Genomic DNA, 57,671 nt, shown 5'->3' on the forward strand with positions numbered 1-57,671 from the left:
TCTAATTAGCTGCATATTTATTTATAAATTTGCATTATCAATGCGAACTAAAGGCCACACATCAGACCCAACAAAAGTCAGCACTGTAAACAAAGGTTAAAATTTTTTGAGTTTATATTAAGCTTATATTAAGTTTATATTAAGTTTATATTAAGTTTGGACTAGGTTTGGACTAGGTTTGGACTAGGTTTGGATTAAGTTTACATTAAGTAAGTATTTATACAAACGTTATGTATTTAGAGAAAATCCCATATAGACCATTACGCGATAGCAGCACACTCTCTGTTTTAATTTAATGCGGATTTTTAAGCGGGATGTTCTGATTGAATACACCGGACACGCGAATAAGAGACGAATCAGTCAATGAATGATTGGAGCCTCATCATAGAGTGTGGTGTGGTGTCTTGCGGTGGTGCTGGCTTAGTCGTTAACTCGCCCGTAAACGAACAATAGTGCACTCGCAGCTTATGCCAGTATCTAAGCTAGATTAGCCACCTGATAGCAGCTATCTCGCGAATCGATTGCCGCTGGGCTGGTTTGATACAGCTATTCACATGTTCATACAGTAAATTGCCGGGATATCATCCAGACTGCTAATATCAACATTTAACTCTTTGATAATGCCGTCCTCAATACTGTAGATCCAACCATGCACGGTTAATTCATGGCCGCTTTTCCAGGCTCGTTGCACAACTTTACTATGGCAGATGTTAGTGACTTGTCGCTGAACACTCAACTCACATAAGCGGTCAACCCGCTTATCTTCATCCGTCTCAGCATCCAGTATCTCCCGATATTCAAAACCGATATCTTTTAAATGACGTAACCAGTTATCTATCAGACCCAAATCCTGATGTCCCAATGCTGCTTTAACACCACCGCATCCATAATGACCACACACGATAATATGTTTTACTTTTAAAACTTCAACGGCGTAGTGTAATACCGACATGCAGTTAAGATCGGTATGCAAAACAAGGTTGGCTATATTACGGTGCACAAAGAGTTCGCCCGGCAACATACCCACGATTTCATTCGCGGGTACACGGCTATCGGAGCAGCCTATCCACAGATAGTCTGGTTTCTGTTGTGCTGTGAGTTCTTTGAAGAAGCCTGGGCGCTTTTCCACCATACGCCGCGCCCATTGCTTATTGTTATCCAGCAGTTCCTGCAACATCAGTAATTCTCGTTATTGCATCAAGAGTGAATCAGCGCCTTTAATATCGATGCCTTCGATAGAGGCCTGCCCCGCTAACAACGATAAGTACTGACTAATACTGCGGCGATATACCTGATCTTTAAGATAAGTCGCGATACGATCGGCCACCATATTGTAAGGTAAAGGATTACCTTCCACGCGTTTATCAAGACGTACGATATGGTATCCGTAACGGCTTTCAACCGGATGCAGAGCCAGCCCTTCTTCCATTTTAAAAACCTGACGCTCAAATTCCTGAACGGTTTGTCCTTTATCTAACTGGCCTAATTCGCCATTGACCTCTTTGGACGGACAATCCGAATACTGTTTAGCCATATCTGCAAAACTATCTGGATTTTTTACTAATGCAGCAATCAGTGTCTCTGCCTGTTGCGCTGCAAATTCACGTGCTTCCTGATCTTTTGGGTCGGCCGCCAACAAAATATGACTGGCAGCGATGAGCACAGGCGTTTTGAATTTATCCTGGTTCGCCAGAAAGTAGCGTTCACAGGCTTCTTCATCAGGTGTGGGTTGCTTTACTTCCTGAACAAGCAAGGTACGAATCAGTGCTTCTTGCTGGTTTTCACCGGTGAGTATTTCTGCACTTAACTCCAACTCTTTCGCCCGCTGCAACAATAACTCTTTTACCACTAACGCGGAGGCCGCTTTTTGATGCGCCGATTCGATGTTATCGGCAGTGTGATATTGCATCTCCTGCAAAATGTCCGCTTCGTCGATAGCTTGACCATTAACGCTAACAGGCACGAAGTCATTAACAATATCTGACACCGTAATTGAGTTGATAAGTTCCATAAGAGTCTCCTGAAAAAGGGGCAGATTGCCGCCCCTTAAATCGCTTTATCGTGATTAACGTTGACGTACAATCTGGTAGCTACGCGCTAAGTACTTAACAGGCGCACTCCATACGTGTACCAAACGCGTGAACGGGAACAACAGGAAAATCGTCATACCCAGAAAGATGTGCAGCTTGTATATAAAGCCGACATTCACCAGATAATCTGCCGCACCACCATTAAAGGTCACAATGCCCTGCGCCCAGCCGGCCAGTAACAGCATCACGCTACCATCCAGATGCCCAACTGAAGCAAAGATAGTGAACAACCCAAGGGTTACCTGCATCAGCAGAATCACCAGAATCAGGATATCGGCTGTGGTGCTGGTTGCACGGATACGCGGGTTAAACAGACGTCGTTGCAACAACAACGCAGCGCCTATCAAACAAGCGACACCGGCCACACCACCAATCAGGATAGCGATCAGCTGTTTAGTGCCGGCAGACATGAAAGGCTCATAAAACGCATGTGGCGTTAACAAGCCTACCAAGTGCCCAAAGAAGATAGCGAGTATACCCACGTGGAATAAGTTGCTCGCCCGACGCATACCAGCACTGCTCAGCATCTGACTTGAACCGGTTTTCCAGGTGTATTGCTCCCGGTCATAACGCACCCAGCTTCCGACCAGAAATACTGAGCCGGCAAGGTAGGGATAGATGCCAAAGAGCAAGTCATTTAAATAAGACATTTTTCTTCTCCTCAGCCCGTCAAGAGCTTGATGGTCCGGTGGGTGTGAAATGCTTCACAGCATCGCTGATATACAACGGCTGCACCTTATCCAGCTCGCGACGACGCTGCGTCACTGCATCGTTACCGCAGTCTTGGGTAGTGGGTTCGGTAAAGCGAACCATCTCCTCTTCCCACACTTTATCGAGTGCTTCAGGTGTATCATCAGCCGCTTCGGTAGCCACTTTTGCAGCCAGCTCTTCACGTGCAACTTCAACACCGGAGATGTCGATCAGCGCGCTACAGAGTACTGAATAAATACTTTCACGCTGCTTCAGACGTGTTTCCAACAGTGCCAGTATGTGACTGATATCTGCCAGCGACTGTTTAATTTCCAGCGCCGAACGGGTTGACTGATACTCCAGGAACATCGGGATATAATCCGGCAGTTCTTTCGCATCAATCTGGAAGCCGTTATCTTCATAAACCGCCATCAGATCTACCATCGCCTGACCACGATCACGGGATTCACCGTGCACGTGTTCAAACAACAATAATGACAACGAACGGCCGCGATCAAACAGACCAACATAGTTGTCCTGAGCATCGAGCAGATCCGTGGTGCATAGCTGATCGATAAACTCGATTAGCGGTGCACGCTGCTCATCAGGCAGCGCTGCATCGGCTCTGATCTCTTCGATCAGATCCTTTCGGACCTCGAACAACTCTTCACTGGGATAATCCAGTAACAGTGAAATCACTTTAAGACTACGCATCTTATCGCTCCCCATCATTCAGCAGCGCAGGATCAACCTGCTGTACACCACTGATTTTTTTAACCATGGTCACTGTCTGTTTTTTGGCACCGAACATGTTGGTTTCTTCTTCACCACCACCACAACCGTTACCGAAAGTGAAACCACAACCACCACGTTCAGGGAAAGCATCGTTGGCAAGCTCACGATGACTGGTAGGGATAACAAAACGGTCTTCGTAGTTAGCAATCGCCAGATACCGGTACATTTCCTTAACCTGTGTTTCTGTCAGGCCGACATCTTCCAACACTTCCAGGTTGATTTTGCCTTCCACCTGCTCGTCACGTTTGTAAGCACGCATCGCTAACAGACGTTTCAGTGCTAATCGCACCGGTTTTTCATCACCGGCAGTCAACAGGTTAGCCAGATACTTAACCGGAATACGCAGTGAGTCCACATCCGGAATCGCACCATTCATACCAATGGAACCTGCATCTGCTGCGGATTGAATCGGGCTTAGGGGTGGCACATACCAAACCATCGGCAGTGTGCGGTATTCAGGGTGCAGTGGCAGTGCCAGCTTCCACTCTACCGCCATTTTGTAGACGGGCGATCTTTGAGCGGCGGTAATCACGTTGTCTGTTACACCATCCAGTTTTGCCTGAGCAATCACTTTCGGGTCAAACGGATCCAGGAAGATCTCCAGTTGTTTTTCGTACAGATCCTGTTCGCTACCACTGGCAGCCACTTCTTCAATACGGTCCGCGTCATACAGCAACACGCCAAGGTAACGGATACGGCCTACGCACGTTTCTGAGCAGACAGTCGGCATACCGGATTCGATACGCGGGTAACAGAAAATACACTTCTCTGATTTACCGCTTTTCCAGTTGTAGTAGATTTTTTTGTATGGGCAGCCGCTGACACACATACGCCAGCCGCGACACTTATCCTGGTCGATCAGGACGATACCGTCTTCTTCACGTTTGTAGATCGCACCACTTGGGCACGATGCGACACACGCTGGATTCAAACAGTGCTCACACAAACGTGGCAAGTACATCATGAAGGTGTTTTCGAACTGGCCATAGATCTCCTTCTGTACATTGTCGAAGTTTTTATCTTTCGAGCGTTTAGAGAATTCTGTACCCAGAATCTCTTCCCAGTTTGGGCCCCACTCGATTTTCTTCATTCGTTGACCCGTGATCAATGAACGCGGACGCGCTACCGGCTGATGCTTACCTTCCGGTGCGTTGTGCAGGTGTTGGTAATCAAAATCAAACGGCTCATAGTAATCGTCGATCTCCGGCAGATCCGGATTGGCGAAAATATTTGCCAGTATCCGCCATTTACCACCGATGCGCGGTTCAATGCTGCCGTCTACTTTACGTACCCAGCCGCCTTTCCATTTTTCCTGATTTTCCCACTCTTTTGGGTAGCCTATGCCAGGCTTGGTTTCAACATTGTTGAACCAGGCATATTCAGTCCCTTCACGTGAGGTCCAAACGTTTTTACAGGTAATTGAACAGGTGTGACAACCGATACATTTATCGAGGTTCAGCACCATACCTACTTGGGAGCGGATTTTCATTTCGCTGCCTCCTGAGTGTAATCGTTGTCTTCGCCATCCAACCAATCGATGTTTTTCATTTTACGAACAATGACAAACTCATCACGGTTAGAACCTACAGTGCCGTAATAGTTAAACCCATAAGACTGCTGTGCATAACCACCAATCATGTGAGTTGGTTTAGGGCACACTCGGGTACACGAATTATGAATACCGCCTCGTGTCCCGGTGGTTTCTGCACCCGGTACGTTGACGATACGTTCCTGAGCGTGATACATCATCGTCATACCATCAGGTACACGCTGCGATACCACAACTCGACAAGCGATCGCCCCATTGGCGTTAAACACTTCGACCCAATCGTTATCTTCGATACCGGTTGTTGTCGCATCGCCTTCACTCATCCAGATGATCGGACCACCACGCGACAGCGTCAGCATCAGCAGGTTGTCTGAATAGGTTGAATGGATACCCCATTTCTGATGTGGCGTAATAAAGTTCAGCGCAATCTCAGGGTTACCGTTTGGTTTTTTATTCATCAACGGCGCAACGGATTTGGTGTTGATCGGCGGACGATAGGAGACAAAGCCCTCACCGAAGTCGCGCATCCACTCATGATCCTGATAGAACTGCTGACGGCCGGTCACGGTACGCCATGGGATTAATTCATGTACGTTGGTGTAACACGCATTATAAGACACGTGCTCATCTTCCAGACCTGACCAGGTGGGTGAGGAAATAATCTTACGTGGCTGCGCCTGTACATCACGGAAGCGGATTTTTTCATCGGCTTTCGGACGTGCCAGATGCGTATGCTCAAGACCTGTAATTTCACCCAACGCCGCCCAGGCTTTTATCGCTACCTGTCCATTGGTTTCAGGTGCCAGACTCAGAATCATCTCGCAGGCATCAATTGCTGTATCCAGTTTCGCACGGCCTTTATGAATACCTTCTTCGGTATGCGTCCAGTTAAGCTCTTTGAGGAATTTAACTTCGTCTTTAGTATCCCAGCCAATCCCTTTACCCCCATTACCGGCAGATTCCAGCAAAGGACCAATTGAACTAAAGCGTCGGTAAGTATTGGGATAGTCACGCTCAACCACCACCAGATTTGGCATGGAGATGCCCGGAACCGGATCACATTCACCTTTTTTCCAATCCATAACACCCAGTGGCTGAGCCAGCTCACCCGGAGAGTCATGCTGCATTGGAATGGTCACCAGATCTTGCTCGACGCCAAGATGCCCTACACAGACTTCTGAGAATTTTTCAGCGATGCCTTTATAGATATCCCAGTCAGAACGCGCTTCCCATGCAGGATCAGTGGCGGCAGACAAGGGATGAATAAACGGATGCATATCCGATGTATTCAGATCGTCTTTCTCGTACCAGGTGGCGGTTGGCAGTACGATATCGGAGTACAGACAGGTAGTGGACATGCGAAAGTCCAGTGTTACCAGCAGGTCAACTTTACCTTCTGCGCCTTTATCGTGCCAAACCACGTCTTCTGGTTTTTTAATGCCGTCTTCACCCAGATCTTTGTTCATCAGACCATGATTGGTACCCAATAGGTACTTCAGCAAGTATTCGTGACCTTTACCAGATGAACCCAGTAAGTTAGAGCGCCAGATAAACATGTTACGCGGAAAGTTTTTCGGATTATCCGGGTCTTCACAAGCAAAGTTCATCGCGCCGGATTTCAACTGATCAACGGTGTATTCCTGCGCCGTTTTACCCGCAGCCTCAGCTGCTTTGGTAATGTGCAGCGGGTTACAATCCAACTGTGGAGCGGAAGGCAACCAGCCCATACGTTCGGCACGCACGTTATAGTCAATCAGACTACCGGTCCATTTAGATTTATCAGCCAATGGCGACAGAATCTCAGTCACATCCAGCTTCTCATAGCGCCACTGACTTGAGTGGTTATAGAAGAAAGAGGTACCGTTCATGTGGCGTGGCGGACGCTGCCAATCCAGACCGAAAGCCAGAGGAGTCCAACCTGTCTGAGGGCGCAGTTTTTCCTGACCCACATAATGAGCCCAACCACCACCCGACTGACCGACGCAACCACACATGATCAGCATGTTCATCAGGCCGCGGTAGTTCATGTCCATGTGATACCAGTGATTCATACCGGCACCCACGATGATCATGGAACGACCTTTGGTCTTATTCGCTGTATCTGCAAATTCACGGGCAATCTGAATCGCTACTTTACGATCCACACCGGTGATCTGCTCCTGCCATGCAGGGGTATAAGGCGCGTTATCATCGTAGCTGGTCGCTACAAAATCACCGCCCAGACCACGGTCGATACCGTAGTTAGCCATCATCAGATCATAAACGGTGACCAACAGGGACTCAGAACCATCCGCCAATTTGACGCGCTTGGCCGGCAGGTTGTGATGGATGATGTCAGTAAAGGTATTGTGTGTGAAATATTCGTTTTCAACACCACCAAAGTACGGGAAGCCAACAGACGCGATCTCATCATGGCTATCCAACAAGCTCATTTTAAGCGTAGTTGAACGGCCTTCAAGACCTTCTTTCTGCTCGATGTTCCACTTGCCCTTCTCGCCCCAGCGAAAGCCGATAGAGCCGTTAGGTACAACATAGCTATCGGTTGCTTCATCGTAAGCGACGGTTTTCCACTTAGGATTATTATCCTGACCCATGTTGCCATCAAAATCGGATGCACGGATAAAGCGACCGGCGGCATAAGAGCCATCTTCGCGCTGATCCAGCTGCACCAGAAATGGCATATCCGTATAGTCACGGCAGTATTCAGTAAAGTAGGCGCTTGGGTTATCAACGTGGAACTCTTTCAGGATGACATGCCCGAAAGCCATCGCCAGTGCCGCATCGGTACCCTGTTTAGGGCTCAGCCACTGGTCACACAACTTAGCAACTTCAGCATAATCCGGTGTAATGGATACCGTTTTGGTACCTTTATAGCGTACTTCCGTAAAGAAGTGAGCATCCGGTGTACGTGTCTGTGGAACGTTAGAACCCCAGGCGATGATGTAGTTGGAGTTGTACCAGTCAGCTGATTCAGGAACGTCTGTCTGCTCACCCCAGGTCATCGGAGATGCGGGCGGCAAATCGCAGTACCAGTCATAGAAGCTCAGACACACACCACCAATCAAAGACAGGTAACGCGCACCGGCAGCATAGGACACCATTGACATGGCCGGGATTGGTGAGAATCCGATAACGCGGTCAGGGCCGTATTCTTTAATGGTGTAGGTATTAGCCGCCGCGATGATTTCGTTTACTTCATCCCAGGTAGAGCGTACAAAACCACCCTGTCCACGCATCGATTTATATGATGTTGCTTTGGCAGAATCTTCAACAATCGATGCCCAGGCATCGACCGGATCTTTAGTGGTACGGGCTTCACGCCATAGCTTGATTAAGCGCTTACGTACGGTTGGATACTTAAGACGGTTAGCACTGTAGATATACCATGAATAACTCGCACCACGAGGACAACCACGTGGTTCATGGTTTGGCAGATCAGGACGGGTACGCGGGTAATCTGTTTGCTGGGTTTCCCAGGTAATCAGACCGTTTTTAACATAAATTTTCCAGCTGCAAGAACCGGTACAGTTAACCCCGTGTGTTGAACGGACAATCTTGTCATGCTGCCAGCGCTGACGATATCCATCTTCCCATTCACGGCTCTCTTTGACAGTTTCCCCATGCCCATTAGCAAAGGTACTCTGCTTTTTCTTTAGAAATCTTAGTCGATCGAGCAAATGACTCATTTTATTCTCTCCTGAAACCGCTAGGTCAGGACGGGGCATAAACAACCCCGAGCCGTTTTATTAATGTGCCGCACATGATGACGTCTGCAGCACATACCGATTTATCCGGTCATAAGGCAGTTAAACCATCCCTGTAAAACACGCCCTATTGCTTACTGTTAAGCTCACCATACCCGCTTTCATAACGGGAGCTTGTTGACTCAGATCAACACTCAGAATGAGCAAAAAACATAGACAAGCCCCAAATACCTCTTTGGTGATATAGTTAAAAATCAACATAATTATTTGTTTTTAAAAGACAAATTATTGAAATAATAAATATCTAAGCTATACAACAGACAACACCGTGTTTTTGTAGGTAGTCCGTTAGAATCTTAAAAAATGGATAAAAAAAGAGCCCGTTCGGGCTCTTTTCAAAAGATGACTATTAATACTTATTGCCTATCGATCAGGGATTCTTAAATTCAGCGTTAGGACTCAGGTAAAACCACCAGTTCAGCACCAGACACACCAGATAGAATACAGCAAAGCCATACAAGGCCATTTCTGGTGTAGCCATCTTAATCTGTTCACCAAACACCTGAGGGATAACAAAAGCACCGTAAGCGGCTACCGCCGACGTCCAACCCAGTGCCGGGCCGGCCTGCTCTTTAGGGAAGACCATCGCAATGGTACGGAAAGTAGATCCGTTACCAATCCCAGTGGCAGCAAACAACACCAAGAACAAGCCCAGGAACGGTACAAAGTAAATTTCAGGCGTTTCCGACTGGTAAGCATCTTTAAGGAAGTAAGCAACGCCTAATGCGCTCGCTATCATCACGATAGAAACATAATGCGTTACGCGCGCGCCCCCTAGCTTATCAGCCATCCAGCCACCCACAGGACGAATGAAAGCACCGATAAACGGGCCCATCCATGCATACATCAGCGCAGACGGCCCATTAGCATTGATCACGCTATGCGTCATCACACCATCGACCATTAAATGCTGATAACCGAACACCACCTTTATAGCCAGCGCAAAACCGGCGGAGTAACCAATAAAACTACCAAAAGTACTGGTGTAGATAATACTCATTACCCAGGTATGCTTATTCTCAAAAATTTTAAACTGGCGCTTAAGATTAGGCTTGATATCCCCCGGCACCATTTTCATCAAGATAACCGTCAAAAACAGAATACCCAGAATAACAGGCCATTTCAGCCAGCTAGGTCCCCCCATGCCCGTAGGTGCAGGCAGAATGATGTAAAGCCCGATAGCCGCGGTAAAGAAGCCGATCAGCAATAACCCCAGCACTTTTGACATGGCACCGACAGGAGAGCCGATATCCGGTGAAACATCATCCGTACGGATATTGTTCATACCAAACCAAGCGGCTATCGCTAGCGGTATTAATAACAATAACCACACAAAGCCTGCATTGTGGATATAGGTTTCAGTCCCGGCCGGAATTTTACCGATCAAGGTACCTGAGGTATTTTCCAGAATCATCGGTTCACCGCCGAAAATACCGAATGTCATGACCAGCGGTACCAGAATCTGCATAGTGGTGACACCTGCATTACCCAGACCGGCATTCAGCCCCAGCGCTAAACCCTGCTGTTTCTTAGGAAAGAAAAAACTGATGTTAGACATGGAGGAAGCGAAGTTCCCACCACCAATACCCGACAAGAAGGCCAGTAACTGGAACACCCACAGCGGTGTATCTTTATCCTGCAGCGCAAAGCCCGCACCAATAGCCGGAATCATCAGCAATGCTGTCGTAAAGAAGATAGTATTTCGTCCACCCGCGATACGGATAAAAAAGCTGCTCGGTATTCGTAAGGTTGCCCCTGTTAACCCCGCTATCGCCGATAAAGTAAAGAGATCAGCTTTGGCAAAATCAAAGCCGAGGTTAAGCATTTGTACCGTAATGATGCCCCAGTACAGCCAGACAGCGAAGCCGCACAATAAACTGGGAACCGAAATCCAGAGGTTGCGGCTAGCCACAGCCTTTCCTTCGGACTCCCAGAATTGTTCATCTTCTACGTCCCATTTTTTTATATCAGACATATTTTTTCTCCAGAGTGAAAGCAGCGGTAGCCTAATGACGCCATCTGCATTCGATCTACATAAACTAAACAACCTGATATCTATCTACCGGATCAGCAGCGGACATCAGCCATTTATAACTAAGAATCGTCTTTCAGAAAGTTATTGCGGATCGCTTCCTGCAATCGGGTACGTCGCTCTTCAACGGAGATGCCGTAATACATGACGCACATACACACCGCCAACACTCCGTAAAGCAACATAAAGCAAGAGCTGCGAACTCCCATCGTATCGGCCACCAGACCGAACAGGACTGGCAGAACAAATCCGCCAATCGCACCCAACATGCCCACCATGCCTCCGACTACACCCATTCTTTCCGGGTAGTAGTCGTAAACAAGACGAAACACGCTGGCCTTCCCAAAACCCATAGCCACACCCATCACCATCACTAAAACAGTAAACAACCAGACCGGCATATCGATCACGAACGTCGTGTCCTCACGAATTCCGTGAACTGTCATGGTGGTAGGGGGATAGGAAAGGAAAAACAGGCAAACAAGACAGACCCAGAAAACACTCCAATTAACATGGCGTGCCCCCAGATGATCTGCACTCCAGCCGCCCAGAATACGCGTCAGCGCACCGGGAAGCGTAAACATCAACGTCAGAAATGAAGCAGTCTGGATATCCAGACCATAATGGCTGACGTAGTAGTCTGGTAGCCATAATGCCAGCGCAATATAACCACCAAAAACAAAGAAATAATAAAGTCCGAAACGCCACACACGCGCATCGGCCAAGGGTTTAATCTGTTCGGCTAACGTTGAGATGCGATGCGGTTGACGCCCTGCTTGCTGGTCTTCATCGGTTAACATCCAGAACAGAAAGGCCAGTAACAGCAATACAACCCCATAAGCGGTAGGTGCCATACGCCAACCATAGGCAATAATAATTAATGGTGCGATCAGATTAGTAATCGCAGCTCCCAGATTGCCGGCACCAAAAATCCCCATGGCTAAGCCTTGAGAGCGTTCACTGGAACGCGACGAGACAAAATGAATACCGATACTGAACATACTGCCAGAGGCACCCACGCCTAATCCCAATAGCAGGTAGTGATTGAACGTTGAGGCATAAGAAAAAAGAAACAAAGGAACACTGACAAACAGCAACAAAGCGACAATCAGCCTTCTGCTACCCCAGCGCTCTGCCAGAATACCCATTGGCAGGCGAAGTAAGGCGCCCGTAAGAATCGGGGTTGCCACCAGCACGCCAAACTGGGTATCAGAAAGTAACAGGTCATTCTTAATTTGCAGGCCAATAACAGACACTAATGTCCACACCGCAAAACACGCGGAAAAGACCAGTGTGGCCATCGCGATCGCGGATATCTGCTGCTGGTTACTGTTGCCTATCATCGAACACCTGTTCAAACTGAGATGAATGCGTACGACGGTAAGCCTGTATTGATTATATTTTGTTGACCGAAATCAAAGCTTAACCTTATGATTAACGTCAGGTTTTTCTAAAATACCTCTTTATAGGTACCACTTTATAGCTTTGTAACCACATGATTTTGCTGATATTTTGCTTAAGCATTAAACAATACATCCAGAATGCTGTTTACAATGATATCTTTATGAGTATTCAGCTATGTCAGAGGCAGATTTACGCTAATGCACTTTTTCAAACAGTCAATTATTGCTCGATTAGGCGCGGCCATGTTGGCCATCAGCATCATGGCTGTCGTTAGTATGATTGGTTCCGTGATTGTTGCAGAAAGCACTCAGGGAGACGCCGCCGGCATCAATTTGGCAGGTTCGCTACGCATGCTGTCTTACCGGATTATTGCCGAAACAGGACAATACTCCCACGACCAGACAGACGAACGACGCTCGAAGGTACAACACACTATCTCTGAATTTGAAAAGCGCATCAGTAGCCCAATACTTAAAGAAGTGATCCCACAAGAGGGTGACCATGACCTCTATCGGCTTCATTCGAATTTAAAGAAAGATTGGCATGAACAGATTCTGCCCGCACTGGATCAGATGCTGACTGATGCAAGCTCCACACCAGAGTACATCGATAAAATTGAGCTATTTGTTCATCGTATTGATCAAATGGTGCAGTTACTCGAACGCAGTACCGAGTCAAAAATAAAGTTATTAAGTCTGGTTCAGGGTATCAGCCTGTTTATGACCGTACTGATCATTCTCATCGCTATGCTGGATATCAAAAATAATGTCGTTCTACCCTTGCAGGAATTAGTTCAGATGGCTCGCCGTGCCAGCCGTGGTGATCTTGCCGCACGGGTGGAATATGAAAGCCAGGACGAACTCGGTGTACTGGGTGATTCGTTTAACCATATGGCCGAAGAGTTATCTAAAATTTATACGGATCTTGAACAGCGGGTACAGAAAAAAACAGCGCAGTTACAGCAGTCTAATGAAGCATTGCAGTTACTTTATGACACCACTCGCTGCTTTAATCGCAAAGAGGATATCTGCCGCCGTTTAATGCCTGTGATGCAGCAGTTAGAAACAGTCACTCCCTTTGGTCCCATCAAAGTTACACTATGCGAGCCCAACAATAAAAAAAGTTATCGACAGCTCACCACACAATCCTTAGAACGGCCCGAAGATTGCCGGGTTCTCAGTTGTAATAGCTGCATAGTGCAAGATCTCGACCCTCGTACTCACAAAACACTCACCTTGCCTATCCAGACACGAGAAACCTACTTTGGGGAGTTTAATGCGCAATTCCTACCGCACTCGCCGCCGACTCAATCCGAAATAAAACTGGTAGAAACCATTGTCGAAAACCTTGCCATCTCAATGTCTCTGGAATTAAAGGCTGAACAGGAACAACATTTGTCCCTGATTGAAGAACGATCAGTGATTGCCAGAGAGCTACATGACTCACTGGCGCAGTCACTTTCATATCTGAAAATCCAGGTAGCACGCCTGCATATTCTGCGAAAAAAGAACGCCAATGCAGAACAAATTAACGACGTAGTGGATGAGTTGAAAGAGGGGTTGAACAACGCTTACCGACAGTTAAGAGAGCTGCTGACCACCTTCCGCCTTAAGCTTGATGCTCCGGGGCTTGAACACGCGCTTGAAACTACCATCAATGAGTTTTCAGAGCGCTTAGGCACGCCAATAAATTATCATTATGGCATCCACCATCTGACATTAACGCCCAACGAAGAGATCCATGTGCTGCAATTGCTCAGAGAAGCACTGGCAAATGTTGTCAAACATGCACAGGCAACTGATGTGAAAGTATCCATCACGGCGGAGCGAGACAATATCAGCGTTTGTATCCAGGATAATGGTATTGGTTTACCTGCAAATCAGGAACTGACCAACCATTATGGACTGGTCATTATGCAAGACAGGGCCGCCACTATTAACGGCAAGTTGAGCGTTGCCAACCAGTCATGCGGTGGTACCCGGGTTTTGCTAACATTCACAACAAAACATCATTAAGTCGATCAATAAGGACTCTATCTATGCGTGAAACCATTTTGAGTGAAACTGTATTGAATGAAACAATACCTGCCACCATTTTACTGATAGATGATCACCCGCTGTTACGAAAAGGCGTAAAGCAGCTTATCGAACTGGATGATGAGCTTAAGGTAATAGCAGAAGCAAGTAACGCCATCGATGGCATCAAAATGGCCAAGGAAACGGAACCTGATCTTATTCTGCTTGACCTGAACATGCCCAATATCAATGGCATCGAAACACTTAAAATGCTCCGCGATGAAGAAGTTGCCTCACGCGTGATCGTCTTTACTGTATCTGATAATGAAGAAGACGTAGTCGCTGCACTAAAAGCCGGAGCCGACGGTTATCTGCTGAAAGATATGGAACCCGAAGAATTACTGGCCAGCCTGCATCAGGCAGCCTTAGGCAAAGTCGTTATCAGCGATAAGTTAACCACCCTGCTTGCACAAGCACTGCAATCGGGACGTAGCAGTAACAAATCAGATATCAGTAGCCTGACACCCAGAGAAAAGCAGATTATCAAACTGATTGCCGGTGGCTTACCCAATAAACTGATCGCCCGTAAACTCAACATCACCGAAGGTACAGTCAAAGTACACGTAAAACACTTGCTGAAAAAACTACATTTACGCTCACGCGTTGAAGTCGCTGTTTGGGCAGTACAGGAAGGGCTTAGGTAAGGCTGAAGTTAAGCTGATACACCTTGTAATATGATAACTATACGTCACCTTGTGTAGTAATCGCTGGCGTGTCCCCTTCGACAGGAAGATCTTTGACACTCTTTAACTTAGCCGAGAATTCTTGACGGACGCTGTCATCAAGAATAGCTTCTGCTATCTTCTCGGCAACGGCCTCATTAACGCCTTGTGCCTCAATGATTTCGGCGATGTAATACAGTACATCAGTACGGTTATCCATGTCTTTGGCGAGTTTGAGATCCATATATTCCCCAATTACTAAACCTTTCTTACTGATGACTTGATGGACCGTGCGGATGGTCATACTGTCTCCCCATTAGGCATAAATGCTGTTTATTTATACAGTATACGTAGTCCACATATTTATGCAAGCCAACATCAGGAGGGATACAATGCTCTTCCGGAAATTCCTTCAAACAATACGCCACAGACACGAAAAAGCCGCGAAGATCGCGGCTTTAGAAATAACGTTAGCGTATCAATGTATTTCCTTTAGCGCATTAATGAGCGCTTTTCTGTGACGCAGTTTTTGCTGTAGAAGGTGGTTTCTTGCCTATCATTTCAGGCGAAAAAGATTTCGTTACTTCTTCGAGTTTTTCCTGAGAAGTCTGCATAAATTTAGTCACATTATCCAATCCATACACCTCAGTCATCTCAGAAACGCTTTTTTCAATGAGATCCATGAACTGCTCTTTAGCAGCGGCCAGTGTCGCCATGTCTTTTTCTGCAACATTATTCAACCTGGCTTCCAGATCTTTGAAGTATTTAATCTGCAATTCAAAAGCAGCTTTAGGCTCTTTAACTTCGCTTAACGCTTTCATTTGAGCTACACCAGCATTGAACATATCTGTCATATACTCAGTTTGAATAGAGATCAACTGTTCTGCTGTTGATTTATTAACTTCAGCCATAGTGGTAATAGGCTTCATTTTTTCTGTCATATCTTTAATCATATCTTCACGCATTTTATAATCCTCAGTAAGCATCATTAAGTTTATTTCTCAGGTCGCACATATACATTAAATAGAGTGATATTTGTGCTTACCTATTGTTACCTGTGGTTGTGTAAGAAACTAAATACAACCTTTTATTATTTATAATTATGAGTATTTGCACACCTAAATCAATGCAATTGAGCGGTACTTAAATAAAATTAAGTCTTATAAATTTATTATTAAGTTCACTGCAAAGTGGGATTTTTAATCAAAGAATTTGTTATATAATGATTTTTTAATATACATATATAATTAAACGTTTATCACTCCATATCAGACACTCTGGAAATTTTGATGAAAGCTTATTTTCAAAAACCTTATATGTTTTTTATCGTTGTTTTCATCGGTATCGCTATTGCGGCTTATCTGATAAAAAGCAAGCCCGCTATCGAACACGCTGATACGGCAATGCCTCCTAAATCTGTAGACGTGATCACAGTACGTGCCATTCCTATAAGCCCTCACGTCACCGCTTATGGAACCGTTGAACCGTCGGTGTCGTTGAAGATAAAGGCCCAGGTTAGCGGCAAGGTCAGCTACCTTCATCCAAACTTGCAATCCGGTGCCAGTATTTCAGCAGGCACGCTGGTTATTAAAATTGATCAACAAGACTCGCAAATATCACTCAATCAAAGCGAAGCTGATTTACGTGCCAATCAGTCTGCTTTAGCGCAGCTGGATGAAGAAGAAAAGACGACCCGACGCTCGTTGCAATATGCCAAAGAGAACCTGCGTGTAGGCGAGCAGGAACTGGCAAGAATCAGAGATATCTGGGATAAGCAGTTAATATCACGCTCTACACTGGATGCAGAAGAGCAGAAAGTATTACAGCTTCGCCAGAGCACCGCCAATTTGCAAGGTACACTCAATAGCTACGTCAGTCGTCGCAACGCAATCCAGGCCCAAATAGAACGCGCCAGTGAGCAGGTTAAAGGTCAGACGACTACGTTAGGTCGTACCGAAATATATATGCCTTTTGATGCACGCGTAGGTGCTGTACTGATAGAAAAAGACGAATATGTTTCAGTGGGCACTTATTTGTTTGAAGCACTGGCGACCAATCGTATTGAGGTCAATGCACAATTACCTGTCCAGCAGATGCGAACACTGGTGAGTAGTGGCCTTGCCGAGGGTAACATCAACATTCAGGGTGCCGATTTAAGCCTGATTCTGGAGCAACTTCAGCTCGTCGCCAATGTCCGTCTTGTGGGCGGCAGCACTGAGGCTGTCTGGGCAGCAAAACTGTTACGTTTCAGCGAATCTGTTGATCCTGTTCGCAGGACATTAGGCGTGGTTGTTGCTGTGGATAATCCTTATCAGAAAGTCATTCCGGGAAAACGTCCGCCGCTCATTAAAGGGATGTTCACCGCGGTTGATCTGTATGCACCCGAATATTCTGCCCTTATCATCCCCCGCAGTGCTCTGCATGAAGGCCGGGTATATATCGCTAATGCAGACCAGCAACTGGAGATCCGACCGGTCTCTGTGCAGTTCCAACAAGGAAATCTGCTCGTTATCGACGCGGGACTGAACGCTGGTGAACAGATTATCATTAACGACCTTATCCCTGTGATTGAGGGCATGCCGCTTCAACCAATCCTGAATACTCAATTTGAAATGAATTTACAACACCGCGCCAAAAAACCGGAAATAGTGAATCCCGATATAGTTCTCGAGGTTAACACCGGCGGAGCGCCACAATGATCCGTTATTTTTCAGGCCACCCTACTGCCGCCAATATTTTGATGATGGTGATTATTCTACTCGGGCTTGTGACGTTACCTCAGCTAAACAAAGAAACCTTCCCTGAGATAAAACTCAATAAAGTCAGTGTTACGGTGCCCTATCCAGGCGCTAGTCCTACCGATGTAGAGGAAGGATTGTGTAATCGTCTGGAGGATGCTACGGATGGTATTAGCTTTCTTGAAGAGCAAACATGTGAAGCACGCGACAGCCTAGCAACGCTGACACTGGACATGCAGGAAGCCGGCGATATTAAACAGTTCGTTAGTGATGTGAATGCCGCCATTGATGGCATCAATGACTTTCCTGTCAAGGCAGAAGATCCCGTTATTCAGGAGCTGGGGCGCACGGATGCCGTATTGAGCGTAGCGGTTACCGCAGACATCACCATGCCCGAACTTAAAGCCTTAGCGGAACATTATCGTAATCGTCTGCTGGCGCTGCCTGAAGTCCCTATTGTGACGGTAACAGGTTTTTCAAAACATGAACTGAGCATACAAGTGAAAGCGGATGCGATGCGCCAGTACCAACTCAGCATTCAGGACGTTGCTAATCTCATCTCAGCTCAGGCGATTGATCTGCCGGCCGGTATTTTAGAAGGTAGCCAAAACGCCTATCAAATCCGTGTTGAAAATACGCGACGTACGGTCAATGAGCTGCAAGATCTGGTTATTCTCAACACGACAAAAGGTGGCCAATTAACGCTGGGCGATATAGCGAGCATTGAGGACAATTTTGTTGATGAGGAACAACGCACCGAAATTAACGGAAAACCCGCGGCGCTGATCCAAATCAGCAAGAATAAAACCGACGATACACTCACGATTTATAACGCGGCAAAAGCGTTTATTGACCAGGAAAATGCCCGACTGCCTGCAGGTACTTCGCTGATTATTACACAAGATTCGGCCTCCATTGTTCAGGACAGGCTGAATCTGCTGATCAGAAATGGCTGGCAGGGGTTGCTTCTGGCAACGCTGGTTTTGTTTTTATTCTTTAACTGGCGCTATACCTTCTGGATAGCATTAGGGCTGCCCGTATCTTTTTTGGGCGGTCTGGTCATCATGTCGACGCTTGGCGTGAGTATCAACATGATCTCAATGGTCGCGCTGTTAATGGCGATCGGTATCTTGATGGATGATGCTATTGTGCTGTCAGAAAGTATTGAGCATGAACATCGCAAAGGTAAGTCTCCTTTCCAGGCCAGTATCGATGGTGTTAAAAAAGTCGCACGCGGTGTGTTTTCATCCTTTGTCACGTCAGCCATCTTGTTTGGCAGTTTACTGTTATTAAAAGGCGACATGGGCCAGGTACTGGGTGTATTACCTGTGGTATTACTGTCGGTATTATCCATCAGTTTGATTGAAGCCTTCCTCATTTTACCGCATCACTTACAACACTCACTAGGCCATCATAACAAAGACCAGACGCCTCAATGGCGCATCAGCTTTGAAGCACAGTTTGAGAAGCTGCGGATGTGGGTTGGCACAGTGGCAGACGGGGCCATCCGCTATCGTTACCTCACAGTAGGAACCACCATTGTTCTGTTAATTATCTCTATCAGCTTACTGATATCAGGGACGGTAAAATTCAAAGGCTTTCCGGATATCGAAGGAAATCAGCTGGAAGTACGACTATTAATGCCGCAAGGCACGCCGTTTAGCCGTACTCAGGAAGTGGTCACGCTACTCACGACCAGCCTGGAAAAAACGCTGCAGCAATTACCGGCAGAACCCGACGGTAAGCTGATCAAGAATATGACGGTCTTATTCAGCCGTAATGATGATGCACACGAAGCAGGATCGCATCTTGCCACCATCAGTCTGGATCTGCTGGATGCCGAAAAACGTCACACATCTCTGGTCGAACTCCAGCGGTTATGGCGGGAGTCTACACCCCAGATACGAGATGCTGTGTCGGTACAATTTAAGGAGCCCAGGCATGGACCTTCAGGGCAAGCCATCTCTATTCGCTTGCAAGGCAGTAATATGGATACGCTCTACGATGCATCCTGGGAGTTGCAAAACTGGCTCAACGGCTATCCAGGCACGAGTAATATCATGTCAGATATCCGTCCCGGAAAAACCGAATTCACCGTGCACTTGCAAGAAGGCTCCATCAGTTCAGGCATAGATGTTCAAGGGTTATCGTCACAGCTGCGAGCGGCCTACCAAGGCGTTAAAGTAGGTGATATTTATCGGGGCAGTGAAGCCTACGAAATCAACGTGATGCTCGATAGCGATCCGGAAGAGGCACTGTCTGAATTCGAAAATCTGACGCTGTTCTCGAAAACGGGGGTCGATATTCCATTGAGATCGATTGCCACTATCGAGGAAAACCGTCAATACTCACGCATTGTTCGTGTTAACCATCAACGCACCGTCACAGTCAGCGGCGATGTAGATACGAAGCTGGCCAATACCAGTGAAATTATCCAACATACCCGCGATGAGTTTTTACCGCAGTTAAAAGCCCGCTACCCTGAATTAACGTTCAGCTTAGAAGGCGAAGTAAAAAATGATCAGGAGACCAGTGGTTCAGTGTTAACCGGATTTATACTCGGCATTGCGGGTGTCTACCTTTTGCTCAGCTTGCAGTTCTCTAATTTCAAAGAGCCGATTATTGTTCTGCTTAATATTCCGCTGGCACTGATTGGTGTGATTTGGGGGCACTTTATAATGGGGCTGGATTTGAGCTTACCCAGTATGATCGGGTTTGTATCATTAGCAGGCGTAGTGGTGAATGATTCTATTTTACTGGTCGAGTTCGTCAAAATACGCAGTATGGAAGGCATGAGTCTTCATGATGCCGCGGGCCAAGCGGTACGTGACCGTTTTCGTGCTATTTTCCTGACCTCAATTACCACTGTCGCGGGCATGATCCCGCTACTCTCAGAAACCAGCCTACAAGCACAGATATTAATCCCCCTGGTCACCAGCGTAGTCTTTGGCATGCTCTCTTCTACACTGCTGTTACTGCTCGTACTTCCCTCGTCTTACGCCATACTCGAAGATCTCGGGTTTACAGAGCTGGATAGCTTAAGTGATGACACGCGTCAATCAATCCATCAATAAAGCAGTATCTACTCAATCGCACCTGCATGCATAATAATCATCTAATCCTGAAGTATGTATCATTAGTTAATAAATCCGGCATTAATGCAGATCAGCTGAGCTAGTCTATACTTTGATCTTATGTGGGTATTAATATTAAAGGTACACAAGGCTACGATGCATATTTATTACCTTTGCCTGCTTTTCACGGCCCTGTTTTCACCTTGGCTGTCAGCGGCAGAAAATACTACGTTCAGCCGACTGGATAAGGTAGCTCATGCAGATGCCTTACGCGTCTGCATTTGGCCCGATTATTACAGTATCACCTACCGCAACCCGAAAACACAGCAGTTATCGGGTATCGATATTGATATGGCTAATGCATTAGGTAAAGACCTGGGGGTGGCTGTGCATTTTATCGACAGTTCTTTTGCCACACTTATCGATGACATTACTCAAGACCACTGTGATATTGCGATGTTTGCTGTCGGCATCACCCTTGCCCGCAAGACCAAATTACGCTTCAGCCAGCCTAATCTCATAAGCGGTGTGTTCGGTATTACTACGAAGAGTAACCGCCGTATCACACAATGGAGCGATATAGACAAACCCGATTCTGTGGTAGCTGTCGCCAAAGGCACGTTGCACGAAGCCGTGATGAAAGAAAAACTCAAATCCGCACAATTGTTAATACTCAACACGCCTTTTGCCCGCGAACAGGAGGTTCAGTCAGGACGCGCCGATGTATTTATGACTGACTTCCCTTACAGCCAACAATTTCTTACCAAGTCTGATTGGGCCAGACGGGTATCGCCTCCCAATAACTACCCTAAAACACCCTACGCCTATGCTATGCAGCCCGGTGATGACGACTGGCATAATCGAATCGAGAAATTTGTACGTGATATCAAAAAAGATGGCCGGCTGTTAACATCCGCCAAACGTCATCACCTTGAGGCCATTATCGTTCCATGAATCAACATACACGCCAGCTACGCAAAATTTTTGCTTTCGCTCTGCTGTTATTCATTAGCGGTATGCTAACGATCACCGCGTACTCCCTATGGCGGTTGCGCGCTGAAACGGTAACCAGCATGCTTGAAATGTCTGCGATGCACTCGCGGAGCTTTGAAAGCTTTATCACGCAAAATATGAGACTTGTAGAGCTGACGACCTTTAATGTTGCCAATATGGACAGCCGTAATAAAAATTATTTTAATATAGAGAGATTTTTTGTCGCAAACCTGCGGAATAATCCTGCCCAACGTTCGATATCATTACTCGATGAGCAAGGCCGTATCATTGTTAGCTCTAATCGGGCGAATGAAGGAATTATCGTCAACACTGACGAATACCTGCCTGTTCAGACACAGACTCAAACAAAAAGCATCTTACGTATTGGTCGCCCCTGGGCGGGTCGCGATTTCATCAGCGGTAGACCGACGACTCATCAGACACCGATAAACGCCGTTCAATCAAACTTCATTCCGGTGATACATACCCTGTCATTCGGCCAGAGAAAAGTCACATTACTAACCGCCTTCAATCCCGACTATTTTATCAACCATATTTCTCAAATACTCAAAACAGAAGAAGGGGTGGTTGATATCGTTCGCTATGATGGCACGCTATTATTGAGCACCGACCTTACCGAACTTGCAGGGTCATTAGATCCATATAACGAACCTGACTTGAATCTGAATAGCCTTGAAACGGGTCAGTTTTTACAAAAAAACCATAATGGCCGCAGTGTATTCACTTCTTTTAGAACATCGCAACTTTACCCCTTTATCGTATTTACCCGCATAGATCGCCAACATGCGATGCAAAACTGGAAAACTGAAGCAAAAATACTTATCGGGGTCATCATAGCCACGTTAATCGCCTTAACTCTTCTGGTGAACGCCTTCTATCGCCGTCAGGTCCAGCTGGAGGCGGAACGTATCGAATCAGAAAAACTACAGCGTATCAACGCGACTGTTTTTGGCAGCAGCGCTGATTCCATTATCATCACTGACATTTACGCTAACATTATTTCCGTTAATCCTGCTTTCTGTGAGATCACTGGCTACACAGCCGAAGAAGCTATTGGCCAAAACCCACGCTTCCTTGCCTCTGGAAAGCAAGATGAAAACTTTTATAAAGCAATGTGGGCCAGCCTTCGCAGTCAGGGCTTCTGGTGCGGTGAAATCATTAACCGCTGCAAAAATGGACACCTTTATGATGCTCACACCACAATCTCGGCCTTTCGCGACACCGAAGGTCATCTGCAACACTTTATCGGTGTAAGTACCGACATTACCGAACGCAAAAAATCAGATGTGAGATTGCGTCAGGCAGCTAGTGTCTTCCTTAACAGTCAGGAAGGTATTATGGTGACTGATGCGCATAATCTCATTGTTGATATTAATCCGGCGTTCTCCCATATCACCGGTTATGACTATCAAGATGTTATCGGCAAGAACCCCGGCATTCTATCTTCTGGTAAACAGTCAGCTGAGTTCTATACCGAGATGAAAGCTTCACTGGAAGCACATGGATCATGGCAAGGTGAAATCTGGAATCGTAAAAAGTCGGGCGAGATTTTTGCAGAACGGCTATCCATTGACGTTGTAAGTAAAGCAGATGGGGAAATAGACCAACACGTCGCTGTTTTTTCTGATATCAGTCGAATAAAAGCACATGAAACAGAACTGGATCGTATCGCTCATTATGACGCGTTAACAGGCATACCCAATCGTCGCCTACTCGGTGATAGACTCAACCACACAATCGCGCGCGCCAAACGTAGTGGTAAATCTCTTGCGGTATGCTATCTCGACTTGGACAGTTTCAAACCCGTCAATGATCAATATGGACATGCTACTGGCGACCTTCTCTTGATAGAAGTCACCCAGCGTCTGCTGAAAATATTACGTGAAGAAGACACGATAGCCCGACTTGGTGGTGATGAGTTTGTCATACTCTTTTCAGAACTAGGCAAGCCAGAAGAGATAGATCGGCTACTTGATAGAGTATTAACCGCTATCAGCATGCCAGTATTGATTGAAAACCATTCTCTTCACGTTTCAGCCAGTATTGGTGTCACCTTATTCCCTGCCGATACCGCTGACGCTGATACATTGCTACGCCATGCAGACCAAGCGATGTATCAAGCGAAAGAGGCCGGAAAAAACCGCTATCATTTGTTTGATCCAGGGCTAGATAGGGAAGTTCAGGCTCGCCGCACTAAGCTCAAGCATATTAATGTCGCTCTGAATAAAGACGAATTCGTTCTCTATTATCAACCTAAAGTGGACCTCCTCACGGGGGAAGTGATTGGTGCTGAGGCACTGATTCGCTGGCAGCATCCAGAACAGGGGCTGTTACCACCTGCCGCCTTTTTAGGACTTATCGACGGCCATGACCTGGAGATTGAAATCGGCGAGTGGGTTATCGAATCGGTATTGAAGCAAATTGCTGTATGGAACACGCTTGGACTGACGTTCCCTGTGAGTGCCAACCTCAGCGCCAATCATCTATTACAGGTCGACTTCGCTGACCGCCTTCAACTCATGCTGGAGCGCCATCCCGCTGTCAAACATGAGGACCTTGAACTGGAAATTTTAGAAACATCTACCCTGAACGATATAGATCAAGCGGCCGGTATACTCACACAATGTCGTAATATGGGCGTACGTTTCTCACTTGACGATTTTGGCACAGGATACTCATCTCTGACCTATTTTCAGCGCCTGCCAGTAGATACCCTGAAAATTGATCAGAGTTTTGTACGAGATATGCTGGAAGATCCTAATGATCTCGATATTGTTGAGAGCATTGTGCGGCTTACCCAAACATTCAATAAATCCGTCATTGCAGAAGGCGTTGAGACTTTAGAACATGGTGCCATGTTGATTAAACTTGGCTGCTCCCACGCTCAGGGCTATGGTATTGCTCGCCCGATGCCAGCAGGAAAATTGCCGGCCTGGGTTGAGCAATGGCGTCATGACGAACCGTGGTTAACGATTAACATCCCCACTGAAGACAGTAAAAACATAAGTTTGATCATCGCCATGCAAAACCATATCAAGTGGCTGGATAATTTCGTCACCTTATTGGAAAGCTCTTCAGACACACCGCTTTCCAATAAGACTAGCCACCAATGTCAATTTGGACGCTGGTATCACAGTAGTGGCTTCGCACGTTACGGCACACTCCAGGAATTCAAAGATATTGCCCCGCTGCATGATGCCGTTCATGCACTCAGTGATGAACTGATGGTACTTGCCAACGATGGACACCGGGCGATTGCCTGCAGACGTTTGCCTGAACTGTATGCACTCAAGGATCTGCTGCTGACTCAGATTCAGTCACTTATTAAAGCACTTGAATGACCTCCCCGCTCAGCTACCCCCAATGAATCCGCAACAAAAAATAACAATACCTGTTTATGAAAAAAATAATATAAACGTTTAAATACATATATTTATATACAACAAATCATACCTATTAAGTGGTAGGCATGAAAAAACCTTCATGCCTCATGCCACTCAAGCTTTGATTCATATCAACACGTGAATACTAAAACTGTCCTATTTTTCTCTTATGTGGATAACACGTTATCTGCGAATGACAGATCAGATAGCCGGCTTAACCTTATTGATCCACATGATGCCTTTAAGAAATGATGTTAAACCATGATTTTAAACCATGACTTCAAACGACGTAGCGACAGCCTGTGCGCTGCAGGAGCAATGTAATGACCACTGAAAAAATTCGATTACTGAACTTTAGTGATCCCAAAATAAAAACGCTGCATATCACATGGTTTGCGTTTTTCCTGACCTTTATGGTCTGGTTTAGCCATGCACCCTTGATGGCTATCATTAAAGAAGCGTTCGACCTCACCACACCAGAAGTCAAAGCACTGCTTATACTCAACGTCGCACTGACCATCCCGTCACGTATTGTCATCGGCACACTGGTTGACAAATACGGCCCGCGTTCTGTTTTCAGTATGTTATTGATGATCGGTGGTGTTATTTGTGTCGGCTTTGCATCGGCTCAAAACTATGAACAGCTCGCTATTTTACGTTTCCTGAGCGGTTTCATCGGAGCTGGTTTTGTTATTGGTATCCGCATGGTCTCTGAATGGTTTCCTGCTAAACAGGTAGGTATTGCTGAAGGCATTTATGGCGGATGGGGTAACTTTGGGTCTGCTGCTGCTGCCATGACACTTCCCTCTCTTGCACTCATGTTTGGTGGTGATGATGGCTGGCGTTACGCGATAGGTATAACCGGCGTATTAGCTTTTGTATACGGTATCATCTATCGTAGGATTGCCCGCGATACACCGAAAGGTTCGACCTATTTCAAGCCTAAAAAGCACGGCGGCCTGGAAGTCACCAGTAAAGGAGATTTCTACTTCTACCTGCTAATGAACGTACCTATGTATCTTGCACTGGCGGTTCTGACATGGAAACTTGCACCCTCTAACCTTGGCCTGCTTAACGATACGGCGGCTTACAGTATTTATGCCATTCTTGCGGTTGTTTTCATCGTTCAGGTACGTGCTATCTACCATGTCAATGAAGATAATCTGAAACACGGTGTGCCCGAGATTCATCGTTACAAATTTAAACAGGTGGCTGTACTGGATGTCGCTTATTTTGTTACTTTTGGCTCCGAACTGGCGGTTGTTTCTATGCTGCCACTGTTCTTTCTGGATACATTCGAAGGGCTCAGCGCGGTTCAGGCAGGACTGCTGGCATCTGGATTTGCCTTTATGAATCTGGTTGCTCGCCCTACCGGTGGGCACTTCAGTGATAAATATGGCCGCCGCAAAGCATTGTCCATTCTGATTTGTGGTTTAGCCGTTGGCTACTTTGTACTGAGCCAGATCGATGGTAACTGGCTCATCCCGGTTGCCGTTATCGCAACAATGGGATGCTCGTTCTTCGTTCAAGCCGGTGAAGGCGCTGTGTTCGCAGCTGTTCCCCTTATCCAGCGCCGCATGACGGGCCAGATTGCAGGGATGGCAGGTGCCTACGGTAACGTCGGCGCGGTATGCTACCTGACAGTGCTATCTTTTGTAGATTATTCCACCTTCTTTATGGTGATTGGTGCGTCTGCTGCAGTTGCGCTAATATTCGTTCAATTTATGGATGAGCCTTCAGGTCATATGGCCGAAATTCTGCCAGATGGTACTGTGCAGCTGATCGAAGTGGAATAAAACACCCCGTTAAGGGAGCCTTCGGGCTCTCTTTTCCTGGCATAGAGAACGCTCTAAAAATTTGATACAGGGCCTGATACAAGGCCTGCTACAGGGATCAAATATGCACCTTAATAGTGAAATCAGATTATCAACAGCCCAGCAAAGCATTACGGGACGAAAAACCCGCAATGAAGACTGCCTGGGCTTCTTTATGCCTGTCGGTAACCTTCTTACCACCAAAGGAGCCTGCGGTATGATTGCTGACGGTGTCAGCACCGCTGAAGCAGGTGCGGAAGCCGCTGAGTATTGCGTGAGGGAGTTTATCAATGATTACTTTGATACCCCTGATATATGGACGGTTAAAAAGTCAGCACAAAAAGTACTGACGGCGATTAACCGCTCTCTTTATTCCCGTAGCCATGAATATTTAAGCAGTACCCGCGGCTATGTTTGTACTTTTTCTGTCTTGGTCATCAAATCGCACACGGCACACATATTCCATATCGGCGACAGCCGCATCTATCGCATCCGTGACGACCATATGGAGTGTCTGACAACCGATCATATTACATCGCTAAGTCAAAGCTCCAGCTGCCTCTCAAGAGCGATGGGGATGGACACACATCTGGACATTGACTACCGGACGATCTCTATTGAGCTTGGCGACATCTTTTTTCTTAGTACCGATGGCGTCCACGACACATTACCACCGAACGAAATTCAAAAGATTATTCATGATGGCACGTCCTTAAATGAGTCGTGCGATCAACTAGTTAATCAGGCCTTTGAAAAAGGCAGTACCGATAATATTAGCTGCCAGTTAATACGCGTTGATGAGATTATCCGGGACAGTATTGATGACCTCACAGACAAATTAACAGAGCTGCCTTTCCCCCCTGATTTAGAAGCGGGGATGCGCATCGATGATTACGAGGTAATCTCTGAGCTCTATGCCAGCAGTCGCAGCCAGCTCTATATCGTTAAAGATCCGCTCGATGGTAAAGAACGGGTCATGAAAACGCCTTCCCAGAACTTTAATGACGATCCCGCTTATATTGAGCGGTTTATTATGGAAGAGTGGGTTGGCAGCCGCATAGACAGCCCCTATGTCGTCAAAGTCTGTAACGCGAATCGCCCGAAAACATTTCTCTACTACGTGATGGATAAGGTCAGGGGAATCTCTCTGGAGCAATGGATTGAAGAAAACCCTTATCCTAAGCCTTCAGAAGCGATAAAGCTGGTTAAACAGATAGCCAAAGGATTGCAGGCATTCCACCAGCGTGAAACCCTGCATCAGGATCTGAAACCCAGTAACATCATGATCTCTCCTGATAATCATATTACTCTGGTCGACTTTGGGTCTGTGTTTGTTTCCGGTATTAATGAAATTTTTATCCCGATAGAGCGTGATCGTGTTCTGGGCACCGTTAATTATTCTGACCCTCTACTCAGACTTGGCCAAAACACTGGCATCAAGGGAGATCTATTTTCACTCGCCAGTATTACGTATGAAATTTTCACGCATCATTTACCTTATGGCGAAGGACTTGAACGCTGTGAAACACCGCAACAGCTTGCAAAACTAAAATATATCCCCTCGGAACGTTATAATCCGGTGTTGCCGCTATGGTTTGACAGGGCATTAATGAAGGGTTTATCGATCAGACCTGAAGACAGATACGACACTATTGAGCAGTTCCTACAGGACGCAACACAGCCTAATCCTGAGTTTTTAATGCCAAAAGAAGTAGAAAAAAAGACACAGAGCGTTATTTTCTGGCAAATAATGTCTTTAGTCTGGTTTATTAGTTCAATGTTTTTGATGGCAGCACTGTGGCTACAAGATTGACTAAAACACGCACTGCTAAAACAAGCACTGCTAAAAAGCGTCTGGCGATATTGAGTTCAACGCTGGATTCTCAACATAAGCAACCGACGCTTATAACGGATTTATCGTACTTGCAGTAGTACAGGGCTCTGCTGACGGTCAAGAATGGTATAACCCGATAGATCCTGCCCCATCATAAGATCATTCGCCATCTGGTTCAGGTAAGGCTCAGCAGCCTCGGTTGGTGGCGCTTCACCATCTACACCGCCCAGACCACCAATCAACACAAAGCTCCAATCACTTGCAATGATATCCGCTTCCTTAATCAGTGCTTCAAAACTCTCCAGCTCTTCGGGTAGCTTATCTACACACATCAGAGGAGTAACCGTGCCCGTCTGATGAGATGCATTTGCTTTCTTTTTCTTATTTCCTTCTGCACGAGCAAAAAGCATAAGTAAGCGTTGTGGCTGCTCCTGTTGCTTCGCAGCCTCAACCAGCTTGGCAAATTCCCCTGGCATACGTTCCTCTGACATAATAACTATCTCCTAAATGTCTCTTAAATGCACAAGTCATTCTGTCATAGTGACATCGCAATGTTTATTCCTCTGAGGGGGTATACAGCTGATTCGACTATCACGGGAAACTATATCTGTTAAAAATAATCTCAACTATAAATAAGCTATCGATTATCAGAGGCTACCATGAAAAATAATGTTCGGTTTGAACGCGACAGTATGGGCGAATTAGCGGTTCCTGCAGACGCCCTTTATGGTGCACAAACACAAAGGGCCATCAACAACTTCCCTATCAGCAAACAGCCATTGCCGGAAGCATTTATACGCGCGTTACTGCATGCAAAAGCTGCCGCCGCTATAGCGAATGCATCGCTTGATGAAATACCTGAGGCAATGGGTAAGGCTATCAATGAGGCGGTTAATGTCTTACTTAAAGACGCCGATATAATGCAGCACTTTCCAGTCGATATATTTCAGACAGGCTCCGGCACCAGCACCAACATGAACGCCAATGAGGTACTGGCAACACTGACAACACCATTATACGGTAGTTCGGTTAATCCCAATGACCATATCAACCACGGCCAGAGCAGTAACGATATCATTCCCTCCTGCATCCATATCAGTGCAGCCATTGAACTATCGGAACACTTACTACCCGCACTATCTCATTTGGCTAATGTGATTCATATCAAAGCTCACGCGGTCGACGGTTCTATAAAAACAGGTCGCACTCACCTGATGGATGCAATGCCTATAAAACTGAGCCAATGTTTAGGTGCCTGGGCCTCACAAATAGAACACAACATCCAACATATTCAACAGCTACAGCCCAGCCTTCAGCACCTCGCCCAAGGCGGTACCGCGGTTGGCACGGGCATTAACGCCCATCCAGAATTTGCAGCGCTCTTTTGCGCAGAGTTAAGCGCCCGAACCAATATCCTATTCTCCCCCGCCGATAACTTTTTTGCTCAAATCAGCTCTCAGGATACCGCTGTAGCACTGTCAGGACAGCTTAAAACGACAGCAGTTTCTTTAATGAAAATAGCCAATGACCTGCGCTGGATGAATTCAGGACCACTAGCCGGGCTAGGCGAAATTGAACTGGAAGCCTTACAGCCGGGTTCATCTATTATGCCCGGAAAAGTTAATCCTGTTATTCCGGAAGCAGCCGCCATGGTTGCCGCTCAAGTTATAGGCAATGACGCAACCATAACTATTGCAGGCCAGTCGGGTAATTTTGAGCTCAACGTCATGCTGCCTTTAATCGCCAGCAACTTGCTTAACAGCATCCAGCTACTCTCCAGAATTAGTCATCTGCTTGCCGATAAAGCGATAGCCAGCTTTACGGTAAACGACGCTAAACTAACGGAAACACTCGCGCGCAATCCAATTTTAGTCACAGCACTTAATCCTATTATCGGCTATCAAAAAGCGGCTGACATTGCCAAGCAAGCGTACAAAGAAAAACGTCCGATAATTGAAGTGGCTGCAGAACAAACTAATTTAACAACAGAAGAACTTACTCTGTTACTCGACCCGACTAAACTCACACGTGGAGGATTGTAAGCTAGCGACGCTATACGAAATAAAGATGAGGCATTGGCAGGGGATTTATTGATCGGTATAAACGCAAAAAGCCAAATCAATATCGCTATTGATTTGGCCTCTTTAAAACTACTAGCTATTTTATAACCGCCAGATAAGTTAAAACTGGTAGCGGGGGCAGGATTTGAACCTACGACCTTCGGGTTATGAGCCCGACGAGCTACCATACTGCTCCACCCCGCAACTACTGCACAGCCATTAAACTTGCTGCACTCTCTTCTTTAAAACTGGTAGCGGGGGCAGGATTTGAACCTACGACCTTCGGGTTATGAGCCCGACGAGCTACCATACTGCTCCACCCCGCAACTGCTGCACAGCCATTATTCGCTGTACCCTTTACTTTATAAGTTTGACCTTATAAAGATCGTCATATAAATAAGCTTCTTAGATATTGGTAGCGGGGGCAGGATTTGAACCTACGACCTTCGGGTTATGAGCCCGACGAGCTACCATACTGCTCCACCCCGCAACAAACTATCTTTGTACTTACTTTCAAGTACACTTACCTTATAACGCAGCCTTCCAATAAATTCAAAAAATAACTTATTGATAAACTTAACAAAATTGGTAGCGGGGGCAGGATTTGAACCTACGACCTTCGGGTTATGAGCCCGACGAGCTACCATACTGCTCCACCCCGCATCAAATTGTGGAGCGAATACTATAGTGATTGTTCCAATACTGCAACACTAACCTTCAGTTATTTCGTTATCGCCAGATTTCGGGTGTTTACTTCTTCGGATATCTCTTTTTTGGCATTCAATAATTAAGCGTGCAATCCGGGCAATATCTTTCTCGGCAATATGAACAAATTCAGCACTGTATTCAGGATGATGCCTACGGATAATCTTTAAATCACACTCCACCACATAAACTTTATCCGTTTCAAATGTTAACACCACCGGATAACTATCTTTATTTGCCTGCCCCTGATATCGGAAAGCGACACCCTTGGCTGAAATATCAATAACGTCAACAGCAACACCCGCCACCGTCAGGCTAACAGGGTCATCCTGATGTAATGTCACCCGATAATTTTCACGTGGTAGAGCATCATCAAAATCAATTTCTATTACAGGCTTCATGGCACATTTACCTTTTCTAATACAAATTCAATACGACGATTTTCTGACCGCTGCTCTGGAGTATCATTGGGACCAATAGGCAGAGAGTCACCATAACCGGTTGCCGTTACTCGTTCCGGGTCTATTCCTCCTCTGACTAAATAGCGTAATACGGTAGTCGCCCGTATAGCGGACAGCTCCCAGTTGGACGGGAAACGAGCTGTTTCGATTGGAATATTATCGGTATGCCCCTTAATGCCGAGCTTATACTCCGGATACTTTTCCAATATATCTAGCAATCCATCCATAATGGGCATCATCTGGCGATTGAATGAAGAATCGCCTGATTCAAACAATACAGCACCTTTTACCCGAATTCGTAGCTTACCATCACGAGGCTCCCCGACATCCACCGCATCGGCAACACCCATGGAAGCAAACACCTCCTTTAAACTATTTGACAGGTATTCGAGTTCTTTGTTCGTCTCTACTACCGGTATTTCAGGCGCTCTGCTCTCTTGAACCTCTTCGACGACAGCTAATGGCGGCGTCAGTTGATCCGCATTATTTTGTTCCAAACTATCAGGTATCTCGATAGCCGGAGCTCTGATTTCTTCCGGTAAAGGAACAAGGCTCCCGCCACTATCGCCAATCGCCAACTGAAAGGAGCGAATTGTTGATGCGAATTGTTCTTTTTTAACCGTTGAAATCGAAAAAAGCAGCACAAAAAACACCAGCAGTAGTGTCATCAGATCAGCGTAGGTCACTATCCAACCGGGCTCTGACTCATCCATAACGACGCGTCGCGCACTCATTTTTTCGCTCCGCTGTCAGCCGCCACCTTTTGACTCTGTATGGGTTTACGCGCTCTTTCCGGAAGATAAGAAGCTAACTGTTCATAGACATGAGCATAGTGATCATTCGTCAGTATACTGATACTGCCCTCACGAATAATTTCCAGATTAGTGACTTCCAGCAAGGTTCGGGCTTTTAACTTACCGGCGATAGGCAGAAACACCATCGTTGCCAATAATGACCCATAAAAAGTCGTCAATAAAGCGATTGCCATGGCAGGGCCAATAGTCTCAGGATTATCAAGTTCACTGAGCATCTGAATCAAACCAATCAAGGTTCCCAACATGCCGAATGCGGGTGCGTATCCCGCCATTTTCCGGAAAACATCCTGAACAGAAAAATGACGCGCCATAAGGGAGTCGATTTCATTCTGCAGGGTATTCCGGATTACCTGTTCAGAAGCAGCTTCAGACAAAAGATTACAGGCGCGCAGCAACACCGGCGAATCTGTTTTCACATCTCCCAATTTCAATAAACCATGACGATGGCTGATTTTACTCAGCGAAATCATCGTATCTATCATCTCTGAAGGATTGGTCTTATCCTGAGTGAATACAATATAAGCGCCCTTAAAAGCATTCATAACATCACGAAATTGAACGGTTAATAGCGTCGCCGCCATAGTCCCACCCACCACGATCATCATGCCTGGTACGTTAACAAAAATGTCCGCATTACCGCCCATCAGAATGGCCGAAATGATAAGCACTAATCCTGAAATAATGCCTACAAGGGATGCAAAATCCATCTCTTAATATGCTCCTGAGTATTTATTGATAATCAATCGCTTGAGTATAGCAGCTGTTCAGTACACCATAAGAGTATGCACACCGAATATCCCACACACGATCAAGCGTATTTTATTGGCCTGCCTCAATGGCACCATCCAAATTGGTATCCAGAGCATTCCGGTCCGAATCAGGCGCTGCAACAATACACGCAACACTTTTCATCGGTCGAGGGTAACAGCAGTTTTTATGGTCTTCCCAACGAGTCGACCATACAACAATGGAAGCAGCAGAGCAGCCCCAGCTTTCGTTTTTGCTTTAAATTTCCACAAACCATCACACATCATTTAAAGCTACAACATAGTGATCGGCTGCTTACCGAATTCCTTAATCGAATCACACCACTAGAACATAAACTAGGCATACTCTGGCTACAACTGAATGCATCTTTTGGTCCTCAGGATTTGGAGATACTGGAACGTTTTATCAATCGCCTACCTACTGATTTCAGTTATGCTATTGAGGTCAGACATAGTGGATTTTTTAATAAGGACGATTTGGAAAAACGTTTCAACCAGATACTAATGCGTCGATCAGTCAACCGTATCACGTTCGATACACGCGCTCTTTTTTCGCATCCTGCTGGCGATCCCATCACGCAGGAAGCACTGAAGGCTAAGCCACGCATGCCGGTGCATGTTATTGCCACTGGCCAGCATCCTTTTGTACGCATCATCACGCCGCTTAACATCGGTGATGGATATGCATACCTGATACCCTGGATTAATAAAACACTTGAGTGGATTGATGAAGGCCGCACGCCTTATCTATTTTTCCACACCCCCGACAACAAAGAGGCACCCGCAGTAGCGAGCTTCTTTGCAGCAGAGATTCACAAACAACGGCCCAACATCCCTGCGCTGACTCTCTGGAATCAACATAGTCCTCAACCGGAGCTTTTCTAATGCAACTACTCTATATCATGGATCCAATGTGCAGTTGGTGCTGGGCTTTTTCCCCCACACTGCAAACGATTGAACAAACCTTCCCTGATCTGCCTATTCAATACGTTGTAGGGGGCTTGGCGCCGGACACAGATGATCTGATGCCACAAGAGCAGCAAGATATGATTCGCTCTATTTGGCAGCAGATAGAAGCTCGTACGGAAACCGTCTTTAATTACGATTTCTGGACACTCTGTAGTCCACGACGAAGTACGTGGAGAGCATGCCGGGCGATTCTTGTTGCAGAGCAGCTAAAGCCCGGGAGCGCTGGTGTAATGGCGAAAGCGATTCAGCAGGCTTATTATTTGGTCGCAAAAAACCCCTCTGACAGAGAAACACTAATAGCACTAGCAGAAACATTAAACATTAATACGACTGAATTTTCCGCATTATTAGATGCGCCAAGTACCCAGCAACAGTTTGACGATAATCTAATGTTATCCAGACAGCTCGACGTTTCTGGTTTTCCTGCCTTACGCTTATTGAATCAAGACAAGGCGATCAGAATAAGTGATGGTTATAGTGGGCCAGACGCCATTATTGAGCGTTTACACGCAGCCATTGCAAAGCAATAGCGCACTTTTCAGCGCAAGTCATAACAGGCAATAGTTTTTCAGGGCAGAGAATATAAAAGAGGACAGGAAGGAAGAAGAAAGCGGAAGCCGAGGCTTCCGCTATTGAGGTGACTAGCCGCGAATAACGGAAACATCTTCCGCCTGCAAACCCTTGTCGCTCTCACGTGCATTAAAACGAACACGTTGACCTTCACTCAAAGAGCGATGACCACGTCCACGGATGTTACGGAAATGAACAAACACATCATCACCATTTTCACGCGTAATGAATCCAAAACCTTTAGAAACATTAAACCACTTAACAGTACCTAACTCTCGATCATCATTTTCGTAGTCTTCTTCATCTTCCATATCTTCGTCATCAATCTGAGCCAGAACAGGAGCTGCCGGGCTGCTACCCATAGCAGAAATCACGCTACTGATCAGAACTACGATGAAGGTTACCGCTATAACCTTGGCTGTTAATAACCCTGCTTCAACACCCGCTACAGCATTAAGCAGCAAAGGAATCAACACTGCTGCAATGATACTTACAATCACGCTACGAACTATTTGGTTACCACTCATCTATCTATCTCTTGTCTTATCATGAAAATTACTATTATTTAAACCGCCTATACTTAATTTAAAGCGATAACCCTGAAGGTATACAGAAGAAAACTCAAAATTTCAACACCTTACCCCTCTACAGCTTAATTTACTTTCCATAGGCCTCTCCGTTATGCTTACTACAACGAACTTTTATGCCACAGGCGCCATCATGAACTATGACGAACGTATAACAGAACTTGAAAGCAGAGTTGCCTTTCAGGAAGATGCACTTGATAAGCTTAATGACGTAATTGCTCAGCAAGATAAAATGATTATCGATTTAAAAAGAATGCTGACTGTATTTAATCAACAACTTAAGACAGTTGGCCAGGAAAGCCAGGGAATATCGTTTGATGAACCACCGCCACCGCACTATTAATAAGCATAAGGCCTAGCGAAAAATGCGAGGACTAAATCGTATTAGCCGGTTAATACTAAGGTTACTTGTCCGCCCTACAATACAAGGCAGACAACACCTCAAACCCAGCCACAATACGCTGTTCGTTATTGAAACAGCACGGTATACGGACAGGTTGCTTTTAATAGAGCACCTGCGACTGCAGGGCAATACACTGCCTGAGCAAAAAATCCTTTGCGCCGCCCATAATCAGAATGAAGATCTGCGTAACCGCATTGAAGCGCAAATTGATAAACTGGGATTTTTAGACGCTGACAATGATATTAATATTGTCCCCATCTCTATTTATTATGGGCGTCTTCCACAGAGGGAAACGTCCTGCCTGAACTTACTGTATGCTAAAATCTGGAGCAAAGCAGGTCCCTTCGGCCGTTTTATGCAATTACTGCTCAATGGCCGTCAGACATTGATTCAGGTGGATGCTCCTCTGTCACTCAGGCACCTCAAAAAAGACTCATCACATCAACCTGCAGGGGTTATTGCCCATAAAGCGGTTCGGGTGTTTCATAACCATTTTTACCGTCGCCGACAAGCCATTATGGGCCCGGATCTATCGCACCGCCGCACCTTGATCAAACTTATTTTGCAGGATGCACACGTCAAAGAGGCAATTAACCTCACGGCGACTAAAAATAGCCATAGCACTGAACAGGTTTTGGCTGAAGCGAACACGCTTTTGGAAGAGATAGCGGCGGACTTCAGTCCAACTACTGTTCGCATTCTTGCCCCTTTATTAAGCTTTTTCTGGAAAAAAGCCTATAAAAGCGTACATATTGTAGGGATTGAACGGGTTCAGAATTGTGCTCCCGACCACCACCTGGTCTACCTGCCATGCCATCGAAGCCATATCGATTATGTCATGCTGTCCTGGAGCTTATATCAGCATGGTTTAATGATCCCGCATATCGCCGCCGGTGATAATTTAAACGTTCCCATTTTAGGCAGTATTTTAAAACGCGGGGGCGCTATTTTTATGCGTCGAAGTTTCAAAAATGATCTTCTTTATGCGCAACTCTTTAAAAGCTATCTGTTTTTCATGGCTAACAGAGGCCATTCGCTTGAGTATTTCATTGAAGGCGGCCGCAGCCGCACCGGTCGCTTACTACCCGCCAAAACAGGATTGCTCAGCATGACACTGGAGAATCATCTACAGCATCCGGAAAAGCCAGTTGCACTGATTCCCGTATGGATTAGCTATGACAAGCTCATCGAAAGCAAAAGCTATCAACAGGAGTTATCGGGTGGCCTCAAGCGCAAAGAATCTTTCTTAGGTTTACTCAAAACACTTAAGCAGTTTCGGCACCGCTTTGGTGATGCAGCACTCAGCTTCGGGGAGCCTATTCTGCTAAAAACAGCCTTGCAGGAAACACCGTACAATATTTCGCTACATGCATCACAACCTATATCGAAAGACATGTCGGACAACCTATCGGAAAAAGAGCCCCAACAAGAAATAGCAGCCAAACCAACATTGCATGACATGACACAACACATCAGCCAACAGGTGCTCCAAGGAATTAATCAATCAGCTTATGTCAATCAAACGGCGTTGCTAGCGACCCTTATGCTGGCAAACCCAAAGCAGATTTTTAATACAACAGAGCTCGCCAATCAAACTAAAGATCTGGCATCCCTACTCAAAGCATTACCCAACCCTCCGGCCGCCATTGCTACCGGAGCGGTTGATGAATGGGTAACAGAAGCCCTCAAACGTAAACAGTTAAGTCAATCAGGTAACGACATATTCCTTAGCGAAATGCAGGCTCAGGAAATGACATTTTATCGCAACCAACTGCATCATATCACCTTGCTACCGGGCCTCTATCTACTGCTGACAAAGCGCTATTCCCGCCCTCTACCGCAAACCCTGCCAAGGCTGCTCAGCACTATTTACCCCTATTTGAAGGCTGAACTGTTCCTTCCCTGGAGTGGTGCTGAAGTGACGTCTGCCTGCAAGCAAATACGGCTGCGTCTGGAAAAAAGGGGGATGATCACGCGGAATGGCGGACTGATGTGCGTGACGGAAACCCCGCTGACTATTGCTCTGATGCGAACAGCTGAGCCGATTCTACTGCGATATTATATTGTGTTTCGCCTGCTCTCGGATGGAACAGCGATGTCGATGGACGACCTGATCAGCGAAAGCCAGCGTATCGCTGTGCATCTGCACCATCACTTTGGTTTTAACTCGCCAGAGTATTCTGACGAACGCGTATTGACAGTGTTTATTAAAGCGTTGATTAGCCGATCAGTCTTCGCCAAACAAGCAGACCAGGTGAGCTGCCGGATAGAAAGCTCAGCCTTACTTAAACGGGCCAGGCAAATTCTGAATCCGCATTACATCAGCGTGGTAGAGAAAGCATTACATCCGCGCTAATACGCGGCCGAACACCTTCTAACTTAATTTGGCGAGTGCATAAATATCATAACGGCTGGACTTCCCTTCTAACTGATAACTAGGAGGACGTCCTGCTATTGTTGGCGCTTTGCGGGCGCGCTTAACCACCACACGTGCCGTCGCCGTATCCAGAGCAGCCTCCAGCAACTCAACAGAATCCTGATCATCACCGACCACATCCCTGAATATCCGCATCTCTTTTTTCACTAACGCAGATTTTTCAGCATGCGGAAACATAGGGTCAACATAAACAACCTGCACAGGATCTATCAGATGAGAGCGCATCAATTCAATCGCGTTACCGTGATACAGTTTCATTCTGCAACAGACCTCGTAAACTTCTTCATCCGCTACAGCACGCTCAAGCCCATCCGCCAATAACGCATGAATCACAGCAGAACGCTCAGTCATGGAAATAGAGCACCCCAGCGTCGCCAGCACAAAGCTGTCTCGTCCTAAACCGGCGGTAGCATCCAGTATCGTGGGACGAATACCACTTTTAACCCCCACAGCCTTTGCTATCATTTGGCCGGCCCCACCACCAAACTTTCTGCGATGCGCAATCGAACCGCTTAAAAAATCGACCCACACAGGCCCGGGAGCCTTTTTACCCGTCGTTTGCAGCTGAAGCCCGTCATAGGTTACATAAAGCAGCAACGGATCAGCACAACGAGCTATATCGGTGACAATACTCGCCGGCGGTAAGCCCAATCGAGTCGCCAGTTTATTAGCATGCTCCAGCAGCGGCTTATCGCAGGCGGCAACCTTAACCGTTTCACTTATTATATTTTCAGTCACTTGACGCCTTTATATATCTAACAATAGATTTCACAACACAGTACATCTAACAGCAAAAGATCCAACAACTATCTAGACAACAAAAACTAAATACCACTCCACTTACTGCTGATCCTTCTTTTTCCAGGCAACGCTATCGCGCAAATACACAGGCTGCGCCAACTCGGGCGATACTGACTTCCCTTCTTGATAATCCCTAAGTGCCAGACGCAAAATATTAGCCGCCGTCGGATAAGTATCATCGTCTATCGAAGTAACCGCCTGCTGCACTTGCTCAGACATCTCTTGCAGATAGCGCCAGCCAGAACCCGCACCGGCCCATGGAGATTGATCAGGTAGCATGATGTTAGCAGGCGCATCGACCCGTTCCACATCAACCTGCACTGGCAGCCCATTCTCAAACCGATAGGCCGCCCAATAAATTTCATTCATACGCGCATCCAGCGCAGCGACTACCTGATGTTCTCCTGTCGCCAAATGCTTCGATAGAGCGATAGCCGCTAATGTGGACACAGGTAACAGGTTTAGCTCTGCTGCAAATGCCAGCCCTTGAGCAACGCCGGTAGCAATACGGATACCGGCAAAAGACCCGGGGCCACGACCAAACGCAATAGCATCCAGATCTTTTACTTTCAGACCCGCCTCGTCCAGCATCGCCTGAACCATTGGCAGCAGCTGTTTAGTATGCTGTCGGGGAATTATTCTGAAATCCTCACGGATCTCACCTGCCACATGTAAAGCAACGGAACACGCATCGGTCGAGGTATCCAAGGCAAGAATCTTAGGCATTAACCCGCTCCAATTAGACAAAAGGTAGCTATTCTAGTCCTGCGCTGGCGTATTTTCATCACTTTGCAGCAATGCTTCGCCCCAACGCGGCATAAAAGACTGTTCTACCCCAATCTGAGACAGAATTCTGGCGACCACGAAGTCGACCATATCGCTAATCGTTTCAGGCTTATGATAAAAACCAGGACTGGCAGGCAAAATAACGGCTCCCATGCGCGTAAGCTTGAGCATATTCTCCAGATGAATCTCTGAATACGGAGCTTCACGCGGTACCAACACCAGCTGCCGGCGCTCTTTCAATGCTACATCCGCCGCACGTTCGATCAGATTATTACTGGCACCTGTCGCAATCGCAGACAGCGTACCAGTACTGCAAGGACACACCACCATGGTGGCCGGAGCACCCGAACCAGAAGCAACCGGTGCCATCCATTGCTCACGCGCGAACACCTTAATCTGGTCGGCTTTCGCATTAAACATCTTTGTGAAATAGGCCTGCTGAGCCACCGTTGCTCCGGGAATCGATAAATCAGTCTCTGTCGCCGCCACCACTTGAGCAGCCTTGGATATCATCAACAACACCTGAACATCGGCGGCAATTAAGCATTCCATCAGGCGTATAGCATATTGCACGCCCGATGCGCCGGTAATCGCTAACGTGACACGTTTTGTAAACTCAGGCATGGGACTTTTCCTCATTGAACTTGTCCTCAAGTACACTGACCAAGCGCTGATGAATGCCTTCAAAGCCACCATTACTCATCACTACAAGATGTGTACGTGGCACAACAGAGGCTTTAATAGATGCAAGAATATTATCTATCGTGGTTACCACGCGCATTTTATCTTCATGGCCGTGCACAATATCGTCCAGCGACCACTCTAATCCGACAGGCTGATACCAGATCACTTCATCCGCCAGCTTCGCTGATTCGGCCAATGCGGCACGATGCGCACCCAGTCGCATGGTGTTCGAACGCGGCTCAATAATAGCCACAATAGTATCGCTGCCAACCTGCGCACGCAGACCTTGCAGCGTGGTAGCAATCGCGGTGGGGTGATGAGCAAAATCATCGTAAACGCTCACGCCCGCCACCTCGCCAACTTTTTCCATACGACGCTTCACGCCACCAAATACCGATAACGCTTCAATGGCATGATGCGGTTGCACACCTACGTGACGCGCAGCAATCAATGCCATTAAACCATTAGCCACATTATGCTGACCGGTCATGTTCCATTTAACCTGACCCAGATTTTTACCCTGATGCAGAATATCAAAAGCACTACCATCCTCACTGGCCAGCTGCGCAGACCACTCGCCGCCATCACCTATTGAGGCAGTAACCACGGGCGTCCAACAGCCCATCTCGATCACTTCACTGATCGCCTTATCGTGCTGCGGAATAATCACCTGCCCATTCGCGGGTACGGTACGTACAACGTGATGAAACTGGCGTTGAATCGCGGCCAGATCAGGGAAAATATCGGCATGATCAAATTCAAGATTATTCAGCACTAACGTACGCGGGCGGTAATGGACAAATTTTGAGCGTTTATCAAAAAAAGCAGTGTCGTATTCATCTGCTTCAATCACAAAAAAAGGCGAACCCCCTAAGCGTGCAGACACGTCAAAATTATTCGGCACACCGCCAATCAAATAACCCGGCTGCATACCCGCATATTCAAGAACCCAGGCCAGCATCGATGCTGTCGTGGTTTTTCCGTGTGTTCCGGCAACCGCCAACACCCAACGCTCCTGCAGCACATGCTCACATAACCATTGTGGACCCGAGGTATAGCGTAAACCTTTATCCAGCACATACTCAACCGCAGGATTGCCCCGCGACATAGCGTTACCGATAATCACCAGATCAGGTTCAGGATTCAGATGGTCAGGTGAATAGCCCTCCATTAACCCGATACCCTGCGCCTCTAACTGAGTACTCATCGGTGGATATACGTTAGCGTCTGAACCTGTTACCCGATATCCCAGCTCACGTGCTAAAAGAGCCAGTGACCCCATAAAGGTTCCACAGATACCCAGAATATGAATATGCACCGCTTTCTCCTACTCAATTATCAACAAAATTTTCTGCAAAACTATTAATAAATTACTAATAAAGCTCTTACTGAAATGCTCAACACAAGCATCAACACATCTATCAATAAAATCATCTATAAAACAATTCCGATAATAATACCGAGAATTATAAAAAAGGGCGCGATTTATACCCAGTTTTGCACCGACACTGCATGATTTTCCGGTCTTAATCACGTAAAATTACTACAAATTTTGATTCATCCATCTATTAACCTATGCAAAGGTAATCCCCCCCATGCAACTGCTTAGCCAGTTTCTGAGACGCAACGACACTGACGAACAATTAATGGACCTGATTGCGACACTCATGGTCGCCTGTAAAGAGATCGCTTTAAAGTTGCGCGAAGGTGCGCTGGCCGGCGTACTCGGCACGACAGACATCACCAATGTTCAGGGGGAAACACAGAAAAAATTGGACGTTATCTCCAATGAAATTCTGAAAACCGTGTTACTGAATCACTCGCTAGTAGCGGGTGTTGCCTCAGAAGAAGAGAGCGAATCAGTACCGGGTTTTAAAGATGGACGCTTTCTGGTGGTTTTTGATCCGCTGGATGGCTCATCTAATATCGATATCAATGTATCTGTCGGCACTATCTTTTCTATTCTTGAAGCACCTAAAGATGAAGATTTCAGTACCGAGCATCCTTACCTGCAAAACGGCCGCAAACAGTTGGCCGCCGGTTATGTGCTGTACGGTCCTTCTGCCGTATTGGTTCTGACGACCGGCAAAGGCGTCAATATGTTTACCCTGTCGCATACCGGTGACTTCCTGCTGACACGTGAAAACGTCATGATTCCAGAAGAAACACGTGAATTTGCCATCAACATGTCAAACCACCGCTTTTGGGAACCTGCCATGCGCAACTACGTGGATGATCTGCTCCTCGGAGCCGACGGCCCACGTGAGAAAAACTACAATATGCGCTGGGTAGCGGCAATGGTTGCCGAAGTGCATCGTGTGCTGACGCGTGGCGGTATTTTTACTTATCCATGGGATGCCCGCTCGCCGAAGAAACCCGGCAAATTACGCCTGATGTATGAAGGCAACCCAATGAGTATGCTGATAGAACAAGCCGGAGGGTTAGCCACTAACTGCTATTCAGATATTTTAGATGTACAACCGGATGATATTCATGAACGCGTATCTGTTTCTTTAGGCTCGCGCAAAGAAGTCGAAGTGCTGATGGAATACCATCAGCGTACCGAGAGTACAAAAGAAGCATAATCGTCTGATAGTCGTATACAAACTAATGCGTACGACTCTTATAATGAATGAATTAAAATTCTCATTACTATAGAACAGGAAGAAACGCATGAGCTTTGCAAAAGTGCCTGCAGGTAAAGATCTACCGAACGACATCTACGTGATCATCGAGATCCCGGCGGAAAGCTCCCCGGTTAAATACGAAATTGAAAAAGAAGAAGATGCGATCTTCGTTGACCGTTTCATGGTAGCACCTATGTTCTACCCTGCTAACTACGGCTACATTAACAATACACTGGCTGATGACGGCGATGCTGTCGATGTTCTGGTACTGACACCTTACCCTGTTATTCCTGGTGCAGTTATTCGTTGTCGTCCAATCGGCATCCTGAATATGACTGACGAAGCGGGTCAAGATGCTAAATTGCTGGCAGTACCACACGACAAACTGACTAAAATGTACAAAGACGTACAGGATATCAGTGACCTGCCTGAAATGACGCTGGCGCGCATCAAGCATTTCTTCGAGAACTACAAAGGTCTGGAAGAAGGAAAATGGGTTAAGCTGGATGGCTGGGAAGGTGCTGATGCCGCTCGTGCCGCTATCGTTGAAGGCGTTAAAATGTATGAAGCGGCTAAAAAGTAATCACTTTTAAACTGCTTCATTTTAAATAGCGCCACTGAAAAAGCCTCCTTGTTATTCATGGAGGCTTTTTTGTTTTCAGTACCCTGAATAAATAAAAAAGAGAAAAGAGAACACATATGTCTAAGAAGATTTATTGTACTGCCCAGTTTTTACCAAAAGCGGGTAAAGAGTCCGAGGTTTTTGCGACACTGCAAGCATTAGAACCCAACTCACAGCGTGAAGATGGCTGTATTCAATATACCGTCACCCGACGCATTGCCAACCCGTTTGCTGAAGGCGAAAGCTACCCGATTGCTTTTCATGAGACCTGGAGCAACCGGGAAGCATTTGAAGCACACTGCCAACGCAAAGAGATCGTTGAGTTTTTCGAAACCAACTGCGTGGCTGAAGATGGCCTGATTGAAAAGTGGAATGTCTGCGTGTACAGCGATGAACCGGCCGACTTTGACGCGCCAGTGCTATAAGCACTGGCTAAAATAACGGCTCACTCGATCCAAAAGGTTTCCGGGTTTCCGGGTCTGCGTTAGTCGTCTGATTTGAACTCTTTGGTAACACGTCTTACATACCACCATACGCCCAGCACAACCGCCGGTAATGAATAGGTCAGCCAGCTCGTCGCCACCTCTTCTATTTTACCGGACGAGAGGTAATGAATCGTCCGGTCTGTCAAATCAAACAGATAATAGGTCACAACGATAATAGAAAACGTTTCCAGTTTAGCCTGCAGCGTCAACTGACGACGGGTACGCTTGTTCATTGAACTCAACAGATCGTGTACTTTCCCCTCAGTCGACAAATCGATTTTGGAACGCAGTAAATTACTGGCACGCGCAACCCGCTGCGATATCCGATCAAGCCGCATGGCCGCCGCCCTGCAGGTACGCATCGCCGGATCTACACGGCGATCAATAAACTGCTGAATGGTTTGCAGCCCTTCTATTCGCGTCTCTTCTAATTCAGAAATTCGCATCTGGACAACCGCATAATAAGCGTCCGAAGCAGAAAAACGATGTGCGGTTTCGGCTGAAATCTCTTCTATCTTCGCCGCCATATTCATTAATGCAGATAACGCGTCAGATTCTTTTCCAGCCTCCAGATTACTCAAATGATTAGTAACCACAGATAGCTCCGCACCCAGCATTGTTACCTGCATCATAGCAAAGCGTGCCGGAGACAAACCCAGTAAAGCGACGGCTCGATAAGTATCAATTTCACACAAACGCTGAATCAAACGCCCACACTGGTAATCATGTAAATGATTATCCTGCAGCAGAATACGATCTAATCCAAACTCACCCTGCGGCTTAAAATCCGTCCACAGAGTGGCTGCTTTTCGCATGACGTGAGAACCAATCACCTGATGATTGCCAAATATTTCGTCTGGAATCTGATTAGGATTTTCTCTATCCGCCTGATCATCCCCAGGCTTCACCAGTATCTGCACGCCGGTAATCAGCTCACCCAGAATTCGATCGCTCCAATCCTTTGATAAACCTGGCATTGATTGCTGCCAATTCTGCTGCTCACCACAATAATAGAAAGTTAGGGTATAAAATTCATTATGAGCCTCCCAGCGCAGCGACAGCTGACCGACATCCTGAAAGCAAAAAGTAGCACCCTCACCCAGCGCTTGAGCACCACAGGCGACAAACAAGGAAGAAATAGACTGAAGAATATCTCCGGCATCATGTCCGGCATTCATGACGGCAAAATGCATCACTTTCAAAGGTGAGCTCAACTGCTGAAACGGACGCGCATGTACTTCATCGGCAATCTGTTGACGCTGTGGATGGGACTTCACCAATAACCTCCTACGATAAAAAGACAGTCACTTAAAATCAAAAGATAATGCTTTTAGTGGTTAACTAAACCAGCTCAGTAGCTGCCCTACAAGCTGGCCACCCTGCTGATACTGATCAACTAGCAACTTAGCAGACATTGCCAGAGTTACCACAACAATCAAAGGACGAATAAGACTCACACCTTTGTTCACCACCATGCGCGCCCCAAGCTGCCCACCTACCAACTGCCCTGCTGCCATAATAAATCCTGCTATCCAGATTATATTGCCGCCGATAGCAAAGAAAATAAGCGAAGCGATATTCGAGGTAAAGTTCAATACTTTAGTGTGTGCAGTCGCTTTCGCCATACTGAAGCCCAGCAAAGAAACAAAAGCGACGGCAAAAAAAGTCCCGGCACCTGGCCCAAAAAAACCATCATAAAAACCAATCGCGAAGGTAAAAACAAAAGCAAACACAGCGTTACTGACTTTTCGGTCGCGCTCTTCATCACCGATGCGTTTAGAAAACATAAAGTACAAAGCTATTAAAACCAATAAGAGGGGCATAACCGATGCCAGAAGGCTGGTGTCGATCTGCTGAACCAGCAAGGTACCGAAAACAGCGCCAACAAAAGTACAGCTAATCATCAACCTCATCTGTGATAGATCAACCAACTTCTTACGCACAAAATAGACAGATGCCGCCAGAGTACCAAAGCTCCCCTGTAACTTATTAGTCGCTAATGCCTCTACCGGGCTCATACCTGCGGATAACAATACAGGTAGGGTTATCAGGCCACCGCCACCCGCTATCGCATCAACCATACCTGCGCCAAAACCTGTCACCAACAGTATGATAATGAGCGTAAGATCCAGCTCCATTGTGAGTCCCTTCGTCTAAAGAAGCAGCACTCTAGCAGCTGTTGAGCCATAACTAACAGCAAAATTTTTGACCTCAGCTTTCCTCTATCACTTCTCCTATGAGCAGCCCCGATACTATCGACTCTTCAGCGAGCTTTGGCACTGCACTGCACTGCCCTTCTACCCAGCTAAAGTTATAGCTATTAAAACAAAGCACCAGTGATCGGTTTGCGTGAACGCACTAGATATCTTAGGATAAAAATGAGCCACCCTAAACGTTGTCAGACCTATACAATAGGTTTATCTAAGCCCGAAGGAATCAGGAAATATGGTTAGCCGTACGATGAAAGCAATCACCACAACCGGTAATGGCGGCTACGAAAAACTGGTCTATACCGATGTTCCTGTTCCTGAAATCACGCAGGGTGAAGTGCTGGTTAAAGTGCTGGCTGCAGGGGTGAATAACACCGAGATCAATACGCGGCTTGGATGGTATTCTTCATCCGTTAATGAATCCACACAGGAAGCCTCACATGAAAAATCAGGCATTCAAAACGCGGATGGTGGATGGAATAAAAAAACACCCTTTCCCTTTATTCAAGGTACAGACTGCTGCGGAGAGGTGGTTAGCGCCGCTAATGATGTAGACACTAGTATCCTTGGCAAACGTGTCTTGATCCGTCCCTGCATACGTGAACAGGGTTTTGATTCACTGGATAATATCTGGATGGGATCTGATTTTGACGGGGCTTTCGCTCAATATGTAAAGGTCCGGGCGAGTGAAGTATTCCCTATTAGCTGTAACTGGACGGATGCTGAACTAGGGTCGATTCCTTGCGCGTATGGAACGTCTGAAAACATGCTGCACAGAGCACAATTAAAAGCAGGTGAAACGGTTTTGGTTACCGGTGCTTCTGGCGGCGTAGGGTCTGCGACGGTACAACTGGCCAAACGCAGAGGCGCAAGAGTTATCGCTATTTCGAGCGTTGAGAAACATGAGGCAATAGCAAAAATCGGTGCCGATCAACTCATTAGCCGCTCCGCTGACTTATTAAAAGAACTGGGCGAGCAGTCAGTCGACGTAGTGGTCGATAATGTAGCAGGCCGTGGATTCTCAGCTATGCTCAAGGTTTTAAAACGTGGCGGCAGGCTTGTATCTTCTGGAGCAATAGCAGGGCCTCTCGTCGAGCTTGATATGCGAGATATGTACTTAAAGGATATAACACTGATCGGAACGACTGCGTGGGACAAGCCCGTATTCCCAAATATTGTGAGATATATCGAACAAGGAGAAATTCAGCCGGTGCTGGCTAAGACCTTTCCTTTGTCTTCAATTGCAGAAGCACAAAAAGAGTTTCTCAAGAAAGAACATGTGGGTAAGTTTGTACTTATTCCTCCGGCCGACTAAATGTTACTCAGGGAGTATTCATGTACGAGTTAACATCTCAAGGGGACATTCGTGCAGCGATTGGCGAACCTAACCCTCTGACAAGGAAGAAGATCTACAATCACCTTAATGCCCGGATGCAAGCCTTTATCCGAACATCACCATTAGCCATGCTGGCTACTGTCGATGAGTCAGGGTTTCCAACTATATCCCCTAAAGGCGACAAAGCAGGTTTTATACAAGTTAAAGATGATAAAACACTACTGCTTCCGGAACTAAAGGGAAATAAATTAGCCTTCTCGCTGACCAATATCGTAAACAGCAATAACAAGGTCGGCCTCATCTTTTTACGGCCTGGTACAACCGAAACATTGCGTGTTCATGGCACATGCAGGCTATTCAAAGGCAATGATATTTGTACCTCTGTTGCAGGTTCAACGCAGCAAGCATTACTGGTATTAGAAATCGCAGTAAGTAACGCCTACTTCCATTGCGGTAAAGCGCTGCTGCGCAGCAAAGCATGGAATGCAGAAAGCCATCAAACGCCTATTACGGTATCATTTGGCAAGGAAATTGCTGAAAACACAAGCAGTACTGAAGAACTTATTCAGGAAATAGACGCAGGCGTTCAAAGCAGATACATAACCGATTTATAGAAATAGAGCCCGCATCAGCGGGTTTCTTCTCGACTCAGCTCCACTATTTTAATCCGTTAAATAATATTCGACCGTTGAGACAACCCGAACACTTTTGATATGCGGGTTATTTTTATCTCTATCGTTAATGCTAAACTGCCCTTGCGAAGCTCGTTTAATTTTACCTAAGGCACTTTGTGAGTCTGTCGCGAATTTTTGAGCGACTTCTCGGGCTTCACGTGTCGCTTCTTCAACCATGTCAGGCTTCACTTCATTTAAACGTGTGAATATGTATTCGGTTTGCGCTTCGTAATTATTCGCGGTAAAGACAATGCCTTTCTTACCCAGCTGCGATAGTGAGCCCATCACAGCACGAACTGCTTCAATATTTTTGGAATATACGGTCACTGTTTGAGTGGCTGTGTAACGAAACTCAGCTCTGTCATTATTGCCGTATTGCTGCGCCGATCTATCGATAATAGCCGGTGACGCTACGGTTATTTCATTGGACGCGATAGTATTCTGTTCCAAGAATACACGGATGCTTTGTGTCTTTGCGTCAATATCGCTGTATAAATTCCCCAGGTCGTTATCCGCAACGCTGAACTGAATCGGCCAAATGACGATATCGGCAGGATATTCGCGTTCAGACAGCCCTTTTACGGTCACACTTCTGTCGTAAAGCTTGTATTGAATCGCGGCATTACCTAACGTGTAGCCAAGCACACTTAGCCCTAAAAAGATAAAAACACCCAATAGCGCTGCACTAATTTTGCTATATCCCTGCATCAAAAACCTCTCATCAAACGTAATTTTCGCCTATTACGTACTCTCTTAATATTCAATTACCACTGTTGCAGCAGTGTGAACTTCGGATTATGCAACCACACCAAATAACTGGCCAACGGCTGCTGTTATTCCCATAGCCAATGCACCCCAGAATGTCACTCTGATGGCGCCTGTAGTCATCGGTGCTCCGCCTGCCCGTGCAGCAAGCCCGCCTAACGATGCCAAAAACAATAAAGATAAGACAGCAACTACCGGTATCAGCTGATCGCCGGGAACCAGCCATGCCGCCGCTAATGGCAATGCAGCACCCAGCGTAAATGTACCGGCAGAAGATAAGGCTGCCTGAACTGGCCGGGCCCTCACGTTTTCCAATATTCCCAGCTCGTCTCTGGCATGTGCGCCTAAGGCATCATGAGCCATGAGCTGTTCGGCGACTTGTGCTGCCAAATGCGAATCAAGGCCTCGTTCCTCATAAATAGAAGCCAGTTCACGCTTTTCAAATTCAGCATCTTCGTTTAATGAACGCTGCTCGAGTGCTAAATCAGCATTTTCTGTATCGGACTGGGAACTCACCGATACATATTCGCCTGCCGCCATCGACATCGCACCGGCGACCAGCCCTGCAATACCGGCCAGAAGAATACCTTCATGTGCGGTATCTGCCGCCGCCACACCAATAATCAGGCTCGCAGTTGACACAATCCCGTCATTTGCGCCCAGCACCGCAGCACGCAACCAACCGATACGATGTGATCGGTGTATTTCATGATGGCTCATAAACAATCTCTAAGAATTTATTAATCTAATACCAACAGCACAAACACCAACCCTTTTCTCTTATGCTATTCGCGGTTAGCGGCTTGCAACCAAGTCTCTGGGTAGCTGATCAATAGAATTGAGATGAATTGCCTGTAACTCTTCGCCATTAAATAAGACGTTAGAACCCGTTTGTTTTTGAACAATTGCATCTAACGCTTGTATGTCTATTGTGCCATTACCCGATATCTCATCCAATTCTTCAGGACTTAACGAAGAAGTACGTCCGCCGGGCAAATAAATGGTCCCATTTGAAAAATCTACAGCGAAGGCAATCACCCCTGGAACAAAAAAGAACAGCAGCCCAATGGCATCCAATAAAATAATACTTGAATCAAGTCGACCGTTTATTTGGCCCTTTCGTTCAGGATGTATAATAGTTCCACATCCTGCGATGCTGGTTATAAAACAGAATATTAAAATAGCTGATAAAGACTTCATGATTTGATCCTTTATAAGACTCAAAAATAGACACTACTACCAGTAAGAACTCAGTCTATAGCACGCAACACCTCCCATTCAGGGATGGTTGCCAGACTGATTTACCCAGCATCAGGGTCTTTAGAATGAGCTTTATATGCGCCAAGAGCAATCTCAAAATCAGTGCCCGAAAACAAACCCACCAGCATGCTCAAGCAGCACTGATAATGCATCCATATCGTCAGGAAAACCTGCCTTTTCCCCCTACTCGTTTACACCTAAAGCATTAACTCTGATATGCCCGGACTTTGCTTTATTAAGATCAACCTGCAAACGCATTTCAGACCAGCCATGCACCTTATCGTGAGCTTCGATATAAACATTCGTCAGCCCTGCTGGTATCTGCACACGATTAATACCCCGGGTAAAAGGCTGCTCATTCACATGGGGATGAAATAACACGCGATCACCCAGAATATTGCCTTGAGCATCCACTACCCGCCAGTTATCTGCGTAATGATCCCAACCTTCATCATTGTGTTGCAGTGTGACATTAACGGCCCAACTCTCACTTCCGGCACTCTGAAAATCAGCCCTCAGAATGCTGACATCACCGGCAACCGCGGTATTTAAGATCCCCTGAGCCAACACGCCTACTAACAAGACTTTACATTTACCGAACATACTCATCAAAATACCTGCCAATATTTAAATCGCCATCGTAAACAGATCAACAACCGGTATGACTGGCGTAATCATCGCGGCTACAAGAGACTAACCTATCAGCAGCTTATCTTTAGGGCGGTATGACTACTTACCCACCTCTATAACAAGCGCCGGATCAAAATATGGATTCTCGATGATATCTGCTGTGCTATACCCGCGGGGATTGCACACCACACGTGTACCATTAACGTAATAGTCAAAGCTATCGTGGGTATGTCCATGAATCCACAAGTCTGACCGCTGACCGTCCACCAGCCATTCGGCGTCAGACACGAAGCATGGGTTTAACGGCGAAGAGGCAAAACGCGGATGTATGCTGTTAATGGAAGGCGAGTGATGTGTAATCACCACCGTTTGTCCCGCAAATGGCTCATCTAATTGCGCATTAAGCCAGCTCGCATGTCGTTGGAATTGCGACATTGCATCTTCGGGCGTAAACAAAGTATCAAGGGAGTCATCCAGGTAAATTCGGCTGAAATCCCGTAGCGTTGCCGATGCCATATTGATGGCAAAATCCCGCTGCTCTCCCACCTCACCAAATAGCTTAAAATCTGTCCATAAAGTAGCACCCAGAAAGCGCACACCCTCTATTACCACCGCATCATTATGCAGTACATAAATGTTGTCAGTAGCACACAGGCGCTTTAATTCGTGGACGGTTGCAACGATACTGTTGCCATAAAATTCGTGATTCCCGGGGACATATATAACCGGTTTTAAAAATTGTTTAGCCCACGTAATCGCTTCTTTTGGACGGGCAATATCTCCGGCAAGAATAATCACATCGGCATCTGTTTCGGGTGGATCGAATGTACTGACGCTCAAATGAAGATCCGAAAGAATATGCAGCTTCATTATTAATATAACCTCTAGTGCCCGAAAATAGACCAGCCCGTATGCTGCACAAGCATTTCTAATGCCTCTGTACCCAGCTTACTGTTACCAATGCTGTCCAGCCCCGGAGACCACACAGCAATAGAGGCATTTCCCGGTGCTATCGCTAAAATGCCACCGCCGACACCACTCTTACCCGGCAAACCCACACGGTATGCAAACTCACCAGAACCATCATAATGTCCGCACATTAACATTAAGGAATTGATACGGCGGGCACGCTGCGGAGAGACTACCCGGATGCCCGTACTTAGATTCATACCATCAGAAACTAAAAACTGTCCAGCATTGGCTAGTTGCTGGCAACTCATCGTAATCGCGCATTGGTGAAAGTAAGTACCTAGCACATGATCAACAGAGTGCTTTATACGCCCGAACGATGCCATAAAGTGCGCTAATGAAGCGTTGCGGTCGCGGTGAAGCAATTCGGACTGCGCCACTTTATCATCGATAAAAATGCTTTCATCATTGGCAACAAATCGTAAGAACTGCAATATCTCAGCTAACGTTTCTTTCGGTTGATGCCCCATCATAATGGCATCAACAATCGCGATGGCCCCCGCATTAATGAACGGATTACGGGGTTTCCCCCCTTCATGCTCAAGTTGAACGATAGAATTGAACGGGTCACCTGAAGGCTCCCTGCCGACGTGTGACCAAACAGCATCACCGATCTTACCCAATGCCATAGTGAGGGTAAAAACCTTAGAGATACTCTGGATAGAAAATAGTTTATCGGCACAACCCGCACTAAACATCTGACCGTCCGGCAGTACGACCGCAATCCCAAATTGATTAGGGTCGACACTGGCCAGTTGTGGGATATAGTCAGCGACACGACCCCGCTGTGTTCTGAGGGCCATCGTCGCTGTAATTGTGTCTAAAATAGACTGCATGATCGTTACGCCTACAATACAAAAAATACCTGCATGTATGTTAGCGTAAAATATCCTCAATGGCATCGACGACTAAGCTAGTGCCAATAGTCACCATCAGAATATCGCCCGCAACACGGACATAACGATGATTAACCGGCGGGACTGGCAAGCGTATGAGTAGCTCCTGAGGCAGTTCATAATACACAGTGTCTTCAGCGAGTGGCCGTCCTTTGTGCCATTTTTTGGCTTGCCCGGGAGGCTGACAACCGTTGTTCTTTTTCTTGAGACCCGGCGGACAGTGGTTCCTGCGCTCCTGATGACTATAATATTCACTAACTACACGTCTACCATGATTATCAAAATAGACCGTAGTCACCCGTCGATAATCATCGCGACCCTTATCGTCACGATCACCGTGGCCATTATCAGATTGATGTTTCTTTTCTTTGTTCTTTCCTTTGTCCTCGGAATTCTTCTTGTCAGCGAATGCGCCCCCCGACATCAGTGCTAAAACAACACCCATTACAATAAGGCGAAGCGATGATCTGTTATCAGATGATCTATTACTAAAAGTTGTCATAAAATGTCCCATGTATTGAGAGGCTGAGTTTTAAAATCATGATAAAAACTACCTCAGTAGCTCATTTTGCGCTGTAGCAACCCGCTTATCAACAAGCAATTCGGGACTAAGTCGCGCTACCTTAAACAAGAGGCATTGCCCTGCCACACGTTTATTCCAAGCGAACATCTTGCTTGGGGGATGTACCAAAATAGCTTTTATAATCGCGACTGAATTGATTGATACTTTTATAACCAACCGCCCGTGCCGTTTGCCCTACGTTGAGGTCATCATGTGATAGCAGCAACCGCGCTTTGATAAGGCGTAGCCGTTTGAGGTACTGCAGCGGTGAACAGCGTGTGACTTCTTTAAAATGTTTATGAAAATTTGAAACGCTCATGTTGGCGCGAACGGCTAAGGCTTCAACGGTAATACCTTCGTCAATTTTCTGCTGCAGTTCACTCAGTACGCGAATCACACGAGAATAGTTCCCTTGATGTAAAATCAGTGCTTTGAGTGCCGGCCCCTGCTGCCCCTTCAGTGCTTCAAAAACAACCTCGCGCACCCGTGCTTGCCCCATAACATGCGCATCCAGCGGATCGTGCAAAGCCCGCACCAAACGACTAACCGCCTCCTGCATCCCCTCTGTCATCGCCACAGAATCCATTGGTTTTGGTGAACTGTTATGATCACTCGGTATGCCATATTCAGGCAAAGAGGTATGAACAAGTTCAGCAAGCACGGTTAAATCGATGCTCACAGCAATCCCTAATAAGGGTTTATCTTGTGACGCATATGTCTCGCATTCAAACGGCAACGGCAGTGTTTGTACTAGATAATGCCCCGGATTGTACTCAATAACCCGATCACCTAAATAACCCACTTTTTTACCTTGAGCTATAAAGATCAAACTCGGCTCATAGATAATCGGGTTCCGGCCATGCGCTTCCTGACACCGCAACAACGACACACCAGAAACGGCTGAGGCATAGAAGCCATCTTCTTTATCTTGATGCAGCGGTTCCAAAAGCGAAACCAGATCGGACAGCGCCATAACCTACAACCTCATTTGTTAAAATAGGATTATGCCTAAATTTGGCCGTTTAAATCCAAGCTATTAGCATAAATGAAGAGAAACAAGCAAAAAACAAACAGAAATAGGGATCACGCTGCGCACTCATATACTGAATAATAGATAGCGTAGTAGAAAACAAATTATCTGGAGATACCCTATGTCTGTGACTAAAGCCTACGCTGCTCAAACAGCTACATCAAAAATGGCTCCGCTGAATATCCAGCGCCGTACATTGCGTCCTGATGACGTTGCTATTGATATCTTATACTGCGGCGTGTGTCACTCCGATATCCATCAGGCAGAAAATGACTGGGGGAACTCTATCTATCCCGTTGTGCCTGGCCACGAAATTATTGGCCGAGTGACGAGCATCGGCCCGAACGTTACCCAATATAAGGTAGGCGACATTGTCGGTGTCGGTTGTATGGTAGATTCATGTTGCAGCTGCTCATCCTGCCATGCAGGTTTAGAGCAATACTGCGAAAACGGAATGGTCGGCACCTATAACGGCAAAGACTATTACGACGGTACATTAACCTCTGGCGGCTACTCCGAACACATTGTTGTACGTGAAGCCTTTGTACTTTCAATACCCGATACGTTAGATATTAAAGCCGCCGCACCCTTGCTGTGTGCAGGCATTACGACTTATTCCCCCCTCAAGCATTATGGTGTTAAGGCAGGTGACAAAGTTGGCATTCTCGGTATGGGTGGTTTAGGACACATGGGCGTGAAATATGCCAAAGCCTTAGGCGCAGAAGTCACTGTATTTACGCGTTCACAGAGCAAAGTAGCTGAAGCGAAGCTATTAGGTGCTGATCATGTCATCGTCTCGACTGATGCCGATCAAATGGCGGCCGCCACTCTTACCTTTAACTTTTTACTGGATACCATCCCTGTAGCGCATGACTTTAACCCGTACCTCAACTGCCTTAAAGTGGATGGCGCTCATATTATTGTAGGATTGGTTACCGGTATAGATCCACCTATCTGGGGCGCAAGTTTGATTACTAAACGTCGCATCCTGGCAGGATCAATGATTGGCGGTATTGCAGAAACCCAGGAAATGCTTAACTTTTCAGCGGAACACGGGATTAATTGCGAAGTAGAGATGCTTGATATCCAGAATATCAATGTAGCGTATGAACGCATGAAAAAAGGCGATGTTAAATACCGCTTTGTTATCGATATGAACTCATTAAAAAAGTCATAATCAGCATAGACGGAGCTAACTAGTCCACTTCAACTACTGCTAATGATCGACCCGGAGTTGTTATCGGGTCGGTCGTTTTATGTTAAAAACTATGCGACAGCCGGATGAAATTTCACCCAACCGAGCAATAAGACAAATGCAAACGCTAACCAAATGACGGTTGCCAGCGATAGCGTCCAGACCAGGCTAAACTTATAACTTAAATAATAAACTGACACCAAATAGCCCGCATAGGGAATTAAGGAATAAAGACCAAACAACGCTGTGATTCGAAGGTCTCCCATCGTCCTTTCGGCACCGACGATATAATGCGCTATCAGCGCGAACGTAGGAAACAACGGCACTAAACCAGCGATAAAAAAACTCTTATTTTTTGAAAGTAAGGCAATCAGCAACACGGCTGCAGCCCCAAGCAAGCATTTTAAAAACAACGAAATCACGATTTAAACATCCTTAATACGTTAATATCCACGGCTATCTCACTCCCTTACTGTTCATTATCCTTTCGTGCTATCCACTCTAACTTATACTCGTTCATCATAATGCGCTGCAAGATAATCCCATACTTGTGGGAGTTCAAGAATTACCTATTATCAAACTAGATTACTCACCAAAACGCAGGCTTTGCAGCTGTTGCAATAACCACTGCCCCGCTTTGCCCAATGTGCGGTTTTCTGTCCAGATAAGATCAATCCCCTGCAATATATCGGCCTGCTGATACACCAGATCAAGTACCACCAGCTCTGCGGATTGTAGCTTTTCCCTAACAACAGCTTCATGCAGAAATGCCCAGCCTAGCTTGGCTCCCAACATGTCCAAAATAACAAACGGACTTTCAGATAACCACACCTGTGGGCTTATCGTGTGACGTTCATGCATTTGGTTATCCGGATCCAAACTGCGTCCGACTATCTGACGGTACTGCCTAAGGTCGGCGTGAGTAATCTGCTGCTTCAGCGCTAGTGGAAAGTCAGGGGCCGCCACCGCTATGACTCTTGAGTGTCCAATACCACGAAAACTAAAGCCCTGTGGATAATACTCCTGCTCAATCATCAGTCCGATATCGGCTCGGTTACTACGTACCAGTTCTGCAACATCACCACTGCCAGGGTCAAGTAACTCCAGCGTGATGTAAGGAAAGGTTTCCGCAAAACGTGTTAGCACCGTCAGTAAAACAGGCGCTGAGATATTCTGCTCGATGGCAATACACAGTGAGGTTTCCTTGCTGTTACTGAGGGAGGCAGCATGCGCATTAAACTCATGATGACTGTGCAAAACTGTTCTGGCTGATTTAAGCAACACATGGCCCGCTTCTGTGAGTACAGGACTACGGCTACTTCGATCGAAAAGTACAACGTTCGCATCAATTTCCAGATTGTTAATCGCCGTACTCACCGCAGACTGCACTTTACCTAACTGACGTGCCGCTGCAGAAAATGAACCGGCTTCAGCGGCAATAACAAAA

50 protein-coding genes and 4 tRNA genes (1 of these 54 running past the window's edge) are annotated in these 57,671 nt (G+C 46.4%); 19 read left to right on the forward strand and 35 right to left on the reverse strand.

Going from position 1 to position 57,671, the window contains the following annotated elements:
* Positions 1-550: 550 nt before the first annotated feature.
* The 8 genes from can to Nant_RS05790 form a co-directional block, all read right to left on the reverse strand.
* Positions 551-1,177 (reverse strand): carbonate dehydratase, encoded by a 627-nt coding sequence (can, locus tag Nant_RS05755; protein ID WP_054340694.1) that lies wholly within the window; start codon positions 1,175-1,177, stop codon positions 551-553.
* A 12-nt stretch (positions 1,178-1,189) separates the two neighbouring features.
* Entirely contained in the window at positions 1,190-2,011 is an 822-nt protein-coding gene (locus Nant_RS05760; RefSeq protein ID WP_054340695.1) for a peptidylprolyl isomerase, read from the reverse strand.
* Positions 2,012-2,065: 54 nt separating this feature from the next.
* Positions 2,066-2,740, reverse strand: coding sequence for a respiratory nitrate reductase subunit gamma (gene narI / locus Nant_RS05765; protein WP_054340696.1), 675 nt, complete (start codon positions 2,738-2,740; stop codon positions 2,066-2,068).
* A 19-nt stretch (positions 2,741-2,759) separates the two neighbouring features.
* Positions 2,760-3,494, reverse strand: a complete 735-nt coding sequence (gene narJ, locus Nant_RS05770) for a nitrate reductase molybdenum cofactor assembly chaperone (protein ID WP_054340697.1) — start codon at positions 3,492-3,494, stop codon at positions 2,760-2,762.
* A 1-nt stretch (position 3,495) separates the two neighbouring features.
* The gene (narH, locus tag Nant_RS05775) at positions 3,496-5,064 is read right to left on the reverse strand and encodes a nitrate reductase subunit beta (protein WP_054340698.1); all 1,569 of its coding nucleotides are present in this window, start codon (positions 5,062-5,064) and stop codon (positions 3,496-3,498) included.
* On the reverse strand, positions 5,061-8,810 hold the full coding sequence (locus Nant_RS05780; protein WP_054340699.1) for a nitrate reductase subunit alpha: 3,750 nt from the start codon (positions 8,808-8,810) through the stop codon (positions 5,061-5,063). Before Nant_RS05780 ends, narH begins: the two co-directional genes overlap by 4 nt.
* Before the next feature lie 448 nt (positions 8,811-9,258).
* Positions 9,259-10,863: an MFS transporter gene (locus Nant_RS05785; RefSeq protein WP_054340700.1), complete on the reverse strand. Its 1,605-nt coding sequence runs from the start codon at positions 10,861-10,863 to the stop codon at positions 9,259-9,261.
* 119 nt (positions 10,864-10,982) lie between these two features.
* Positions 10,983-12,263 carry a nitrate/nitrite transporter gene (locus Nant_RS05790; protein ID WP_054340701.1) on the reverse strand — a complete coding sequence of 427 codons (1,281 nt, stop codon included), beginning with the start codon at positions 12,261-12,263 and terminating at the stop codon, positions 10,983-10,985.
* Between the two features lie 258 nt (positions 12,264-12,521).
* Between Nant_RS05790 and Nant_RS05795 the strand changes: the two genes are divergently transcribed.
* Both Nant_RS05795 and narL read left to right on the forward strand, forming a co-directional pair.
* The gene (locus Nant_RS05795; protein WP_054340702.1) at positions 12,522-14,339 is read left to right on the forward strand and encodes a type IV pili methyl-accepting chemotaxis transducer N-terminal domain-containing protein; all 1,818 of its coding nucleotides are present in this window, start codon (positions 12,522-12,524) and stop codon (positions 14,337-14,339) included.
* 23 nt (positions 14,340-14,362) lie between these two features.
* A complete protein-coding gene (gene narL / locus Nant_RS05800) occupies positions 14,363-15,043 on the forward strand; it encodes a two-component system response regulator NarL (protein ID WP_202904955.1) in 681 nt (226 codons plus the stop codon).
* Between the two features lie 37 nt (positions 15,044-15,080).
* On the opposite strand, the gene Nant_RS05805 is transcribed toward narL, so the two are convergent.
* Positions 15,081-15,305, reverse strand: coding sequence for a hypothetical protein (locus Nant_RS05805; protein ID WP_143773561.1), 225 nt, complete (start codon positions 15,303-15,305; stop codon positions 15,081-15,083).
* 256 nt (positions 15,306-15,561) lie between these two features.
* The gene (locus Nant_RS05810) at positions 15,562-16,014 is read right to left on the reverse strand and encodes a phasin family protein (RefSeq protein ID WP_162224927.1); all 453 of its coding nucleotides are present in this window, start codon (positions 16,012-16,014) and stop codon (positions 15,562-15,564) included.
* A gap of 336 nt (positions 16,015-16,350) precedes the next feature.
* Here Nant_RS05810 and Nant_RS05815 point away from each other — a divergent pair, with 336 nt between their 5' ends.
* From Nant_RS05815 to Nant_RS05840, 6 genes are all read left to right on the forward strand, one after another.
* The gene (locus Nant_RS05815; protein WP_054340705.1) at positions 16,351-17,760 is read left to right on the forward strand and encodes an efflux RND transporter periplasmic adaptor subunit; all 1,410 of its coding nucleotides are present in this window, start codon (positions 16,351-16,353) and stop codon (positions 17,758-17,760) included.
* Positions 17,757-20,873 carry an efflux RND transporter permease subunit gene (locus Nant_RS05820; RefSeq protein ID WP_054340706.1) on the forward strand — a complete coding sequence of 1,039 codons (3,117 nt, stop codon included), beginning with the start codon at positions 17,757-17,759 and terminating at the stop codon, positions 20,871-20,873. The genes Nant_RS05815 and Nant_RS05820 overlap by 4 nt, the downstream gene beginning before the upstream one ends.
* A gap of 156 nt (positions 20,874-21,029) precedes the next feature.
* Complete coding sequence (locus Nant_RS05825; protein ID WP_054340707.1) at positions 21,030-21,827, forward strand: ABC transporter substrate-binding protein; 798 nt, start codon at positions 21,030-21,032, stop codon at positions 21,825-21,827.
* Positions 21,824-25,228, forward strand: a complete 3,405-nt coding sequence (locus Nant_RS05830; RefSeq protein ID WP_054340708.1) for an EAL domain-containing protein — start codon at positions 21,824-21,826, stop codon at positions 25,226-25,228. Before Nant_RS05825 ends, Nant_RS05830 begins: the two co-directional genes overlap by 4 nt.
* Before the next feature lie 365 nt (positions 25,229-25,593).
* Positions 25,594-27,066, forward strand: a complete 1,473-nt coding sequence (locus Nant_RS05835) for a NarK family nitrate/nitrite MFS transporter (protein WP_054340709.1) — start codon at positions 25,594-25,596, stop codon at positions 27,064-27,066.
* 103 nt (positions 27,067-27,169) lie between these two features.
* The gene (locus tag Nant_RS05840; RefSeq protein WP_054340710.1) at positions 27,170-28,897 is read left to right on the forward strand and encodes a bifunctional protein-serine/threonine kinase/phosphatase; all 1,728 of its coding nucleotides are present in this window, start codon (positions 27,170-27,172) and stop codon (positions 28,895-28,897) included.
* A 101-nt stretch (positions 28,898-28,998) separates the two neighbouring features.
* On the opposite strand, the gene Nant_RS05845 is transcribed toward Nant_RS05840, so the two are convergent.
* Complete coding sequence (locus Nant_RS05845; RefSeq protein ID WP_238377075.1) at positions 28,999-29,409, reverse strand: ribonucleotide reductase subunit alpha; 411 nt, start codon at positions 29,407-29,409, stop codon at positions 28,999-29,001.
* 168 nt (positions 29,410-29,577) lie between these two features.
* On the opposite strand from Nant_RS05845, the gene Nant_RS05850 reads away from it, so the two are divergent.
* Complete coding sequence (locus tag Nant_RS05850) at positions 29,578-30,960, forward strand: class II fumarate hydratase (protein WP_054340711.1); 1,383 nt, start codon at positions 29,578-29,580, stop codon at positions 30,958-30,960.
* Between the two features lie 145 nt (positions 30,961-31,105).
* Here the strand turns inward: Nant_RS05850 and Nant_RS05855 are convergent.
* The 7 genes from Nant_RS05855 to Nant_RS05885 form a co-directional block, all read right to left on the reverse strand.
* Positions 31,106-31,182, reverse strand: a tRNA-Met gene (locus Nant_RS05855).
* A gap of 45 nt (positions 31,183-31,227) precedes the next feature.
* Positions 31,228-31,304, reverse strand: a tRNA-Met gene (locus Nant_RS05860).
* 87 nt (positions 31,305-31,391) lie between these two features.
* Positions 31,392-31,468: transfer RNA gene (locus tag Nant_RS05865), tRNA-Met, on the reverse strand.
* A gap of 96 nt (positions 31,469-31,564) precedes the next feature.
* A tRNA-Met gene (locus Nant_RS05870) sits at positions 31,565-31,641 on the reverse strand.
* A gap of 47 nt (positions 31,642-31,688) precedes the next feature.
* Entirely contained in the window at positions 31,689-32,084 is a 396-nt protein-coding gene (locus Nant_RS05875; protein WP_054340712.1) for a PilZ domain-containing protein, read from the reverse strand.
* Entirely contained in the window at positions 32,081-32,878 is a 798-nt protein-coding gene (locus Nant_RS05880) for an OmpA/MotB family protein (RefSeq protein WP_054340713.1), read from the reverse strand. The genes Nant_RS05875 and Nant_RS05880 overlap by 4 nt, the downstream gene beginning before the upstream one ends.
* Positions 32,875-33,666 carry a motility protein A gene (locus Nant_RS05885; protein WP_054340714.1) on the reverse strand — a complete coding sequence of 264 codons (792 nt, stop codon included), beginning with the start codon at positions 33,664-33,666 and terminating at the stop codon, positions 32,875-32,877. Before Nant_RS05885 ends, Nant_RS05880 begins: the two co-directional genes overlap by 4 nt.
* Positions 33,667-33,741: 75 nt before the next feature.
* On the opposite strand from Nant_RS05885, the gene Nant_RS05890 reads away from it, so the two are divergent.
* Both Nant_RS05890 and Nant_RS05895 read left to right on the forward strand, forming a co-directional pair.
* Entirely contained in the window at positions 33,742-34,611 is an 870-nt protein-coding gene (locus tag Nant_RS05890) for a DUF72 domain-containing protein (RefSeq protein ID WP_054340715.1), read from the forward strand.
* Positions 34,611-35,225 (forward strand): DsbA family protein, encoded by a 615-nt coding sequence (locus Nant_RS05895; RefSeq protein WP_054340716.1) that lies wholly within the window; start codon positions 34,611-34,613, stop codon positions 35,223-35,225. Before Nant_RS05890 ends, Nant_RS05895 begins: the two co-directional genes overlap by 1 nt.
* A 111-nt stretch (positions 35,226-35,336) precedes the next feature.
* Here the strand turns inward: Nant_RS05895 and Nant_RS21805 are convergent, their stop codons facing one another.
* On the reverse strand, positions 35,337-35,792 hold the full coding sequence (locus tag Nant_RS21805) for a cold-shock protein (protein ID WP_054340717.1): 456 nt from the start codon (positions 35,790-35,792) through the stop codon (positions 35,337-35,339).
* Between the two features lie 193 nt (positions 35,793-35,985).
* Here Nant_RS21805 and Nant_RS05905 point away from each other — a divergent pair, with 193 nt between their 5' ends.
* The gene (locus tag Nant_RS05905) at positions 35,986-36,195 is read left to right on the forward strand and encodes a SlyX family protein (RefSeq protein ID WP_054340718.1); all 210 of its coding nucleotides are present in this window, start codon (positions 35,986-35,988) and stop codon (positions 36,193-36,195) included.
* Between the two features lie 22 nt (positions 36,196-36,217).
* Positions 36,218-38,611 (forward strand): glycerol-3-phosphate 1-O-acyltransferase PlsB, encoded by a 2,394-nt coding sequence (gene plsB, locus Nant_RS05910; RefSeq protein WP_076496061.1) that lies wholly within the window; start codon positions 36,218-36,220, stop codon positions 38,609-38,611.
* Positions 38,612-38,629: 18 nt separating this feature from the next.
* On the opposite strand, the gene Nant_RS05915 is transcribed toward plsB, so the two are convergent.
* The 4 genes from Nant_RS05915 to mpl form a co-directional block, all read right to left on the reverse strand.
* The gene (locus Nant_RS05915) at positions 38,630-39,430 is read right to left on the reverse strand and encodes a class I SAM-dependent methyltransferase (RefSeq protein WP_054340720.1); all 801 of its coding nucleotides are present in this window, start codon (positions 39,428-39,430) and stop codon (positions 38,630-38,632) included.
* 102 nt (positions 39,431-39,532) lie between these two features.
* A complete protein-coding gene (gene tsaB / locus Nant_RS05920) occupies positions 39,533-40,219 on the reverse strand; it encodes a tRNA (adenosine(37)-N6)-threonylcarbamoyltransferase complex dimerization subunit type 1 TsaB (RefSeq protein WP_054340721.1) in 687 nt (228 codons plus the stop codon).
* A gap of 33 nt (positions 40,220-40,252) precedes the next feature.
* Entirely contained in the window at positions 40,253-40,903 is a 651-nt protein-coding gene (locus Nant_RS05925) for a flavin prenyltransferase UbiX (RefSeq protein WP_054340722.1), read from the reverse strand.
* A complete protein-coding gene (mpl, locus tag Nant_RS05930; protein WP_054340723.1) occupies positions 40,896-42,281 on the reverse strand; it encodes a UDP-N-acetylmuramate:L-alanyl-gamma-D-glutamyl-meso-diaminopimelate ligase in 1,386 nt (461 codons plus the stop codon). Before mpl ends, Nant_RS05925 begins: the two co-directional genes overlap by 8 nt.
* Positions 42,282-42,558: 277 nt before the next feature.
* On the opposite strand from mpl, the gene Nant_RS05935 reads away from it, so the two are divergent.
* The 3 genes from Nant_RS05935 to Nant_RS05945 all read left to right on the forward strand — a co-directional run bounded on the left by Nant_RS05935 (position 42,559) and on the right by Nant_RS05945 (position 44,637).
* Entirely contained in the window at positions 42,559-43,548 is a 990-nt protein-coding gene (locus tag Nant_RS05935; RefSeq protein ID WP_054340724.1) for a class 1 fructose-bisphosphatase, read from the forward strand.
* Between the two features lie 88 nt (positions 43,549-43,636).
* Positions 43,637-44,173, forward strand: a complete 537-nt coding sequence (ppa, locus tag Nant_RS05940) for an inorganic diphosphatase (protein WP_054340725.1) — start codon at positions 43,637-43,639, stop codon at positions 44,171-44,173.
* Positions 44,174-44,289: 116 nt separating this feature from the next.
* Entirely contained in the window at positions 44,290-44,637 is a 348-nt protein-coding gene (locus tag Nant_RS05945; RefSeq protein ID WP_054340726.1) for a putative quinol monooxygenase, read from the forward strand.
* A gap of 59 nt (positions 44,638-44,696) precedes the next feature.
* Here Nant_RS05945 and Nant_RS05950 read toward each other — a convergent pair whose 3' ends face one another.
* Together Nant_RS05950 and Nant_RS05955 are read right to left on the reverse strand one after the other, a co-directional pair.
* Positions 44,697-45,974, reverse strand: coding sequence for a DUF3422 domain-containing protein (locus Nant_RS05950; protein ID WP_054340727.1), 1,278 nt, complete (start codon positions 45,972-45,974; stop codon positions 44,697-44,699).
* Positions 45,975-46,034: 60 nt separating this feature from the next.
* Positions 46,035-46,835 carry a TSUP family transporter gene (locus Nant_RS05955; protein WP_054340728.1) on the reverse strand — a complete coding sequence of 267 codons (801 nt, stop codon included), beginning with the start codon at positions 46,833-46,835 and terminating at the stop codon, positions 46,035-46,037.
* Positions 46,836-47,142: 307 nt separating this feature from the next.
* Between Nant_RS05955 and Nant_RS05960 the strand changes: the two genes are divergently transcribed.
* Together Nant_RS05960 and Nant_RS05965 are read left to right on the forward strand one after the other, a co-directional pair.
* A complete protein-coding gene (locus Nant_RS05960; protein WP_054340729.1) occupies positions 47,143-48,222 on the forward strand; it encodes an alcohol dehydrogenase family protein in 1,080 nt (359 codons plus the stop codon).
* Positions 48,223-48,242: 20 nt separating this feature from the next.
* A complete protein-coding gene (locus tag Nant_RS05965; RefSeq protein ID WP_054340730.1) occupies positions 48,243-48,857 on the forward strand; it encodes an MSMEG_1061 family FMN-dependent PPOX-type flavoprotein in 615 nt (204 codons plus the stop codon).
* A gap of 48 nt (positions 48,858-48,905) precedes the next feature.
* Here the strand turns inward: Nant_RS05965 and Nant_RS05970 are convergent, their stop codons facing one another.
* From Nant_RS05970 to Nant_RS06005, 8 genes are all read right to left on the reverse strand, one after another.
* A complete protein-coding gene (locus tag Nant_RS05970) occupies positions 48,906-49,625 on the reverse strand; it encodes an SIMPL domain-containing protein (RefSeq protein ID WP_054340731.1) in 720 nt (239 codons plus the stop codon).
* A gap of 87 nt (positions 49,626-49,712) precedes the next feature.
* Positions 49,713-50,402, reverse strand: a complete 690-nt coding sequence (locus tag Nant_RS05975) for a VIT1/CCC1 transporter family protein (protein WP_054340732.1) — start codon at positions 50,400-50,402, stop codon at positions 49,713-49,715.
* Between the two features lie 75 nt (positions 50,403-50,477).
* Complete coding sequence (locus Nant_RS05980) at positions 50,478-50,882, reverse strand: hypothetical protein (RefSeq protein WP_054340733.1); 405 nt, start codon at positions 50,880-50,882, stop codon at positions 50,478-50,480.
* A 243-nt stretch (positions 50,883-51,125) separates the two neighbouring features.
* Positions 51,126-51,551 (reverse strand): hypothetical protein, encoded by a 426-nt coding sequence (locus Nant_RS05985; protein ID WP_238377076.1) that lies wholly within the window; start codon positions 51,549-51,551, stop codon positions 51,126-51,128.
* A gap of 120 nt (positions 51,552-51,671) precedes the next feature.
* The gene (locus tag Nant_RS05990; protein WP_054340734.1) at positions 51,672-52,442 is read right to left on the reverse strand and encodes a metallophosphoesterase; all 771 of its coding nucleotides are present in this window, start codon (positions 52,440-52,442) and stop codon (positions 51,672-51,674) included.
* 14 nt (positions 52,443-52,456) lie between these two features.
* The gene (locus tag Nant_RS05995) at positions 52,457-53,377 is read right to left on the reverse strand and encodes a glutaminase (protein ID WP_054340735.1); all 921 of its coding nucleotides are present in this window, start codon (positions 53,375-53,377) and stop codon (positions 52,457-52,459) included.
* Positions 53,378-53,417: 40 nt separating this feature from the next.
* Complete coding sequence (locus Nant_RS06000; RefSeq protein ID WP_054340736.1) at positions 53,418-53,939, reverse strand: hypothetical protein; 522 nt, start codon at positions 53,937-53,939, stop codon at positions 53,418-53,420.
* Positions 53,940-54,090: 151 nt separating this feature from the next.
* Positions 54,091-54,972 carry an AraC family transcriptional regulator gene (locus Nant_RS06005; protein ID WP_054340737.1) on the reverse strand — a complete coding sequence of 294 codons (882 nt, stop codon included), beginning with the start codon at positions 54,970-54,972 and terminating at the stop codon, positions 54,091-54,093.
* A gap of 178 nt (positions 54,973-55,150) precedes the next feature.
* Here Nant_RS06005 and Nant_RS06010 point away from each other — a divergent pair, with 178 nt between their 5' ends.
* A complete protein-coding gene (locus Nant_RS06010) occupies positions 55,151-56,206 on the forward strand; it encodes an NAD(P)-dependent alcohol dehydrogenase (RefSeq protein WP_179078940.1) in 1,056 nt (351 codons plus the stop codon).
* Positions 56,207-56,295: 89 nt separating this feature from the next.
* Here Nant_RS06010 and Nant_RS06015 read toward each other — a convergent pair whose 3' ends face one another.
* Entirely contained in the window at positions 56,296-56,646 is a 351-nt protein-coding gene (locus tag Nant_RS06015) for a GlpM family protein (RefSeq protein WP_054340738.1), read from the reverse strand.
* 163 nt (positions 56,647-56,809) lie between these two features.
* Positions 56,810-57,671, reverse strand: partial view of a LysR family transcriptional regulator gene (locus tag Nant_RS06020; protein ID WP_054340739.1) — the 3' portion only. Its footprint extends 26 nt past the window's final position; the window shows 862 of its 888 coding nt (coding positions 27-888); the start codon falls outside the window, past its right edge; it ends in the stop codon at positions 56,810-56,812.

The organism is Neptunomonas antarctica (assembly GCF_001305295.1).
Lineage (GTDB): Bacteria > Pseudomonadota > Gammaproteobacteria > Pseudomonadales > Balneatricaceae > Neptunomonas > Neptunomonas antarctica.

What these genes read in the sequence shown, in the direction of transcription:
- can (WP_054340694.1), bottom strand. Translation starts at nt 1,177, where the DNA reads ATGTTGCAGGAACTGCTGGATAACAATAAGCAATGGGCGCGGCGTATG.
- Nant_RS05760 (WP_054340695.1), bottom strand. Translation starts at nt 2,011, where the DNA reads ATGGAACTTATCAACTCAATTACGGTGTCAGATATTGTTAATGACTTC.
- narI (WP_054340696.1), bottom strand. Translation starts at nt 2,740, where the DNA reads ATGTCTTATTTAAATGACTTGCTCTTTGGCATCTATCCCTACCTTGCC.
- narJ (WP_054340697.1), bottom strand. Translation starts at nt 3,494, where the DNA reads ATGCGTAGTCTTAAAGTGATTTCACTGTTACTGGATTATCCCAGTGAA.
- narH (WP_054340698.1), bottom strand. Translation starts at nt 5,064, where the DNA reads ATGAAAATCCGCTCCCAAGTAGGTATGGTGCTGAACCTCGATAAATGT.
- Nant_RS05780 (WP_054340699.1), bottom strand. Translation starts at nt 8,810, where the DNA reads ATGAGTCATTTGCTCGATCGACTAAGATTTCTAAAGAAAAAGCAGAGT.
- Nant_RS05785 (WP_054340700.1), bottom strand. Translation starts at nt 10,863, where the DNA reads ATGTCTGATATAAAAAAATGGGACGTAGAAGATGAACAATTCTGGGAG.
- Nant_RS05790 (WP_054340701.1), bottom strand. Translation starts at nt 12,263, where the DNA reads ATGATAGGCAACAGTAACCAGCAGCAGATATCCGCGATCGCGATGGCC.
- Nant_RS05795 (WP_054340702.1), top strand. Translation starts at nt 12,522, where the DNA reads ATGCACTTTTTCAAACAGTCAATTATTGCTCGATTAGGCGCGGCCATG.
- narL (WP_202904955.1), top strand. Translation starts at nt 14,363, where the DNA reads ATGCGTGAAACCATTTTGAGTGAAACTGTATTGAATGAAACAATACCT.
- Nant_RS05805 (WP_143773561.1), bottom strand. Translation starts at nt 15,305, where the DNA reads ATGGATCTCAAACTCGCCAAAGACATGGATAACCGTACTGATGTACTG.
- Nant_RS05810 (WP_162224927.1), bottom strand. Translation starts at nt 16,014, where the DNA reads ATGATTAAAGATATGACAGAAAAAATGAAGCCTATTACCACTATGGCT.
- Nant_RS05815 (WP_054340705.1), top strand. Translation starts at nt 16,351, where the DNA reads ATGAAAGCTTATTTTCAAAAACCTTATATGTTTTTTATCGTTGTTTTC.
- Nant_RS05820 (WP_054340706.1), top strand. Translation starts at nt 17,757, where the DNA reads ATGATCCGTTATTTTTCAGGCCACCCTACTGCCGCCAATATTTTGATG.
- Nant_RS05825 (WP_054340707.1), top strand. Translation starts at nt 21,030, where the DNA reads ATGCATATTTATTACCTTTGCCTGCTTTTCACGGCCCTGTTTTCACCT.
- Nant_RS05830 (WP_054340708.1), top strand. Translation starts at nt 21,824, where the DNA reads ATGAATCAACATACACGCCAGCTACGCAAAATTTTTGCTTTCGCTCTG.
- Nant_RS05835 (WP_054340709.1), top strand. Translation starts at nt 25,594, where the DNA reads ATGACCACTGAAAAAATTCGATTACTGAACTTTAGTGATCCCAAAATA.
- Nant_RS05840 (WP_054340710.1), top strand. Translation starts at nt 27,170, where the DNA reads ATGCACCTTAATAGTGAAATCAGATTATCAACAGCCCAGCAAAGCATT.
- Nant_RS05845 (WP_238377075.1), bottom strand. Translation starts at nt 29,409, where the DNA reads ATGTCAGAGGAACGTATGCCAGGGGAATTTGCCAAGCTGGTTGAGGCT.
- Nant_RS05850 (WP_054340711.1), top strand. Translation starts at nt 29,578, where the DNA reads ATGAAAAATAATGTTCGGTTTGAACGCGACAGTATGGGCGAATTAGCG.
- Nant_RS05875 (WP_054340712.1), bottom strand. Translation starts at nt 32,084, where the DNA reads ATGAAGCCTGTAATAGAAATTGATTTTGATGATGCTCTACCACGTGAA.
- Nant_RS05880 (WP_054340713.1), bottom strand. Translation starts at nt 32,878, where the DNA reads ATGAGTGCGCGACGCGTCGTTATGGATGAGTCAGAGCCCGGTTGGATA.
- Nant_RS05885 (WP_054340714.1), bottom strand. Translation starts at nt 33,666, where the DNA reads ATGGATTTTGCATCCCTTGTAGGCATTATTTCAGGATTAGTGCTTATC.
- Nant_RS05890 (WP_054340715.1), top strand. Translation starts at nt 33,742, where the DNA reads ATGCACACCGAATATCCCACACACGATCAAGCGTATTTTATTGGCCTG.
- Nant_RS05895 (WP_054340716.1), top strand. Translation starts at nt 34,611, where the DNA reads ATGCAACTACTCTATATCATGGATCCAATGTGCAGTTGGTGCTGGGCT.
- Nant_RS21805 (WP_054340717.1), bottom strand. Translation starts at nt 35,792, where the DNA reads ATGAGTGGTAACCAAATAGTTCGTAGCGTGATTGTAAGTATCATTGCA.
- Nant_RS05905 (WP_054340718.1), top strand. Translation starts at nt 35,986, where the DNA reads ATGAACTATGACGAACGTATAACAGAACTTGAAAGCAGAGTTGCCTTT.
- plsB (WP_076496061.1), top strand. Translation starts at nt 36,218, where the DNA reads ATGCGAGGACTAAATCGTATTAGCCGGTTAATACTAAGGTTACTTGTC.
- tsaB (WP_054340721.1), bottom strand. Translation starts at nt 40,219, where the DNA reads ATGCCTAAGATTCTTGCCTTGGATACCTCGACCGATGCGTGTTCCGTT.
- Nant_RS05925 (WP_054340722.1), bottom strand. Translation starts at nt 40,903, where the DNA reads ATGCCTGAGTTTACAAAACGTGTCACGTTAGCGATTACCGGCGCATCG.
- Nant_RS05935 (WP_054340724.1), top strand. Translation starts at nt 42,559, where the DNA reads ATGCAACTGCTTAGCCAGTTTCTGAGACGCAACGACACTGACGAACAA.
- ppa (WP_054340725.1), top strand. Translation starts at nt 43,637, where the DNA reads ATGAGCTTTGCAAAAGTGCCTGCAGGTAAAGATCTACCGAACGACATC.
- Nant_RS05945 (WP_054340726.1), top strand. Translation starts at nt 44,290, where the DNA reads ATGTCTAAGAAGATTTATTGTACTGCCCAGTTTTTACCAAAAGCGGGT.
- Nant_RS05955 (WP_054340728.1), bottom strand. Translation starts at nt 46,835, where the DNA reads ATGGAGCTGGATCTTACGCTCATTATCATACTGTTGGTGACAGGTTTT.
- Nant_RS05960 (WP_054340729.1), top strand. Translation starts at nt 47,143, where the DNA reads ATGGTTAGCCGTACGATGAAAGCAATCACCACAACCGGTAATGGCGGC.
- Nant_RS05965 (WP_054340730.1), top strand. Translation starts at nt 48,243, where the DNA reads ATGTACGAGTTAACATCTCAAGGGGACATTCGTGCAGCGATTGGCGAA.
- Nant_RS05970 (WP_054340731.1), bottom strand. Translation starts at nt 49,625, where the DNA reads ATGCAGGGATATAGCAAAATTAGTGCAGCGCTATTGGGTGTTTTTATC.
- Nant_RS05975 (WP_054340732.1), bottom strand. Translation starts at nt 50,402, where the DNA reads ATGAGCCATCATGAAATACACCGATCACATCGTATCGGTTGGTTGCGT.
- Nant_RS05980 (WP_054340733.1), bottom strand. Translation starts at nt 50,882, where the DNA reads ATGAAGTCTTTATCAGCTATTTTAATATTCTGTTTTATAACCAGCATC.
- Nant_RS05985 (WP_238377076.1), bottom strand. Translation starts at nt 51,551, where the DNA reads ATGAGTATGTTCGGTAAATGTAAAGTCTTGTTAGTAGGCGTGTTGGCT.
- Nant_RS05990 (WP_054340734.1), bottom strand. Translation starts at nt 52,442, where the DNA reads ATGAAGCTGCATATTCTTTCGGATCTTCATTTGAGCGTCAGTACATTC.
- Nant_RS05995 (WP_054340735.1), bottom strand. Translation starts at nt 53,377, where the DNA reads ATGCAGTCTATTTTAGACACAATTACAGCGACGATGGCCCTCAGAACA.
- Nant_RS06000 (WP_054340736.1), bottom strand. Translation starts at nt 53,939, where the DNA reads ATGACAACTTTTAGTAATAGATCATCTGATAACAGATCATCGCTTCGC.
- Nant_RS06005 (WP_054340737.1), bottom strand. Translation starts at nt 54,972, where the DNA reads ATGGCGCTGTCCGATCTGGTTTCGCTTTTGGAACCGCTGCATCAAGAT.
- Nant_RS06010 (WP_179078940.1), top strand. Translation starts at nt 55,151, where the DNA reads ATGTCTGTGACTAAAGCCTACGCTGCTCAAACAGCTACATCAAAAATG.